The sequence below is a fragment of the Serratia sp. 2723 genome (assembly GCF_050434425.1).
In the GTDB taxonomy this organism is placed as follows: Bacteria; Pseudomonadota; Gammaproteobacteria; order Enterobacterales; family Enterobacteriaceae; genus Chania.
Genome location: NZ_JBNDIN010000007.1, coordinates 1 through 57671, shown reverse-complemented (window position 1 = coordinate 57671; position 57671 = coordinate 1). Strand labels below are relative to the sequence as shown.

General features: G+C 54.3%; 54 protein-coding genes and 1 pseudogene (1 of these 55 running past the window's edge). 40 read left to right on the top strand and 15 right to left on the bottom strand.

Annotated features, from left to right (window positions below):
* On the bottom strand, positions 1-41 hold the start of the coding sequence (locus ABIE29_RS12520) for a GNAT family N-acetyltransferase (RefSeq protein WP_161738430.1). Its footprint begins 433 nt before the window's first position; the window shows 41 of its 474 coding nt (coding positions 1-41); its start codon is at positions 39-41; the stop codon falls past the left edge of the window.
* A gap of 134 nt (positions 42-175) precedes the next feature.
* Here ABIE29_RS12520 and ABIE29_RS12515 point away from each other — a divergent pair, with 134 nt between their 5' ends.
* Positions 176-748, top strand: coding sequence for a tyrosine-protein phosphatase (locus tag ABIE29_RS12515; RefSeq protein ID WP_196062993.1), 573 nt, complete (start codon positions 176-178; stop codon positions 746-748).
* 563 nt (positions 749-1311) lie between these two features.
* The gene (lpxO, locus tag ABIE29_RS12510; protein ID WP_429619112.1) at positions 1312-2214 is read left to right on the top strand and encodes a lipid A hydroxylase LpxO; all 903 of its coding nucleotides are present in this window, start codon (positions 1312-1314) and stop codon (positions 2212-2214) included.
* Positions 2215-2267: 53 nt separating this feature from the next.
* On the opposite strand, the gene chaA is transcribed toward lpxO, so the two are convergent.
* On the bottom strand, positions 2268-3368 hold the full coding sequence (chaA, locus tag ABIE29_RS12505; protein ID WP_411755238.1) for a sodium-potassium/proton antiporter ChaA: 1101 nt from the start codon (positions 3366-3368) through the stop codon (positions 2268-2270).
* 309 nt (positions 3369-3677) lie between these two features.
* Positions 3678-4496 (bottom strand): siderophore-interacting protein, encoded by an 819-nt coding sequence (locus tag ABIE29_RS12500; protein WP_429619111.1) that lies wholly within the window; start codon positions 4494-4496, stop codon positions 3678-3680.
* Between the two features lie 506 nt (positions 4497-5002).
* Between ABIE29_RS12500 and ABIE29_RS12495 the strand changes: the two genes are divergently transcribed.
* The 3 genes from ABIE29_RS12495 (at position 5003) to ABIE29_RS12485 (ending at position 9170) form a co-directional block, all read left to right on the top strand.
* Complete coding sequence (locus ABIE29_RS12495; RefSeq protein ID WP_429619110.1) at positions 5003-5698, top strand: gamma-glutamylcyclotransferase; 696 nt, start codon at positions 5003-5005, stop codon at positions 5696-5698.
* 309 nt (positions 5699-6007) lie between these two features.
* Entirely contained in the window at positions 6008-6961 is a 954-nt protein-coding gene (gene cbl / locus ABIE29_RS12490) for an HTH-type transcriptional regulator Cbl (protein ID WP_429619109.1), read from the top strand.
* A gap of 418 nt (positions 6962-7379) precedes the next feature.
* The gene (locus tag ABIE29_RS12485) at positions 7380-9170 is read left to right on the top strand and encodes a YchO/YchP family invasin (RefSeq protein ID WP_429619108.1); all 1791 of its coding nucleotides are present in this window, start codon (positions 7380-7382) and stop codon (positions 9168-9170) included.
* Positions 9171-9175: 5 nt separating this feature from the next.
* Here ABIE29_RS12485 and narL read toward each other — a convergent pair whose 3' ends face one another.
* Complete coding sequence (narL, locus tag ABIE29_RS12480; protein WP_429619107.1) at positions 9176-9826, bottom strand: two-component system response regulator NarL; 651 nt, start codon at positions 9824-9826, stop codon at positions 9176-9178.
* Between the two features lie 9 nt (positions 9827-9835).
* Entirely contained in the window at positions 9836-11620 is a 1785-nt protein-coding gene (narX, locus tag ABIE29_RS12475) for a nitrate/nitrite two-component system sensor histidine kinase NarX (RefSeq protein WP_429619106.1), read from the bottom strand.
* 353 nt (positions 11621-11973) lie between these two features.
* Here narX and ABIE29_RS12470 point away from each other — a divergent pair, with 353 nt between their 5' ends.
* The 14 genes from ABIE29_RS12470 (at position 11974) to ABIE29_RS12405 (ending at position 30467) form a co-directional block, all read left to right on the top strand.
* On the top strand, positions 11974-13371 hold the full coding sequence (locus ABIE29_RS12470) for a NarK family nitrate/nitrite MFS transporter (RefSeq protein ID WP_429619105.1): 1398 nt from the start codon (positions 11974-11976) through the stop codon (positions 13369-13371).
* Between the two features lie 680 nt (positions 13372-14051).
* Positions 14052-14801, top strand: a complete 750-nt coding sequence (locus ABIE29_RS12465; RefSeq protein WP_429619104.1) for a winged helix-turn-helix domain-containing protein — start codon at positions 14052-14054, stop codon at positions 14799-14801.
* Between the two features lie 407 nt (positions 14802-15208).
* Positions 15209-18970 carry a nitrate reductase subunit alpha gene (locus tag ABIE29_RS12460; protein WP_429619103.1) on the top strand — a complete coding sequence of 1254 codons (3762 nt, stop codon included), beginning with the start codon at positions 15209-15211 and terminating at the stop codon, positions 18968-18970.
* Complete coding sequence (gene narH, locus ABIE29_RS12455) at positions 18967-20511, top strand: nitrate reductase subunit beta (protein ID WP_429619102.1); 1545 nt, start codon at positions 18967-18969, stop codon at positions 20509-20511. Before ABIE29_RS12460 ends, narH begins: the two co-directional genes overlap by 4 nt.
* Positions 20508-21230, top strand: coding sequence for a nitrate reductase molybdenum cofactor assembly chaperone (gene narJ / locus ABIE29_RS12450; RefSeq protein ID WP_429619101.1), 723 nt, complete (start codon positions 20508-20510; stop codon positions 21228-21230). Before narH ends, narJ begins: the two co-directional genes overlap by 4 nt.
* 2 nt (positions 21231-21232) lie before the next feature.
* The gene (gene narI, locus ABIE29_RS12445; RefSeq protein WP_429619100.1) at positions 21233-21910 is read left to right on the top strand and encodes a respiratory nitrate reductase subunit gamma; all 678 of its coding nucleotides are present in this window, start codon (positions 21233-21235) and stop codon (positions 21908-21910) included.
* Between the two features lie 547 nt (positions 21911-22457).
* A complete protein-coding gene (locus tag ABIE29_RS12440) occupies positions 22458-23465 on the top strand; it encodes a 3-oxoacyl-[acyl-carrier-protein] synthase III C-terminal domain-containing protein (protein ID WP_429619099.1) in 1008 nt (335 codons plus the stop codon).
* A complete protein-coding gene (locus tag ABIE29_RS12435; RefSeq protein ID WP_429619098.1) occupies positions 23462-24478 on the top strand; it encodes an NAD-dependent epimerase/dehydratase family protein in 1017 nt (338 codons plus the stop codon). Before ABIE29_RS12440 ends, ABIE29_RS12435 begins: the two co-directional genes overlap by 4 nt.
* A complete protein-coding gene (locus tag ABIE29_RS12430; RefSeq protein WP_429619097.1) occupies positions 24471-25277 on the top strand; it encodes an MBL fold metallo-hydrolase in 807 nt (268 codons plus the stop codon). Before ABIE29_RS12435 ends, ABIE29_RS12430 begins: the two co-directional genes overlap by 8 nt.
* Positions 25274-26560 carry a F390 synthetase-related protein gene (locus tag ABIE29_RS12425; protein WP_429619096.1) on the top strand — a complete coding sequence of 429 codons (1287 nt, stop codon included), beginning with the start codon at positions 25274-25276 and terminating at the stop codon, positions 26558-26560. Before ABIE29_RS12430 ends, ABIE29_RS12425 begins: the two co-directional genes overlap by 4 nt.
* The gene (locus tag ABIE29_RS12420) at positions 26557-27174 is read left to right on the top strand and encodes a phosphatase PAP2 family protein (protein ID WP_429619095.1); all 618 of its coding nucleotides are present in this window, start codon (positions 26557-26559) and stop codon (positions 27172-27174) included. Before ABIE29_RS12425 ends, ABIE29_RS12420 begins: the two co-directional genes overlap by 4 nt.
* A complete protein-coding gene (locus tag ABIE29_RS12415; protein ID WP_429619094.1) occupies positions 27171-28289 on the top strand; it encodes a sterol desaturase family protein in 1119 nt (372 codons plus the stop codon). The genes ABIE29_RS12420 and ABIE29_RS12415 overlap by 4 nt, the downstream gene beginning before the upstream one ends.
* Complete coding sequence (locus tag ABIE29_RS12410) at positions 28282-29376, top strand: fatty acid desaturase family protein (protein WP_429619093.1); 1095 nt, start codon at positions 28282-28284, stop codon at positions 29374-29376. The genes ABIE29_RS12415 and ABIE29_RS12410 overlap by 8 nt, the downstream gene beginning before the upstream one ends.
* Before the next feature lie 2 nt (positions 29377-29378).
* Positions 29379-30467 (top strand): fatty acid desaturase family protein, encoded by a 1089-nt coding sequence (locus tag ABIE29_RS12405; RefSeq protein ID WP_429619301.1) that lies wholly within the window; start codon positions 29379-29381, stop codon positions 30465-30467.
* A 2-nt stretch (positions 30468-30469) separates the two neighbouring features.
* Here the strand turns inward: ABIE29_RS12405 and ABIE29_RS12400 are convergent, their stop codons facing one another.
* The 3 genes from ABIE29_RS12400 to ABIE29_RS12390 are packed head-to-tail and all read right to left on the bottom strand — an operon-like array spanning position 30470 to position 33038.
* A complete protein-coding gene (locus tag ABIE29_RS12400; protein ID WP_429619300.1) occupies positions 30470-30613 on the bottom strand; it encodes a DUF2474 domain-containing protein in 144 nt (47 codons plus the stop codon).
* A gap of 14 nt (positions 30614-30627) precedes the next feature.
* Positions 30628-31635, bottom strand: coding sequence for a cytochrome d ubiquinol oxidase subunit II (gene cydB, locus ABIE29_RS12395; protein ID WP_429619092.1), 1008 nt, complete (start codon positions 31633-31635; stop codon positions 30628-30630).
* A gap of 2 nt (positions 31636-31637) precedes the next feature.
* Positions 31638-33038, bottom strand: a complete 1401-nt coding sequence (locus tag ABIE29_RS12390; protein ID WP_429619091.1) for a cytochrome ubiquinol oxidase subunit I — start codon at positions 33036-33038, stop codon at positions 31638-31640.
* A 141-nt stretch (positions 33039-33179) separates the two neighbouring features.
* Here ABIE29_RS12390 and ABIE29_RS12385 point away from each other — a divergent pair, with 141 nt between their 5' ends.
* Positions 33180-34589 (top strand): PLP-dependent aminotransferase family protein, encoded by a 1410-nt coding sequence (locus ABIE29_RS12385; protein WP_429619090.1) that lies wholly within the window; start codon positions 33180-33182, stop codon positions 34587-34589.
* On the opposite strand, the gene ABIE29_RS12380 is transcribed toward ABIE29_RS12385, so the two are convergent.
* Positions 34586-35560 (bottom strand): alpha/beta hydrolase, encoded by a 975-nt coding sequence (locus ABIE29_RS12380; RefSeq protein ID WP_429619089.1) that lies wholly within the window; start codon positions 35558-35560, stop codon positions 34586-34588. The genes ABIE29_RS12385 and ABIE29_RS12380 overlap by 4 nt on opposite strands.
* Positions 35561-36200: 640 nt before the next feature.
* On the opposite strand from ABIE29_RS12380, the gene ABIE29_RS12375 reads away from it, so the two are divergent.
* The 6 genes and pseudogenes from ABIE29_RS12375 (at position 36201) to ompC (ending at position 44210) form a co-directional block, all read left to right on the top strand.
* Entirely contained in the window at positions 36201-37415 is a 1215-nt protein-coding gene (locus tag ABIE29_RS12375) for an aspartate aminotransferase family protein (protein ID WP_429619088.1), read from the top strand.
* A 50-nt stretch (positions 37416-37465) separates the two neighbouring features.
* Positions 37466-38500, top strand: a complete 1035-nt coding sequence (gene astA / locus ABIE29_RS12370; protein WP_429619087.1) for an arginine N-succinyltransferase — start codon at positions 37466-37468, stop codon at positions 38498-38500.
* Positions 38500-39969 (top strand): annotated as a pseudogene (astD, locus tag ABIE29_RS12365) (succinylglutamate-semialdehyde dehydrogenase); the annotation flags it as partial. The gene astA and the pseudogene astD, both read left to right, overlap by 1 nt.
* Positions 39970-40223: 254 nt before the next feature.
* Positions 40224-41564: an N-succinylarginine dihydrolase gene (gene astB / locus ABIE29_RS12360; RefSeq protein WP_429619086.1), complete on the top strand. Its 1341-nt coding sequence runs from the start codon at positions 40224-40226 to the stop codon at positions 41562-41564.
* A 12-nt stretch (positions 41565-41576) separates the two neighbouring features.
* Positions 41577-42560: a succinylglutamate desuccinylase gene (gene astE, locus ABIE29_RS12355; RefSeq protein ID WP_429619085.1), complete on the top strand. Its 984-nt coding sequence runs from the start codon at positions 41577-41579 to the stop codon at positions 42558-42560.
* A gap of 567 nt (positions 42561-43127) precedes the next feature.
* Positions 43128-44210 (top strand): porin OmpC, encoded by a 1083-nt coding sequence (gene ompC / locus ABIE29_RS12350; RefSeq protein ID WP_429619084.1) that lies wholly within the window; start codon positions 43128-43130, stop codon positions 44208-44210.
* An 85-nt stretch (positions 44211-44295) separates the two neighbouring features.
* Here the strand turns inward: ompC and ABIE29_RS12345 are convergent, their stop codons facing one another.
* Positions 44296-44487 carry a YebW family protein gene (locus ABIE29_RS12345; protein WP_429619083.1) on the bottom strand — a complete coding sequence of 64 codons (192 nt, stop codon included), beginning with the start codon at positions 44485-44487 and terminating at the stop codon, positions 44296-44298.
* Between the two features lie 224 nt (positions 44488-44711).
* Between ABIE29_RS12345 and lysM the strand changes: the two genes are divergently transcribed.
* Both lysM and ABIE29_RS12335 read left to right on the top strand, forming a co-directional pair.
* Positions 44712-45152, top strand: coding sequence for a peptidoglycan-binding protein LysM (gene lysM, locus ABIE29_RS12340; protein ID WP_429619082.1), 441 nt, complete (start codon positions 44712-44714; stop codon positions 45150-45152).
* A 503-nt stretch (positions 45153-45655) separates the two neighbouring features.
* Positions 45656-45820, top strand: coding sequence for a hypothetical protein (locus ABIE29_RS12335; RefSeq protein ID WP_164721903.1), 165 nt, complete (start codon positions 45656-45658; stop codon positions 45818-45820).
* 698 nt (positions 45821-46518) lie between these two features.
* Here the strand turns inward: ABIE29_RS12335 and ABIE29_RS12330 are convergent.
* Both ABIE29_RS12330 and ABIE29_RS12325 read right to left on the bottom strand, forming a co-directional pair.
* Entirely contained in the window at positions 46519-46905 is a 387-nt protein-coding gene (locus ABIE29_RS12330; RefSeq protein ID WP_024486415.1) for a helix-turn-helix domain-containing protein, read from the bottom strand.
* 101 nt (positions 46906-47006) lie between these two features.
* Positions 47007-47177 carry a hypothetical protein gene (locus ABIE29_RS12325; protein ID WP_429619081.1) on the bottom strand — a complete coding sequence of 57 codons (171 nt, stop codon included), beginning with the start codon at positions 47175-47177 and terminating at the stop codon, positions 47007-47009.
* A gap of 720 nt (positions 47178-47897) precedes the next feature.
* Between ABIE29_RS12325 and cbpA the strand changes: the two genes are divergently transcribed.
* Positions 47898-48818 carry a curved DNA-binding protein gene (cbpA, locus tag ABIE29_RS12320; RefSeq protein ID WP_429619080.1) on the top strand — a complete coding sequence of 307 codons (921 nt, stop codon included), beginning with the start codon at positions 47898-47900 and terminating at the stop codon, positions 48816-48818.
* On the top strand, positions 48818-49120 hold the full coding sequence (gene cbpM / locus ABIE29_RS12315; protein ID WP_429619079.1) for a chaperone modulator CbpM: 303 nt from the start codon (positions 48818-48820) through the stop codon (positions 49118-49120). Before cbpA ends, cbpM begins: the two co-directional genes overlap by 1 nt.
* 186 nt (positions 49121-49306) lie before the next feature.
* On the opposite strand, the gene ABIE29_RS12310 is transcribed toward cbpM, so the two are convergent.
* Complete coding sequence (locus tag ABIE29_RS12310; RefSeq protein ID WP_429619078.1) at positions 49307-49519, bottom strand: YccJ family protein; 213 nt, start codon at positions 49517-49519, stop codon at positions 49307-49309.
* A 170-nt stretch (positions 49520-49689) separates the two neighbouring features.
* Between ABIE29_RS12310 and ABIE29_RS12305 the strand changes: the two genes are divergently transcribed.
* The 6 genes from ABIE29_RS12305 to ABIE29_RS12280 all read left to right on the top strand — a co-directional run bounded on the left by ABIE29_RS12305 (position 49690) and on the right by ABIE29_RS12280 (position 52949).
* Positions 49690-49929: a DUF2766 family protein gene (locus tag ABIE29_RS12305; protein ID WP_429619077.1), complete on the top strand. Its 240-nt coding sequence runs from the start codon at positions 49690-49692 to the stop codon at positions 49927-49929.
* 140 nt (positions 49930-50069) lie between these two features.
* Positions 50070-50192, top strand: coding sequence for a PhoP/PhoQ regulator MgrB (locus ABIE29_RS12300; protein ID WP_121608988.1), 123 nt, complete (start codon positions 50070-50072; stop codon positions 50190-50192).
* Between the two features lie 98 nt (positions 50193-50290).
* The gene (locus ABIE29_RS12295) at positions 50291-50572 is read left to right on the top strand and encodes a YebO family protein (RefSeq protein ID WP_429619076.1); all 282 of its coding nucleotides are present in this window, start codon (positions 50291-50293) and stop codon (positions 50570-50572) included.
* A gap of 202 nt (positions 50573-50774) precedes the next feature.
* Positions 50775-51077, top strand: coding sequence for a phage protein NinX family protein (locus ABIE29_RS12290; protein WP_429619075.1), 303 nt, complete (start codon positions 50775-50777; stop codon positions 51075-51077).
* Between the two features lie 90 nt (positions 51078-51167).
* Positions 51168-51404: a DUF4060 family protein gene (locus ABIE29_RS12285; RefSeq protein WP_024531219.1), complete on the top strand. Its 237-nt coding sequence runs from the start codon at positions 51168-51170 to the stop codon at positions 51402-51404.
* A 174-nt stretch (positions 51405-51578) separates the two neighbouring features.
* Positions 51579-52949, top strand: coding sequence for an amino acid permease (locus tag ABIE29_RS12280; protein ID WP_429619074.1), 1371 nt, complete (start codon positions 51579-51581; stop codon positions 52947-52949).
* A gap of 36 nt (positions 52950-52985) precedes the next feature.
* Here ABIE29_RS12280 and ABIE29_RS12275 read toward each other — a convergent pair whose 3' ends face one another.
* Entirely contained in the window at positions 52986-53270 is a 285-nt protein-coding gene (locus tag ABIE29_RS12275) for a hypothetical protein (RefSeq protein WP_065684260.1), read from the bottom strand.
* Between the two features lie 212 nt (positions 53271-53482).
* Between ABIE29_RS12275 and ABIE29_RS12270 the strand changes: the two genes are divergently transcribed.
* The 3 genes from ABIE29_RS12270 (at position 53483) to cspE (ending at position 55597) form a co-directional block, all read left to right on the top strand.
* Positions 53483-54481, top strand: coding sequence for an MBL fold metallo-hydrolase (locus tag ABIE29_RS12270; RefSeq protein ID WP_429619073.1), 999 nt, complete (start codon positions 53483-53485; stop codon positions 54479-54481).
* A gap of 748 nt (positions 54482-55229) precedes the next feature.
* Positions 55230-55346 carry a DUF2627 domain-containing protein gene (locus ABIE29_RS12265; protein ID WP_002211058.1) on the top strand — a complete coding sequence of 39 codons (117 nt, stop codon included), beginning with the start codon at positions 55230-55232 and terminating at the stop codon, positions 55344-55346.
* A gap of 41 nt (positions 55347-55387) precedes the next feature.
* A complete protein-coding gene (gene cspE, locus ABIE29_RS12260; RefSeq protein ID WP_002221949.1) occupies positions 55388-55597 on the top strand; it encodes a transcription antiterminator/RNA stability regulator CspE in 210 nt (69 codons plus the stop codon).
* A 65-nt stretch (positions 55598-55662) separates the two neighbouring features.
* Here the strand turns inward: cspE and ABIE29_RS12255 are convergent, their stop codons facing one another.
* Complete coding sequence (locus ABIE29_RS12255) at positions 55663-56376, bottom strand: polyphenol oxidase family protein (RefSeq protein WP_429619072.1); 714 nt, start codon at positions 56374-56376, stop codon at positions 55663-55665.
* A gap of 147 nt (positions 56377-56523) precedes the next feature.
* On the opposite strand from ABIE29_RS12255, the gene rlmA reads away from it, so the two are divergent.
* Positions 56524-57390 carry a 23S rRNA (guanine(745)-N(1))-methyltransferase gene (gene rlmA / locus ABIE29_RS12250; RefSeq protein ID WP_429619071.1) on the top strand — a complete coding sequence of 289 codons (867 nt, stop codon included), beginning with the start codon at positions 56524-56526 and terminating at the stop codon, positions 57388-57390.
* Positions 57391-57671: the final 281 nt, after the last annotated feature.

Sequence of the window (57671 nt, the reverse complement as noted above, 5' to 3'; positions counted from 1 at the left end):
CTTCGATCGATATCGCTAAGGCGTTTAAATACAATATCCATTACTAACTCTTTGTATATGTGGTAGAAACTATGGTGTGCTGGTGGCCAACAGTAAATGGGATGATACCAATAAAGCTGCGGCATTGCGGCCAATTTGAGTACAATAAATCGCAGGATCACTAAGGAATACTATTATGGACGATATTCAGCGCTGGCGGTCCAGCGTAGGGAAAACGTGGTTACTGGGCGCGATGCTGCTGGTGGGGAGTTTTACTGCCTCGGTAAATGCCACGACCCCAGAGAACTACCATCAGGTCTCGCCAGAACTCTACCGCTCCTCTCAGCCCTCCGCTGCCCAGATGCAAACGCTCGAGCAGCAGGGCATCAAAACCGTACTCAGTTTACGCCAGTGGCATGACGACGACAGCGAAGCGAGAGGCACAGGTTTGCTTCTGCGCCGGGTAGCGATCAATGCCGCCGTAATTAATGACGACATCGTGGTGACGGCGCTCAGAGAAATTCGTTTTGCTCTGAAACCGGTGTTGGTTCACTGCTGGCACGGCAGCGATCGTACCGGGCTAGTGGTGGCAATGTATCGCCTGGTGTTTGAAAATGCGGATAAACCTGCGGTGCTGGCCGAATTGAGAAAGCCGGAGCATGGCTATCATGAAAAATATTATGCCGGGATTGCGCACTATATTGGTGATGTCGATGTCAGCAAGATACGGCAGCGGGTTTTTGCCGATAACCTTGGCAAGGGGAAGTGATTTGCTAGAAAAGGGGGAGATTGGCTATGGCGACCGTCCCCTCACCCTAACCCTCTCCCACAGGGAGAGGGGACTGGCCGTGCTACCAATTGGCCCCCTTTACCGGTTTACAACACCATATCGATTTCCTTCGTGAATAAGCTGCAGATTGCTTCCTATAACTAAATACAGCACCGTATTAATCCCTTGCGTGAATAAGCTACAGACTGTCTTCTATACCTGACTACGGCTCTGGATCAGCTCCCTCGCCCTGCGGGAGAGGGTTGGGGTGAGGGGGAACCCGATTGCCTGACCAGCAATCCAGTATCTCTCCCCGTGTGTTAATTTACTCCCCCCAATCCGACTCTGCTAAATCGTTAGCTCCCTCCCTAGCGTAAATCCCATTCTCGTTTAAGCTTTGTGTAAATTTTTGCGGTTTTTTGTATGGAATTTTGGTTTCAATAACGTTAATTATTGGTGTCTTGCGGCCGTTAAACCGATCTTAACGGAGCTAAGGGAATCGTTGGGTTGTGTGCTGTGCTCGCGGCATACTGAGGGTCGTATTTTGGGATTCTGACGTCATCATGAAATATATCATTCTGATTTTATTTATTTTTTGCGTAGTTTACATTCACTATCGTGGCCGCGTTCGTTATCCTTTTTGGCGGCAACTTTCCGACCATTCCACCTTTACTGCACCGCTGAACGTGTTTATGTACCTGTTCTCACGGGTGCCGACCACGCCTTACCTGCAACCGGAGCAGTTCCCCGATCTCATTATCCTGCGTGACAACTGGCAGACCATTCGTGAAGAAGGGCAGCAATTGATGGAGATCCAGCAAATCAAGGCATCGGACAAGTTTAATGACGCCGGATTCAACTCCTTCTTCAAAACCGGCTGGAAGCGCTTTTACCTGAAGTGGTATGAGGATAACCATCCTTCGGCAATGGCGTTATGCCCGCAAACCACTGCGCTGTTACGCAGCCTGCCTTCGGTGAAAGCCGCGATGTTTGCCGAATTGCCCCATGGCAGCCGCTTGCCACGCCATCGCGATCCTTATGCCGGTTCACTGCGTTATCATCTGGGGCTGATCACCCCGAATGACGACCGCTGCTTTATCGAAGTGGATGGCGAACGTTACAGCTGGCGTGACGGCGAAGGGGTGATGTTCGATGAAACCTATCTGCACTATGCCGAAAACCAGAGCGGAAAAAACCGCCTGATCCTGTTTTGCGACATCGAGCGGCCGATGCGTTACCGTTGGGCGCAGGCGGTGAATCACTGGTTGGGGCGTAATTTGATGAGTGCTGCGACAGCACCGAATGAAGAGGGCGACCGTACCGGCGGCGTCAATCGGCTGTTCAAATATATCTATGCCGTGCGTAAGGTTGGCAAGCGATTAAAAGCCTGGAACAAGACGGGCTATTACATTATCAAATGGCTGCTGTTTGGCGGGATCGCCGCACTGATTTTCTTCGCATTATAAATAGAACGGGGCGCAAATAATGCGCCCCGCTGATGTTTTGCAACCGCTTGGTATCAGGCAAATATCGTCATCATATAAGCGGCAAACAGCGCCAGGTGCGCGGTACCGTTCAACACGTTGGTTCTGCCGGTAGAGAACGAGATATGGCACAACACCAACACCGTCAGCATCACTACCATATGCGGTGCCTGCAGGCCGAAGATTAGCGTCTGGCCAGTCAGGGTGGCAATAATCGTTACCGCTGGCACCGTCAGTGAAATGGTCGCCAGCACCGAGCCGAAGAACAGGTTCATGGCGCGCTGCACCTGATTGTTCAACACCGCGCGCAGAGCACCCAATCCTTCCGGGGACAGGATCAGCAACGCAACCAGGAAACCGGTGAACTGGGTTGGTGCGTTCAATTTGGTGAGCAAGCCTTCAAGCGGGTTGGCGTTAAATTTGGTTACGGCAATTACTGCGACCAGATGCACGATCAACCAGGCGGCATGCCACAGGCTGCTGTGTGACGAGGGTTTACCGTGGTGCGGATCGCCATCGTCATCTTCGTGTTCATAAACAAACAGGCTCTGGTGGGTTTTAGTCTGGATCAGCAGGAACACGCCATACATCGCTGCGGAGATGGCCGCAACCAGCAGTGACTGGCCCACGCTGAAGTTGCCACCAGGCAAGGCGCTTGGCAACACCAACACGATCACCGCCAGTGGGAGGATCGCCATCAGGTACTGTTTGATACCGCCAAGGTTAACGTACTGGGTAGCAAACTTGCGCCCGCCGAGTAGCAGGGCAACCCCAACCAATCCGGCAGTCACAATCATGATGATTGAATACAATGTGTCACGCATCAGGGCCGGGGCCGCGTCGCCGGTTGCCATCAGTGCTGAAATCAGGCTCACTTCCAGGATCACTACCGACAGGCTGAGGATCAGCGAGCCGTAGGGTTCACCCAGGCGGTGTGCCAGCACATCGGCATGGCGTACCACGCTGAAAGCACTACTGAGGATACCTACCAGGGCAATAATGTTGATGGCTACGATCAGTGGGAAACTGCTGGTGCCGCTCCACAGGTTGAGCACAACCAGTGCGGCGATAGGGAAAATCAGAGAATACTCTGTGTGGCGAGATTTGGATCGGCCAGGATCGTTGTGCGACTTCATTACGGTACATCTCCTTCTCAAACTGCGTGGCCCGTCATCGCTGTTCACCTGCAGATAGGGTCAGCGTATCCAGAAAGTTGTTAATAATAATAGGATACACTCTGCGCATGACGCCGAGTAATAATGTGATGATGTGTCTGGTTTTTAGAAAGCAAGACTTTACTTTATGTGATTAGAGTAACAAAAAAACCGCATCGGATGCGGTTTTATTTACTTACTTTTACGTAAAAATCCAGATGTTCCATGCTAAACGCCTATAAGTGGGTTTTATCTGGCGTTTTTCACGGAAAATAAGGCAGATAATGGCGATCAGGAGTCAATGTTATCCATGATATCGTGCCTTTTCTGGTGGTAACCTTCTTCATTTAGCCCTTCACGCCAATAAGGCACGGCATAAAGCTGATTACGCTCACATTGGCGCTCCTGGCGCAGGTAACGACGTAGTTCGACCACCAGGCGATCCTCACCTGCCAGCCAGAACTGGGTGCCATTATCCGGTAATGGCAAGGCGCAGAATTGTGTGATGAGATCGACCGTTTTCTCCGTGCCGCCAATGATCCAGCTTAGTTCAACACCGGCAGGTTTTTGCAGATCGATAACGTCCGCAGGGGTATCGACACGGATAAACGCGTGGCCTTCGCTACGTGCTGGCAAGTTTTCCAGCAGTGCGGCAATAGCCGGTAACGAAGAAGGATCGCCGGCCAGGCAGTAAAACTCGGCCTCTGGCAGCATTGGCTTGGGGCCGCCAGGGTTGCTGATACCAATTTTATCCCCCGGCTTGGCCTGACGTGCAAAGTTGACCGCTGGCCCGCTGTGGTCGTGCAGGGCAAACTCAATATCAATCTCACCCTGTTGCGGGCGGACGGCACGAATGGAATAGGTGCGAACGAGTGGACGTACGGCATCGGTGGCCCATACCGGGCCTTTCTCGGTGAGCGTGGGCAGGTCTGGTTGCGTTTGGCCTGCAAGCGGTAAGAACACCTTGATATGTGCGGCAGCGGCTTCGGCCGGGTAATAACGCAGGTCTGGTGCGCTGAAGGTGATGCGTCGCAGATGCGGTGTGATGTCGCGTAAACGGGCAACTTCGATCAAATAGGGGGCGCGGCTGCGTGGGGTTTCGGTTTTCACGGGACTCTCCTTTATCATTCTGCGGCCAGTATATCATGCTATCTGATAATGAGAATTGTTTGCTTGTGAGCGTGGCACATCAGGCCAAGCGGCGAAAACCGCTCGGATTGTATTTTTTTGCGGCTAAAACGCTGCGCTCTGTTAACAAAACGCAGGGGAAGGGTAAAGTTTTACGTCTATTAATATTATTGCTTCTGGGTACAAATACTTTTTCACATTTAATATGTCTGGAAACTTGATTGAAAGGTCAGAAAAGAATATGGTCATTTATACCCGTCGTCTTTCAAGTTGCAGCGTTGTTATCTGCACTTACCCACCCCAGTCACTTACCCAAAAGTAAGCTCCTGGGGATGAGTAAGCTTGTTGCCTAGCTGCAACTTGAAATCCATAGGGTATATATTTTTTGCTGGGCGGTGTAAATAAACACGCCCCGCATCCCAAAAAAGAAATTGCAGACACAGTGGCGAAGGGGGTAGGGCAATCCTATTCCCAGGAGGTTGTATTAGGTGTTAACTCGAGATTTTCTGCAAAAAGCAGACTGCAAAACGGCATTCGGCACGATCGAAGAGTCGCTGTTGCTGACACCGGAACAGCGCTCGGCCTCACTGACATGTACGCTCTCCAGGCGGCCGGACAATAGCCCGGTATGGGTTTTTGGCTATGGTTCACTGATGTGGAACCCGGTATTTGAATCTGAAGAGGTGCGCCCGGCGACGCTGCAAGGCTGGCATCGGGCATTTTGCCTGCGTTTGACCGCCGGACGGGGCACTTTGCATCAGCCAGGGCGCATGCTGGCCCTGCAGGAGGGGGGGGAAACCACCGGTCTGGCCTTCCGCCTGCCGGAAGATAAACTGCGTGAAGAGCTGGAACTACTGTGGAAACGTGAGATGATCACCGGTTGCTATCTGCCAACCTGGTGTGACCTGACGCTGGACGACGGCAGCGTCGTTACCGCCTTGGTGTTTGTGATGAACCCACAGCATCCGCTATTTGAAGCGGATACCCGCCATCAGGTGATCGCCCCGCTGATCGCCAGCGCCAGCGGCCCGTTGGGCACCAATGCGCAGTATCTGTTTGCCTTGGACAACGAGCTGAAAAATCACGGCATGAAGGATGACTGCATCGGCGATCTGGTTGGCTATGTACGTCAGTGGCTGCAACAAAACACCTCGGGGCCAATAGGTGGCGAAGCCACGGCCTAACCCTCTGTTAGCGTAGGGGCGTCGTATTGCGCGCCCCAAATGCCTCAACAACCCTCGCGTTGATATATTTTATCCCTCTAGGTAATAACTTTTTGCTGCATAACCTGTTAACCATAATTTTTAAATGGTTATTTATCTCATTAATTTTAAAGCCATTTGCAATTATAAGAAAAGTGGTGGTGAATTTTCAACGATAAAAAAGTGTACTTAGCATTAAAAGCTATAAGTAAAGAGTATTCCTTATTTGTCCTGTCTGCACAGACTCCGTATCAATATTGTTAACGGTTTTGGGAGAGAGAAGGGGACGGAATGAATTTTCAGCAATTAAAGATCATTCGTGAGTCAGCGCGTTGCAACTACAATCTGACTGACGTCGCGAATGCGTTATTTACTTCACAGTCTGGGGTCAGCCGTCATATTCGCGAGCTGGAGGAAGAGCTGGGGATTGAGATATTTATCCGCCGTGGCAAACGGTTATTAGGCATGACCGAACCGGGCAAAGAGCTGTTGGTGGTTGCGGAGCGTATCCTCAATGACGCCAATAATATCCGCCGGCTGGCCGATGTGTTCAGCAGTAAAGACGCGGGGCAACTCCATATTGCCACCACCCATACCCAGGCCCGCTACAGCCTGCCGGGGGTGATTAAGGAGTTTCGGGCGCTGTATCCGCAGGTGCGCGTGGTGCTTAATCAGGGGAGTCCGGAGGAGATTGCCGCCATGCTGGCCTGCGGCGAAGCGGATATCGGTATCGCCAGTGAACGCCTGATGAGCGAAGAGTCGTTGGCTGCTTTTCCCTATTACCGCTGGAACCATGCCATCCTGGTACCCGAAGGCCACGAATTGACACGCCAGCCGCTGGTCACGTTGGAAATGCTCAGTACGTTGCCGTTGATTACCTACCGCCAGGGGATCACCGGGCGCTCACGGCTGGATGCGGCATTTAAAGCTGCGGGGCTGACGCCGGATATCGCGCTAAGTGCCCAGGATTCTGACGTCATCAAAACCTATGTTGAGTTGGGGCTGGGTGTGGGCATCCTGGCGGATATGTCGTTTGAAAAAGAGCGCGATCGTGGGCTGGTGAGCCTCAATGCCGAACATTTGTTTGAGCCTAATACCGTCTGGTTGGGCCTGAAGCGCGGTCAGTTACAACGTAACTATACCTGGCAGTTTATCCAGCTATGTAATCCCACCTTGTCACTCACGGAAATTAAAGAGAAAGTGTTCTCCGAGCAGTTGGAACAGGTTATCGACTATCAGATCTGAGGCTGTAATGCGCTGGAATGGTGCAAGCGCGCCATATCACTGTGCAATAGTGAGGGGGTGGATTACAGATTGCACGGTAATAACATTCTAAAATCTGTGGCTTGGCAAACTGGCATGCAAGCTGCTTATCTTAAATGCGGAAACGTTGAGTATCTGCGATGAATTTCTACAGGCGTCCGTGCAGCACGTTTGCCCCAATGGTGGAATGTGCTGTTCGGACGTCTGTTTTATCGCTGGTAATACGCCTTGGTTGAGATCCCCGATTACAGGTTTTTCCGATGGCTTCTTTTTGCCGATCGCTTACCCTATGCTTCAGGTTGCATTATGCTGTGCGGCAGTTTTTTTCTACCGGCCGGAACGGTAGCGCCAACGGGGTGAGTTTGCCATGCGGCAAGGAAGACGAAGGGCAAACGTGGTTATGACCAAGGTTATTCAGCAAAAGATGTCACAATTGTTATCCAGCACGCGCTTACTCGGGTTATTAGCACTACCGGTGATAATGTTTAACGCCCAGGCGGAAGTTCCCCCGGCAGCGGTTGGCGTGCCAGACGCCCAGGCAGAGGCACCCGTTGCAGTGAAAAGCGCAGCTGAGGCTACGGTGGAAACTCCCTCGGTGGGGACGAGCGTGATTGACGATCTGGCTAAAGCGCCGCCGACAGCGACAGCAGAAACCCAGACGGTATTACCACCGGCACCGCTAGCAGAAGCTCAGACAGTAGCACCAACAGCAGAAACCCAGACGGTAGCACCCCCCGTAGAGGCCCAGGCCATTGCCCCCCCGGAGGTGGCAAATGCGGCTGATATTGCTGCGCAAGTGTCTGCGCCAATAGAAAAGCCAACAGCAGTGGTCAGTGAGATCAAGGCGCAGCCATCCCCGGAGCAAGAGCTGCCGGAGCTGGGTAGCGCTGGCGTCAACGATGCCGAACGAGAAAAAGAGTGGGCTACGCGGGCGAAAAAGTTGGCAGAGCAGAATCTTAACCAGATTTCCAGCGAGCGGGCGCGCGCCGGTACCAAAGATTACCTGACCAACCAGGCCAGTTCGCTCCTACAGCAGGAGACCGAGGAGCTACTTTCGCCACTTGGTACCGCTAAACTGTCGCTTGCGGTCACACCCGAAGGGGATTTTACCGGCAGCAGCGGTCAGTTGTTCAGTCCGCTGTATGACGTGGATGGTTTGTTGACCTACAGCCAGGTGGGTTATCTGCAAAAGGCTAACGGTTCACAGGGTAATTTTGGCCTGGGGCAGCGGTGGGTGGTGGGGGATTGGCTGCTGGGCTATAACTCCGTGCTCGATAGTGATTTCCAGAATCAACGCAATCGCGGCAGCATCGGTGCCGAAGCCTGGGGTGACTATCTACGTTTGTCGGCCAACTATTACCATCCGCTGTCGTCGTTTGCTCCACAGGCCAATAATGCCGTTTTTCTAGGCCGTCCGGCACGTGGCTACGATATTACTACCCAAGGCTATCTGCCGTTTTACCATCAGCTTGGTGCTTCGCTCAGCTTTGAACAGTATCGCGGTGCCAGCGTCGATCTGTTGGGCAATGGCAACAAACAAACCGATCCCAGTGCGATGCAGGTGGGGCTCAACTATACGCCGGTCCCGTTGGTTACGGTCAAAGCCTTACACAAACTGGATAATACGGGCGACACCCAGGACAAAGTTGAACTGGCGATGAGCTATCGCCTTGGGGTGCCGCTGATCAAACAAATTTCCCCATACTATGTGGAGCAGGCCAAATCATTGCGCGGTAGCCGCTATGACAGCGTCGAGCGTAATAATGTGCCGGTGCTGGAGTTTCGCGAAAGCAAAACGTTGCAGGTGTTTCTGGCTACGCCGTCATGGAGCCTGAATGCGGGGGAAGCTCTGCCGCTGGTGCTGGAAATCAAAGCGGCCAATAAGATCACCGCCGTCAACTGGCAAGGGGATACTCAGGCAGTCAGCCTGACGCCGCCGGCGAATATCAACGATCCGCAGGGGTGGACCTTGACGGTGCCCGCGTGGGATGAGACGCCAGGGGCCAGCAATCACTACCAACTGTCCGTCACCCTTGAGGATGAAAAGCAGCAGAAAGCCACCTCTAACTGGATCACGCTACAGGTTACCGCTCCCCTGAGCTTGTCTATTGAAGGGGAACCCGGGTTACCGCCGCCGCAAACGCTGCAGCCACCAGCAATCCCGGCGGTTACCGGGCCGTTGCACCCATAGGGCAACTAATCTTTCTTATTACCCAACACCCAAACGGCGGCTTCGACACGGGATTTCAGTTTCATCTTCTTCAGCAGATGTTTCACATGCACCTTGACGGTACTTTCGGTGATCGCCAGCTTGCGGGCAATCAGCTTGTTTGGCAGCCCCTGTGCGATCAGCTTGAGGATGTCGCGCTCGCGCGGGGTTAACTGCTGGATGTCGCGTTCTGCTGCCGGGCGATTATCCCGCAGGCTGGCCGCCAACACGGGTGTCAGTGCTTCGCTCAACACCATTTGCCCTGCCGCCGCCTGATGCAGAGCCTTGAGCAGTTCTTCTGGTTCCATATCTTTCAACAGATAGCCATCAGCACCGCGTTTTAGCGCGTTCACCACATCGTCTTCATGGTTGGAGACGCTGAATACCACCACGCGACCGGAAAGGGCGGTCTGACGCAGGCGATCCAGCGTTGCCAGGCCGTTCATTCCAGGCATATTCAGATCCAACAGGATCAGATCGGGATCGTGCTGCTCCGCCAGTTCCACCCCTTGTTCGCCATTGTTGGCTTCGTCGATGACTTGTAGGCGCGGATCCATGCTAATCAACTGCTTGACGCCGTTACGCAACATGGGGTGATCGTCAATCAGCAGTATGGTGGCATCTTCTTCGGTCGTCATAATATTTCCTTATTCGATAGCAGAGTTATCTGGGCGGAACGTCACCCGTACTTCGGTGCCGCCGCCGCTGCGCGGCAAGATTTCACACTGGCCGTGCAGGCTTTTGGCACGATCGCGCATGATGATCAGGCCGTAGTGATCGGGCCGCTCGCTGATATCCGGCAGGCCACGGCCATTATCGCTGACGCTCAGGGTGACTTCGCCATGCAGGTTTAACACCCGAATCTTGACCTGGCTGGCCTGCGCATGTTGGTGAATGTTACTCAGTGCTTCACGCGCGATCTGCAGCAGGTGGATCGCCTGATAGGCCGCTACGCTACGTGGGCCTAACTGATAATCCAGCTCGATGGCAATCCCCAGCCGCTGATTGAATTCCTGCACCGTAGACTGTAGTGCTGCCAGCAGGCCTGGTTCACTCAGGCGCAGGCGGAAGGTGGTTAACAACTCGCGTAACTGACGATAGGCGGCAGTGATCTCTTCACGCATCTGTTGCACCAGCGCCAGGCTGGCCGGAGGGAGTTCGTCCCCCTGCATTTGCAGGCAACTGGTCTGCATTTTCAAGCAGGTGAGGGATTGAGCTATGGAGTCATGTAACTCACGGGCAATTGCGGCCCGTTCTTCCATCAACATCAACTGCTGCTGGTGGTCAACCTGGCGCTCTATCGCCAATACGCTGGTCAATTGCTCTACCAGGGTATTCATCAACTGAGATTGTTCATCGTTTAACCGTTGTTCTGGCGCATGTTGAGCGACGACGATGCCATAATTGCCCAGTTGGTCACTCAGGCTCCAGCTAAGTGAAGGATGGCCCTGACTATGAGACTGATGTTCGCTTAAACAGGCGCAGCAGACCGGGTTATGACAATACTCCGGCCTTAACGGCTGGTTACCACTTAATTGCAGAAACTGTTCCTGGCTGTTGTTTTCATACAGCCGTACCTGGATGCTGTGTAGCGGCGTCAGCGTTTGCAACTGGTTGAGGATTGGTGTCAGGCGGCTACAGATCGGCTCACTGGTGTGCAACTGGCGGCTGGTGCGATACAGAAAGCCCAGCACCTGGTTTTTCTGTTGCAGGTCGGCGGTTTTTTCCGCCACGCGTTGTTCCAGCCTGGCATAGATGGTGGCAAGCTCGTCGGACATGGTGTTGAGTGCAGCGCCGAGGGAAGACATCTCGTCCTGATGCCCACGTTGGACAAAGCGGTGGCTGAAATCACCACGGCCTACCGCCAGTGCCAGTGCCACCAACTGACGCCAAGGATGCAGCAAACGGCGGCGCAGATAACAGATGGTGCCGACCAGCAGCAACAGCGTCAGGGCGATAAATCCCCCCTGAACCAGCGTCACCATCAACAAACGCCGTTCGGTCTGATGATCGATATCGGAAACCAGCTTGTCCAACAGGCTGACAAAGTGGGTCACTTGGGGAGCCGCATCGTCGGGGTGTTTTGCTTGGCGCAGCCTTGGCTGCAGCTGGTTTAGCCAATAGTCACGCAACGTCAGCAACTGCGGGGTTAGCCCTTCGCGCTCCAGCGCCAGCTGCAAGTCGCGGCTGGTTTCATCCTGATCCAATCCCTGCATCAGGATATCACTGTGGGCATCCAGGGGGATCTGAGACAGCAGACGGTAACTCTGCATCCGTAGGGATCCCGCTTTGTTGATGGCATGAGCATTGCCCTGGATGCTTTGCGACATCCAGGCGGAAATACTCATTCCGGCGATACCGAGCACCCCCAGCAGTAGCATTAGCAGGGCAACCTGGTTAACGATGGAAAGCGGAGCCAGCAAGCGTTTCATCGAATACGTATCCCCCATAGAGCAGCAGAAACCAGAGGGTAGATACCAGCCACTCTGGCCGCCAAATTACGTCAATAGCAGCCATTTTTCCTCATCCCCCGGCACAACCCCATACCCCTAACGAAGTACCTCTTAGTTTCCGGCTGCCTGAACCATAGCCAAACTTTTAGCACTACTGTGGTATAACCAGCTGAATACCAATAGATTAGCTAGTCTTAATTGGCTACTCACTAAGGGAGGTAAGAGGTTTATCTGCCATGAGTTACCTGCTTGCTCATTGATTTGCGTCAACTTTACCGCTTGAGGGGATCAACTAGGGTGTGCGCAGTTATCACCGTGTTTCTGAGGTTATTATGTCGCAATCTGCAACGCCTTTAGCAAAAAAAACGAGTGCGGTTATTCAGGACTGGCAACCTGAGAACAGCGAATTCTGGCAGCAGAGTGGGCACCGCATTGCCCGCCGCAACCTGTGGATCTCCATACCCTGCCTGTTGCTCGCCTTCTGCGTATGGATGCTGTTCAGCGCCGTGGCGGTTAATCTGAACAAGGTGGGTTTTAACTTCACCACCGATCAGCTGTTTCTGTTGACCGCATTACCTTCGGTTTCCGGCGCTATCCTGCGAGTGCCGTATTCCTTCGTGATCCCGATGTTTGGTGGCCGCCGTTGGACGGCCATCAGCACCTGTTTCCTGCTGATACCTTGCCTGTGGTTAGGCTATGCGGTACAGGATCCGACCACCTCATTCAACGTATTTATCATTATTGCACTGCTGTGTGGGTTTGCCGGGGCCAACTTTGCCTCCAGCATGGCGAACATCAGCTTCTTCTTCCCGAAGGCGAAGCAGGGTGGGGCGTTGGGGCTGAATGGCGGCCTGGGCAATCTGGGGGTCAGCGTGATGCAATTGGTGGCTCCGTTAGCCATCTCGCTCGCCATGTTTGGCTTCCTGGGCGGTACAGGACAGACACAACCAGACGGCAGCCAGCTGTGGTTGGAAAACGCCGCCTGGATATGGGTGCCTTTCTTGCTGCTGGCAACGCTGGCGGCCTGGTTCGGTATGAACGATTTGGCCGCCTCAAAGGCTTCCTTGCGCCAACAACTGCCGGTACTCAAACGGGGTCACCTGTGGGTTTTGAGCCTGCTGTATCTGGCAACTTTTGGTTCTTTTATTGGCTTTTCCGCCGGTTTTGCCATGCTGGCGAAAACCCAGTTTCCGGACGTGGTGATCCTGCATTATGCCTTCTTCGGACCGTTCCTTGGGGCGCTGGCTCGTCCCGTGGGTGGGGCGCTTTCCGATCGCTTTGGTGGTATACGTGTGACGCTGCTGAACTTTATCGTCATGGCTGTTTTCGCTGCCTTACTGTTCCTGACCTTGCCGGGTAGCGCTCATCAGGGCTCGTTTATGGCCTTCTATGGCGTGTTTATGGTGCTGTTCCTCACCGCCGGGTTGGGCAGCGGCTCGACCTTCCAGATGATCGCCGTGATATTCCGTAAAATCACCGTGGACAGAGTGAAAGCAGCAGGAGGAAGCGATGAGTTGGCACAGCGCGAGGCAGTAACCGATTCGGCTGCGGCTTTGGGCTTTATCTCGGCGATTGGTGCGGCGGGGGGGTTCTTTATCCCCAAGGCGTTTGGCACCTCGTTGGCTTTGACTGGCTCACCGGCTGGGGCGATGAAGATCTTCCTGGTATTCTATATTCTGTGTGTCGTGGTGACCTGGGGCGTTTACGGTCGTAAAAAGGTTTCACGCTAGTTTAGTTAAGCGGGCGCAGCATGTGCGACGGCTACCCATTAGCAACATTGCCACTTTGTCGGTAATCTGACACTCCCCGCTTGGCGGGGAATGTCTTCCCTCTCAATTCCTACACGTTATTTCACTGATAGCCAATCGGTGAATTTTCCGCTATTTTTGCCAAAAAGACATTGTGTAATATTACCGACACCTGGCATTCGTCGGTATATATTAACAACATGTTGTTTTTTATTGAGTAATGACAAGATGATTCCATGATTATCTATTGATTAAATCTTAATGTGTCTGGCATCATAGAAACAGAAAATTCTCAATCATGGATACGCTATGGTTTATGCCTGAGTTGACTATGGAAGCAAGAGAGGGGAGGTTTGTTCAATGGGTTTCATGATTTCACTTGACTGTGAAAAATGGGTGAAATTATGCTTTTCATGTTTAATATCAATTCGTTAATATTTTATTATACTTTGCTTTTCTCAGGTTTTATCAAAAATAGCCCGCATTGGGTTGGACATCTGCTGGGCATCATTTAAGCAAAACCTGACACGATAAATCGATGGTTATTGACAGGGTGAAATATAAAGTAAATTTATTTCCCCGGGTTTATATTTAATTTCTTGAAAGTTTTTTCATATTTCTATACAAATGAGGGCGCAGTGAACTCATAAAGGAAATGAAAAGTGGATGCTGAAAAGGAAATAAAAATCATAAATTTTGATGTTTTGCTCCCCTCCAGGCAGAGTTCACGCCTACGTTGGAAAGAGCTTCAGATCCTTTCCCTGCTGGTTACCCGATCGCCCGAGTTGGTGAGCCGTTCAGAAATCATCGAGACTATCTGGAAAGGCACCTATTGCTCAGACTCGACAATAAATCAGACGATTAAGTCAATTCGTCAGAAAATTGGCGACACGGAGCATAATCTCATCAGGACCATTCCTCGTCTTGGTTATAAGGTGGACAATAAAACGATTTTTAACTTTATTGCATCGGGGGAATCTGCTGTCGATGCGGAGGTTATTCCTGAAGATGGTAATGCTGACACTTTTAATAGTGATTTATCTGAGGGGGAATTAAATCATATGGCCGATGAAATTATTGAAAATGCAACGGTGCCGGAAGGTTGTTCACCCATGAATCCGATATTAAGCGAAACGGCTTGGTTGGTTGATTCCATGCGAAACACGTTAACGCCGTGGGGCAGAATATTGAAATATCTGGCGGCGTTTATTGCACTGTTGACAGTTTCGCTCTTATCCTATGCACTGGGTGGCCGAAGCAAGCCTGCAATACAGTATGAGTTGCCAAACAGCCCTCGTATGGTGCTCTCTTTTTCATTAGACACTCCCCCAGGTGCTAATCCCCAGACGCTGAATTGCGTGTATCTGGCGGGGAATGAAAAGGAAATGCGGGTTGAATGTAGCACTCGCTAACAGGGAGCCTCCTCTACGTTGTTTAAGATATGAGTATTAAACTGCGCAAGATTACCCCGTCATTTTGTCATTAATCCCGCTCGCGCATCCATTTTACCGCCACTACCCCCAAATTTCCGTTTCAGTGGGTTCGCCAGGCGCTTATCTCTGAAAATCCATTATTCCTGTTTTATTACAGTTAGATAGGGTGATTTTAAATTGTCATCCTTTAGTGGTATTTCCGCCGTTCCACCGGTTTTCCCTCCCTGATTCCCTTGATCGCAATCAAGTTGCGCCTGGCACAGCATAAGTAGCCTTGGCCGCAGACTGAGCAATGTCACTTGGCAACTTCTTACAACAACATACCCGTCGTCTTTCAAGCTGCAGTTTGAAATTCATAGGGTAACGAGCCTTCAGGAGAACTCCGGATGAGCAAATTTCTAGATCGGTTCCGCTACTTCAAGCAGTTGGCCGAACCTTTCTCTGGTGGTCATGGCCAAACGCTAAACACCAACCGCGATTGGGAAGACGGTTACCGCAGCCGCTGGCAGCACGACAAAGTGGTGCGCTCCACCCATGGTGTTAACTGCACTGGCTCCTGTAGCTGGCAAATCTATGTGAAAAACGGCCTGGTCACCTGGGAAACCCAGCAGACCGACTATCCACGCACCCGTCCAGATTTGCCCAACCATGAGCCACGTGGCTGTCCGCGCGGTGCCAGCTATTCCTGGTACCTCTACAGTGCCAACCGCCTGAAATATCCGTTGATGCGCAAACGCCTAATCAAGCTATGGCGCGAGGCTAAAGCCTTGCATAGCGATCCGGTTGATGCCTGGGGTTCGATCGTTTCCGACCCGGAAAAAGCCAAAAGCTACAAAGTGGCTCGTGGTCGCGGTGGTTTTGTCCGTTCCAACTGGCAGGAAGTCAATGAACTGATTGCCGCTTCCAACGTCTATACCGCCAAGACCTTTGGCCCGGACCGCATTATCGGCTTCTCGCCGATCCCGGCAATGTCGATGGTGTCTTACGCCGCAGGGGCGCGCTATCTTTCGCTGATTGGCGGCACCTGCCTGAGTTTCTACGACTGGTACTGCGATTTACCACCGGCCTCGCCGATGACCTGGGGCGAGCAGACCGACGTACCGGAATCCGCCGACTGGTACAACTCCTCGTACATCATTGCCTGGGGTTCCAACGTGCCGCAAACGCGCACCCCGGATGCCCACTTCTTCACCGAGGTGCGCTACAAGGGCACTAAAACCGTCGCGGTGACGCCAGACTACGCGGAAGTGGCCAAGCTATGCGACCAGTGGCTGAACCCGAAACAGGGTACCGATAGCGCAATGGCGCTGGCGATGGGCCACGTGATGCTCAAAGAGTTCCATCTGGATCGTGAAGTTGGCTATTTCCGCGATTACGTGCGTCGCTACACCGATATGCCGATGCTGGTGCTGTTGGAGCCGCGTACCGAAGGCTATTACGCCGCAGGCCGCCTGCTGCGCGCCGCCGATCTGGTGGATGCCCTTGGCCAGGAAAACAACCCCGAGTGGAAAACCGTCGCGCTGGATCAGACCAGCGGTGAACTGGTGGCGCCGCAGGGCTCTATCGGTTTCCGTTGGGGTGAGAAGGGCAAATGGAACCTGGAACAGCGTGAAGGTAAGGCCCAGCAGGATGTGGAGCTGCAACTCAGCCTGCTAGGCAGCCATGATGAGGTGGTTGACGTTGGCTTCCCTTACTTCGGCGGTGCCGAGAGTGAGCATTTCAACAGCGTGGCGTTGGACGAAATCCTGCTGCACAAACTGCCGGTAAAACGCCTGCAACTGGCGGACGGCAGCCAGGTGCTGGTGACCAGCGTCTACGACCTGACGCTGGCGAACTACGGTCTGGATCGTGGCCTGAATGATGCCAACTGTGCCAACGGTTATGACGAAGTCAAAGCCTATACACCAGCCTGGGCAGAACAGATCACCGGCGTCTCACGCCATAATATCATCCGCATTGCGCGGGAGTTTGCCGAAAACGCCGAGAAAACCCACGGCCGTTCGATGATTATCGTTGGAGCCGGTGTCAACCACTGGTATCACATGGACATGACCTATCGCGGACTGATCAACATGCTGATCTTCTGCGGTTGCGTTGGCCAAAGCGGTGGCGGCTGGGCACACTATGTCGGCCAGGAAAAGCTGCGCCCGCAAACCGGTTGGGTGCCGCTGGCCTTTGGCCTCGACTGGCAGCGTCCGGCGCGCCATATGAACAGCACCTCGTTCTTCTACAATCACTCCAGCCAATGGCGTTACGAGACGGTTGGCACTGAAGAGTTGTTGTCACCGATGGCGGACAAGAGCCAGTTTGCTGGCAGCCTGATCGACCTGAACGTGCGTGCCGAGCGCATGGGTTGGTTGCCATCGGCACCGCAACTGGACACCAACCCGCTGCATCTGGCCGCTCAGGCTAAAGCGGCCGGTCAGACGCCGCTGGATTTCACCGTGGAGAGTCTGAAACAGGGCAAGGTCCGCTTTGCCGCCGAACAGCCGGATAACCCGCAGAACTTCCCGCGTAACCTGTTCGTCTGGCGCTCGAACCTGTTGGGCTCCTCCGGCAAGGGGCATGAATACATGCTCAAATACCTGCTGGGGACCGAGAATGGTATCCAGGGCCAGGATCTGGGCCAGCAGGGTGGAGTAAAACCGCAGGAAGTGGAATGGCAGGATAACGGCGGCGAAGGCAAGCTGGATCTGGTGGTGACGCTCGATTTCCGCATGTCCAGCACCTGCCTGTATTCCGACATCGTGTTGCCAACTGCCACCTGGTACGAGAAAGACGATATGAATACGTCGGATATGCATCCGTTTATTCATCCGCTGTCTGCGGCTGTCGATCCCGCCTGGGATTCCAAGAGCGACTGGGAGATCTACAAGGGGATCGCCAAAGCGTTCTCCGAGGTGTGCGTTGGCCACCTGGGCCAGGAAACCGACATTGTTACACTGCCAATCCAGCATGACTCCGCCGCCGAACTGGCGCAGCCCTATGGCGTGAAAGACTGGAAGAAAGGCGAGTGCGAGCTGATCCCGGGCAAAACCGCGCCACACATCATGGTGGTAGAACGCGATTATCCCGCGACCTACGAGCGCTTTACCTCGCTCGGCCCCCTGTTGGACAAGCTTGGCAACGGCGGCAAGGGCATCAGTTGGAACACCCAGACCGAAGTCGACTTCCTGAAAAAACTGAATTACGTGAAGACCGAAGGCCCGGCAGCCGGGCGGCCCAAGATCGAAAGTGCCATCGATGCGGCGGAAGTGATCCTCTCTCTGGCACCGGAAACCAATGGGCAGGTGGCGGTGAAAGCCTGGCAGGCGCTGAGCGATATCACCGGGCGCGATCACACCCATCTGGCGCTGAACAAGGAAGACGAAAAGATCCGCTTCCGCGATATTCAGGCCCAGCCGCGCAAGATCATCTCCAGCCCGACCTGGTCTGGCCTGGAAGACGAACACGTTTCTTACAACGCCTGCTACACCAACGTGCATGAGCTGATCCCTTGGCGCACCCTGAGCGGCCGCCAACAGCTGTATCAGGATCACGAGTGGATGCGTGCCTTCGGGGAAAGTCTGCTGGTTTATCGCCCGCCGATCGACACCCGTGCCGCGCAGCCGTTGCTGAATAAAAAACCGAACGGCAACAAAGAGAAGGCGCTGAACTTCCTGACGCCGCACCAGAAGTGGGGCATCCACTCCACCTATAGCGACAACCTGCTGATGCTGACCCTGTCACGTGGCGGGCCTATCGTCTGGCTGAGTGAGGACGATGCCAAAGATCTGGGTATCGAAGATAACGACTGGATCGAGGCCTTCAACGCCAACGGCGCACTCACCGCCCGTGCGGTGGTCAGCCAGCGAATTCCGTCGGGCATGACCATGATGTATCACGCGCAGGAACGTATCGTGAACATTCCTGGTTCGGAAATCACCAGCCAGCGCGGCGGGATCCACAACTCGGTGACCCGTGTGTGCCCGAAACCGACCCATATGATCGGCGGCTATGCACAGCTGGCCTACGGTTTTAACTACTACGGCACCGTCGGCTCGAATCGCGATGAGTTTGTGGTGGTGCGCAAAATGGACCATATCGACTGGTTAGACGGTGAAGGTAACGACTACGCACAGGGCAGCCAGCAGGAGAAAGCCAAATGAAAATTCGTTCGCAAGTTGGCATGGTGCTCAACCTGGACAAATGCATCGGTTGCCATACCTGTTCGGTGACCTGTAAGAACGTCTGGACCAGCCGTGAAGGCATGGAATACGCCTGGTTCAACAACGTGGAAAGCAAGCCGGGGATCGGTTATCCCAACGCCTGGGAAGATCAGGATAAGTGGAAGGGCGGCTGGATACGCAAAATTAACGGCAAGCTGGAGCCGCGCATGGGGAACCGTGTTGGCCTGCTGTCGAAGATTTTTGCCAACCCGGACGTTCCCGCATTGGACGACTATTACGAACCGTTCGATTACGACTACCAGAATCTGCATACCGCCCCGCAGGGCAAGCATCAGCCGATTGCCCGCCCGCGATCGCTGATCACCGGCCAGCGGATGAACAAGATCGAAAGTGGCCCAAACTGGGAAGAGATCCTCGGCGGTGAGTTCGACAAGCGTGCCAAGGACAAAAACTTCGACAACATGCAGAAGGCGATGTACGGCCAGTTCGAAAATACCTTCATGATGTATTTGCCACGGCTGTGCGAGCACTGCCTGAACCCTGCCTGCGTGGCGACTTGCCCGAGCGGTGCGATCTATAAACGCGGCGAAGACGGCATTGTGTTGATCGATCAGGATAAATGCCGTGGCTGGCGGATGTGCCTGACTGGCTGCCCGTACAAGAAAATCTACTTCAACTGGAAGAGCGGCAAATCCGAGAAATGTATCTTCTGCTACCCAAGGATTGAGGCAGGCCAGCCGACCGTCTGTTCGGAAACCTGCGTGGGGCGAATCCGCTATCTTGGCGTGCTGCTGTACGATGCCGACCGCATTGAACACGCGGCTGCTGTTGAGCACGATCAAGACCTCTATCAGAGCCAAATGGACATCTTCCTCGATCCGCACGACCCGGCGGTGCTTGAGCAAGCGCTAAAAGACGGTATCCCGCAAGGTGTGATTGACGCCGCGCAGCAGTCGCCGGTTTACAAGATGGCGATGGACTGGAAACTGGCGCTGCCGCTGCACCCGGAATATCGCACCTTACCGATGGTGTGGTATGTGCCACCGTTGTCTCCGATCCAGTCGGCCGCCGATGCCGGTGAGTTGGCCCATAGCGGCGTGCTGCCCGACGTCGAAAGCTTGCGCATCCCGGTGCAATATCTGGCGAATCTGTTGACCGCTGGAGATACCGCTCCGGTGCTGTTGGCGCTGAAACGGATGTTGGCGATGCGCCACTACAAGCGGGCCGAAACCGTGGACGGCGTGGTGGATACCAGCGCGCTGGAGCAGGTGGGGCTGACAGAGGCGCAGGCGCAAGAAATGTATCGCTATCTGGCGATTGCTAACTACGAAGACCGTTTCGTCGTGCCTTCCAGCCATCGTGAACTGGCGCGTGAAGCCTTCCCGGAAAGCAAAGGCTGCGGCTTCAGCTTTGGTGACGGTTGCCACGGCAGCGACAGCAAGTTCAACCTGTTTAACAGCCGCCGCATCGATGCCATCGACGTGATGCAGAAAACCCCGCGCAAGGAGGATGCCTCATGATCGCTCTGCGAATTATTGCCCGCCTGTTGGATTATCCTGAGCAGGTGCTGTTTGACCATCAGCAAGAGCTGGTGGAAGCCCTGGAACCGGCCTGCGAACTGGATTTGCATCACAGCGCCCAGCTGGTTTTGTTTATCCGCTGCTTCTGTGCCCGTCCGTTGCTGGACGTGCAGGCGGAGTATTGCGAGCTGTTCGATCGCGGTCGTGCGACCTCACTGTTGCTGTTTGAGCACGTTCACGGTGAATCCCGCGATCGCGGCCAGGCGATGGTCGATCTGATGGCGCAATACCGCGCAGCCGGGCTGGAGATCGACAGCCGCGAACTGCCGGATTTCCTGCCGCTGTATCTGGAGTATCTTGCCAGCCGCAATAAAGAGCAAGCTCAAGGTGGACTGCAGGATATCGCCCCCATTCTGGCTCTGCTGGGGGCTCGTTTGCAGCAGCGTCAAAGCCCGTATGCGGTGCTGTTCGATTTGCTGCTGGCGCTGTCAGGTACCACCGTCACCAGCACCAGCCTGGAGGATCAGGTGGCAGCTGAAGCCAGGGACGACACGCCACAGGCACTGGATGCCGTCTGGGAAGAAGAACAGATCAAGTTTTTGGGTGAACAGGGCTGTGTTTCGGCGCAGCAGGCCACCCACCAGCGGCGCTTTGCGGGCGCGGTAGCGCCACAGTATCTGGATGTGGGTTCAATGACCACGGCAACCAAAGGACGCTAATCATGCATTTTATGACGCTTTTCTTCTTTGATATCTATCCGTATATCGCCGGGGCGATCTTTCTGATCGGCAGTTGGCTGCGCTACGACTACGGGCAATACACCTGGCGTGCAGGCTCCAGTCAGATGCTGGATAAAAAGGGCATGCGGCTGGCTTCCAACCTGTTTCATATCGGCATTCTGGGCATTTTTGCCGGGCATTTCCTCGGCATGCTGACGCCGCACTGGATGTATGAATCTTTCCTGCCGATCGCCGTGAAGCAGAAAATGGCGATGTTTGCCGGTGGGGCCTGTGGCGTGATGATGCTGGTGGGGGGAGTGCTGTTATTGAAACGCCGTCTGACCAACCCACGGATCCGCGCCACCAGTAGCATGGGGGATATCCTGATCCTGACGCTGCTGGTCGTGCAGGTATGCTTGGGGCTGTTGACCATCCCGTTTTCCGCCCAACATATGGACGGCAGCGAGATGCTGAAGCTGGTGGCCTGGGCGCAAGCGGTGGTGACTTTCCACGGCGGTGCGGCTCAGCACCTGGAAGGGGTTGCACCGATATTCAAGATCCATATCGTGCTTGGCATGACTCTGTTCCTGATATTCCCATTCTGCCGCCTGGTGCATATCTGGAGCGTACCGGTGGAATATCTGACTCGCCGCTACCAGTTGGTGCGTAACCGCCGATAGCTCCCCGCGTTACTCAGCGGCAAGGTCCGATGGACGTTGCCGCTTTACTATTCGTGGTGGGGGGGCCAAATCTTCCGCGAATGGCCGGTTATGATCAAAGCCTTTAGCCAGCATGGCACTCGCTATTCTCAGGTTTACTTCCCGCTCTTTCTCTCTATCTATTTCAATGTCCTTCTGCAGGGCTATCTCGAATCGAGGTATTCTGTATTGTGACCCGTTGTTCACGCAGTTCGAGCAGATCACGCTGAAGTACGTGCTCCAGAAGGGCCATGCGGCGATGCTGCACGATCTTATCGTCTGAGATGGCAGTAAGGTTGGCAGTTTATTCCTATAGATCTCTTATCGGCGTTGATCTAGGCTGTGCCATTGGGTTAACAGCATGATTTACCTGAATAGTTAAGCGAAAGGAATCAATCAGTAAAAATTCCTGTTAGGATTTTCATTATGCTGATGTTAAATAAGGGCTAGATCAAAATAGCGTAAATAGTTTGATTAATTACGCTGGATGCTAAGCCAAACGAGTTAGGGATAAGCAGACTGAACACCTATGATCATTGATAACCTGTCCCACCCCGTATTGCCGCTGAAAATCATCGCCACCGGCGCGGCTTTGCCTCCCGGCTGCATCGAATCTTCGACGTTGGATCGGCAATTGAACAAACCCGTCGGCTATGTAGAAAAACGCTCGGGGATTATTCATCGCTTTCATGCCAGCAATCAGGCCAGCCAGGCCGAACTGGCCGTCGCCGCATTGGATGATGCGCTGGTTCGCCATGCCATCCCGCGCGACTCTATCGATCTGTTGATCTCGGCCTCGGCCATTTCTGTACAGGCATTGCCCTTCAGTGCCGCGCATATTCTTAAAATCGCCGGATTACCCTCAGGTACCACTGGTTTTGATATCAATACCAGCTGCGTCAGCTTTATTAGCGCATTGCAGGTGGCGGCGGGGCTGCTCAACACAGGCGTTTACCGGCGTATTGCCATCGTCTCTGCCGATATTGCCTCGCGCGGTATCGACTGGGAGGATGAAGAGTCTTCGCTGATCTTTGGCGATGGTGCCGCCTGTGCCATTGTGGAACGCGGCGATGGGCGCAGCGGGATTTTGTCCTACCTGATGGAAACCTACCCTGAAGGTAGCGATTTGTGTGAAATCCGCGCTGGTGGCACACGCCGTAACCCGCGAGCCGGGATGAACGATAGCGATTTTCTGTTCCACATGAAGGGCAAGCAACTGTTCCGCCAGGCGTCGGCGCTGATTGAGGGCTATCTTGAGCGCTTGCTGAGCGCCGCAGGGCTCACCTTGTCACAGATTGCCACCGTGGTGCCGCACCAGGCCAGTCATCTCTCTCTGGAGCATATGCGCAAAAGGCTACATGTGGCGCCAGAGGTGCTGGTGGATATCTATCGTTACCGGGGCAACCAGGTGGCGGCGTCAATTCCTTCCGCGTTGCACGAGGCGGCGATCACCGGCAGGCTGCATGCCAATCAGCCGGTGATGTTGATCGGCACCGCTGCAGGACTGACCCTGGGTGGTATGGTTCTGCTGCCATGAAAGTCTTGGTAACCGGAGCAACCAGTGGGTTAGGGCGCAATGCAGCCGAGTGGTTACTGGCTGCCGGGCATCAGGTGCATGCCACCGGGCGCGATGAGGCCGTTGGCGGTGAGTTGGTAGCGCTGGGGGCAAAGTTTACCCCATTGGATCTGACCCGTGCCGGGATGGAACAGTGCGAACTGCTGATGAAAGACTATGACGTGGTCTGGCATTGTGCCGCCAAATCTTCCCCGTGGGGGGATCGCAAGGCGTTTTTCCAGGCCAACACCTACGTCACGGAAAAGCTCGCCAAAGCTGCCGGGCGCTGCGGTGTGAAACGCTTTATCCATATCTCGACGCCGGCGATCTATTTTGACTTCAAACATCATCACAATATCGCTGAAGGTGAATCTGCCCGCCGCTTTGCCAACCATTACGCTGCCAGCAAGTATGCTGCCGAACAGAGCATTTGCGGGCTGCTGCATCGCTATCCGCAAACCACCTACCTGATCCTGCGCCCGCGCGGCCTGTTTGGCCCGCATGACCGCGTGATCGTACCCAGGATCCTGGCCCAGATGCAGCGTGATAAAGGTATTCTGCGCCTGCCAGGCGGCGGTAGAGCCTATCTGGATCTGACCTTTGTGCTCAACGTAGTGCATGCGATGGACCTGGCCAGCAACCGAGAGAATTTGCCTTCCGGTGGCATTTATAACATCACCAACCAACAGCCGCAGCGGCTGGAGGATATGCTGCACCAACTGCTGGCTCGGCAGCTAGGCTGGCAATATCGGGTGCAGGCACTGCCTTACCGGCTGTTGTGGGCGGTGGCCGGAGGCATGGAATTGATAGCCCATTTTACCGGCAAAGAGCCGATGCTGACGCGCTACAGCGCGGCGGCTGCCTATTTTGATATGACGTTGGATAACAGCCGTGCGATTGAAGAGCTGGGCTACCGGCCACGTTACAGCCTGGAGCAGGGGATTGAGCTGACCGGGCAATGGATGAAACAGCAGGGGATGGCGGCGCATGGCTAATATCACCTCCTTTGAAATCGGCTATTGCACCCATCTTGGCTGCATGGCGCTGCGTGGTTCGCCGATGCGTAGCTGTAAATTCCCCTCCCGCGCCTATCTGCTGGAGGTGGGCGAGCGGCGCTGGCTATGGGACACCGGTTATGCCAGCTATTTCCAACAGTACACCGCCAGCGGTATTTTCCGGCTGTATAGCCAGATTACCCCGGTCTATTTCAGCCCACAGCAGGCGCTGCTTGAGCAGTTGCGTAGCCGGGGGGTGAGCGTGGGTGATATTGAAGCGGTGATTGTTTCCCATTTTCATGCTGACCATATTGCCGGTCTGCGCGATTTCAGCAGTCTTAACATGATTTGCTCCGGCGAAGGTTGGCAGCAAACTCGTGATCTGCGAGGCTTTGCTGCCCTGAAGCGGGCGTTTGTGCCGGGATTGATCCCCGAGGAGTTTGAATCCGCACTGCAGTTTGTGGAGTCATTCCCGCTACAGAGTCTGCCAGCCGAACTGGCACCGTTCCAACAGGGGTATGCGCTGCCGGGTAGCGATGGGCAAATCCTCATCGTGCCTCTGCCAGGCCATGCTGCGGGTCATCTTGGTGCCTTTGTCCAAACCGACACGGGCTGGACGCTGCTGGCCAGCGATGCCGCCTGGTCGCCGCTGAACTACCAGCAACTGCGTGGCCCTTCGCGGCTGGCGAACCTGATCATGGATAATCCGCGTAGCTACTATCAAACCCTTGAAGCGCTCAACCAGCTGCATCACGGCGGCGCGGCGCAGATCCTGTTGTGCCATGAGGGGGATTTATGATCCCACTGATGACGCTGTGGCACTATCTGCGAGCGCGCAGGCTGCATTTCACCGAACGGGCAGAGCTGGAGGCTTACCAGACGCGTCAGTTAAAACGTTTTGCCCGCCGGGTATTGGCGCATAGCCCCTATTTCCGGCCATACTGTCTGTTACCTGTGAGCGAATGGCCAGAAATGGACAAAGCGATCATGATGACGCATTTTGATCGGATGAATACCGCAGGGCTGCAACTTGAGACGCTGTTGGCCTGTGCCCGGCGCAGCGAGACCGATCGCGACTTCACCCCCAAAGTGGGCAAATACAGCGTGGGTTTATCGACCGGCACCTCCGGGCGGCGCGGCGTGTTTGTGGTCAGCCCGCAGGAGCAGCAGATCTGGGCCGGCGGCATGTTGGCAAAAATGCTGCCGCAAGGGGTGTTTGCCGGTGAGCGGGTCGCGCTGTTTCTGCGGGCGGACAACAATCTGTATCACAGCGTCAATAACCGCTGGTTGAGCCTGACGTTTTACGATCTGTTTGCTCCCTTTGCCGAGCACTTGCCGCAGATTGAACGGGAGCAACCCACCATCGTGGTCGCGCCTGCGCAGGTGTTGTGCGCGTTGGCTGATGCGGTCGAGCGGGGCGAATTGCAACTACAGGTGAAAAAGGTGATCTCGGTGGCCGAGGTGCTGGAACCGCAGGATCGCCAACGGCTAAAGCGGGTATTTGCCGACGTAGGCGAAGTCTATCAGGCCACCGAAGGTTTTCTGGCCGCCACCTGTAGCCACGGCACCTTACATCTGAACGAAGAGTTTATTCACGTGGAGCCACAGTGGATCGATGAGCAGCGCTTTACCCCGCTGATCACCGATTTTACCCGCCGTACGCAGCCGATCGTGCGTTATCGGCTGGATGATATTCTGGTGCGGCGTGCGGAGCCTTGCCCGTGCGGCCAGGCCAGCATGGCGTTGGAGCGGATTGAAGGGCGCTGTGACGATCAACTGTTGCTGCCAGGATTGCAGGGCGCAGCGCAGCGAGTCTTTGCCGATCTGTGCCGCCGGGTGATTGCCAACGCGTTACCCGCCGTGGCGGATTATCGCCTGACCCAGTTAACCTGCCAACGGCTGCATCTGATGGCCGATTGCAGCCCCGAAGAACTGGCGTATTGCCAGCAGCAGCTGATTGCGCTGTTTAGCCAGCAGGGTATCGCCGTGCAGCAACTGGAGTGGCAGTTGACCGCACAAAGTATCATGCCGCAGTTCGATGCCAAACGCCGACGCATCGTACGCTTGCCGGAGGCACCATGAAAGAGGTGATCTATCGCCTATGGCAAATGCTGCTGGGCTGGGGCTTTGTCGGCCTGATTTATAACGCCACTGACCGATGGCAAGGGGCGGGTTATCAGCTGACACCGAGTTGGCTGGATCGCGCGATCCCGTTCAGCCCACATGCCGTCTGGCTATACCTGTCTTTTTTCCTGATCGTTCCGCTGTGCTATCTGCTGTGTCCGCTAAGCCGGATCAAATGGCTTAGAAGCTCAATGCAGCTTGCCGCTATTATTGCGGGGGCCATCTATCTGCTGTGGCCGACGACGATGGACTACCCGGTCGATCAGGGCCGTTCACTCAGCTCCACCCTGTTGGCTGCATTGATCGGCATTGATTCAACACAAAACTGCTTACCCTCTTTGCACATAGCTTTGACGGCCCTGGCCGTGTGGGCCGTGGCGGACAGCCGGAAAAAATGGCGCAGCCTACTGTTGTCGGTTTGGGGGTTGGCGATAGCCTTCTCTATCCTGCAACTGCGCCGTCACCTGTTGGTGGATTTGCTTAGTGGGGCGGCGTTGGCCATGGCCGTAGGCTATGCCTGCCAGCATGCTCGATGGATTGTCTGTGATTTTCGTCAGGGAGAACGGCCATGACCGATCTGGTAATACCGATAGTATTTATGCTGTGCGTGGTGCTGGGCGAAGCCCTGTGGCTGCAAAAGCGCAACCGGGGCAGCGTTGATTGGCATGATGTGATCTTCAACCTCAACTCTGGGCACATCATGCTGTGGCTGTTTCGGGGGCTGGAGATTTTCTGCTATGGCTATGTAGTGACCCATTACAGCCTGGGCCTGGTAGATAGCTGGCCGGTCGCGCTGGTGTGGCTGTTTGCCCTGCTGGCGTGGGACTTTGGTTTTTACTGGTTACACCGCCTGCATCACCGTTTCCGCCTGCTGTGGGCGGTGCATGTGGTGCATCACCAGGGCGAACATTTCAATCTGTCGTTGGGCGTGCGTAACTCATGGTATTCGTCATTAACGTCGATCCCGTTCTTTATGCTGCTGGCGCTGGCCGGTGTGCCGCTTGCGGTATTTATCACCGTATCGATCCTGCACTACGGCATTCAGCTGTTTAACCATAACGCGCTGACCCCAAAACTGGGTTTTCTGGAAAAAATCTTCGTTACCCCAGCGCACCATCGGGTGCATCACGTCAACGATCTGGCCTATTCCAACCGTAATTTTGGCGGCAGCTTTATCTTCTGGGACAAACTGTTTGGCACCTTTGGTCCATCGCTGCCGACCGAGCCTTTCGCCTATGGCGTGCGCGGGGAAAAATCTTCGGTTAACCCGTTCTGGGCCAGCAATCAGCCGTTTTTACGCTACTTCAAACTGCCTTGCAAACCTTCGGCCAAGAGAGCCAGTTTCCGCAGTTCCGCCTGGTGCATGGTGAGCGGTGCGTTGCTGCTGTTCGCCCTGGTGCTGGGCTACGTGTATCGTTTCGGGTACGGCTACAACGGCCTGACTGGCGAGCAGGCGGTACTGTTTATGCTGTTGGCGGTAGGTGCGGTAGCGCTGGGTGGGATTGCCGAAGGCCATAACTGGGGCGTTAAGGTCTGGTTACTGGTGGCGTTGGCCGCTCCCCTGTTGTTGCTGTTGGCGCTGGGTTGGCACCAACCTTACTGGTGGCTGATGACCTGCGGCATTGCCGTGCATGGTTGCGCCGTCGCCGCTGGCTGGGGACGCCAGAAGGAAGCTGCACATGGCTGACTTGCTGCCGCCACTCTCTTTCCCTGCGGATGGGGAACAGGCGTTTCATCGTGAACTGAAACGCCGGGCCCATGCTTATCTGAGCGGTCGTAACGATCACCGCTTTGCCGATGTGACCCGTTGGGTCAAGGCTATCGTCCTGCTGTTGCTGTGCGTGGGGTTCTACCTGCTCAGCCTGATGCAGCAGCAGGGGCTGGCGTTTATGCTGTGCTATTTCGCTTTTGTCATGATGGGCATGTTGCTGAACGTCAACGTCAATCATGACGCTTCGCATAACGCGTTCGCCCGCACTCCCTGGGTGAATCGTCTGGCGGGGCGGTTGGTGACGATCCCGCTGGGGGTCGATCCGGACTATTGGCGGACACGGCACGTCAGCTATCACCATGTGTATGCCAACGTCGAACATTACGATCTGGACACCGAAGAGAACGGCTTTTTCCGCCAGACGCCGTTCCAGCAGTGGCGAGCGCACATGCGCTATCAGCACCTTTATTGGCCGCTGATTGCCGCCTTGTCGCTGCCCTATATTGCACTGGTGTTTGATTGGTCAGACCGGTTGGGCAAAACCCCGTTGGCCGCCGAGGGGGTGCTTGCCGGGCGCAAGGGCTGGGCGGTGTTTATTGCCAGCAAACTGTGCCACCTATTGGTGGTGCTGGTTATCCCGCTGGTGGTTTGCCAGCAACACGGCATTGGCTGGCAAACGGTGCTGCTTGCCTATCTGTTGAGCCAGATGCTGGCCTCGCTGCTGGTGGTGTTCTTACTGTTGGGTACCCATTGGGCACAGGCCGAGTTTTATGCGGTGCCAGAGGGGAGCCAAATGCCGCAGGGTTGGTATCGGCACAACTTTGCCACCGCCTGCGACTGGGAAACCTCGCCGAAGTGGTTGCATCATCTGACCGGCGGGCTGAATTATCATCTCACCCATCATCTGTTCCCCGGCTGGAATCACCGCCACTACCCGGCGTTGGCCGCTATCCTGGCCGAACTCGCGCCACGTTACGCCATGGATTATCGCTGCATCGGCTATCGCGAGCTGTTGCAACAGCAACAACGTTTCCTCCGCGCGATGGGGCAACAGCCGCGATGAAGATGCCGGATACCACGCCGCTGCGACCCTTGGCGTTCCAACGGGAGAATCGCGATATTCATCTGGCGCTGATGCGTGGCAGCCAGGCTTATCTGGCGGAGCGGGGCGACCACCGCTTTGCCAACCGCGGGATGTTCGCCAAGGTGTTGCTGCTGATCCTGCTGTGCGCGGGCTTTTACGCACTCAGTTTGCAGCAGCAAAACGCCTGGGCTTATTTTGGCTGCTACGTCGGCTTTATTTTCTCCGCCATGATGCTGACGGTGAACGTGGTGCACGACGCTTCACACAATGCCTTTTTCAAACGGGCGCGGCTTAACCACTGGCTTAACTTTATCGTCAGCATCCCGTTGGGGCTGGACGCCGACTGTTGGCGGGTACGCCATGTCATCTTCCACCATGCCTACAACAATATCGAAGGTTACGATCCGGATATCGAGCCGAACGGCGTGCTGCGGCAAACGCCGTTCCAGCAGCGCAAAGCCTTTATGCGTATGCAGCAATACTACTGGCCGATGGTAGCGGCGCTGACCTTCCCATATTACATCTGGCTGTTTGACTGGTTGGATCGGGCTGGCAAAACGCGCATAACGCCCAAGATGATGTTACAGGGGGGCAAAGGCTGGGGCGTTTTCTTGCTGAGCAAGCTGGCGCACTTTACGCTGGCGTTGGCCATCCCGCTATGGCTGATGCCGCCTGAGGTCAGCGCCACGGCGATCTGGTTGACTTACCTGCTGAGCCAGATGCTGTCGTCGTTGGTGTTTGTGATGCTGATTGTCGGTACCCATTGGGCCAAAGCCAATTTTTATCAGGCTCCCGAGCAGGGCAAGATGGTGCATGGCTGGTATCAACATCTGTTTTCCACCACCTTTGACTGGCAGGCTTCGCCGCGCTGGGTTGGCTACTGGCTGGGCGGTGCCAACCTGCACCTGACCCACCACCTGTTCCCGCATTGGAGCCATCGGCATTACCCGGCCCTGGCGAAGATTATTGCCGAGGTTGCGACTCAACACGGGCTGGATTATCAGTGTCTGGATCTGAAAACGCTGTTGCAGATGCAACAGCGTTTTTTGGGGGCGATGGGGAAACAGTGACGTTATTCCGGCTTCATCCCGGCGGCGGTCATCAGCAGGCGGAAAAGCGAAGCCACCAAAAACAGCCCCAGGACGCTGGCACTCCAGATAATCACCAGCCAGCCGACGCGTTTCCACCAGGGAATGGCGGTGGTATTCTCATTCATCGTATTATTCATCATCAGTGATACCCATCCTCATGGCTCACCTTGCCGCGGAACACGTAGTAGCTCCAGAAGGTGTAGACCAAAATAATCGGAATAATAAACAGCGCGCCCACCAGCATAAAGCCCAGGCTCTGTAGCGGCGCAGCGGCTTGCCACAGGGTGATGGTCGGCGGGATCAGCAGCGGCCAGATGCTGATACCCAGACCGCTTAGCCCCAGAAACACCAGCAACAGCGTCAGCAGGAACGGCGAATAGTGGGCATCATGGCGTACGCCGTGCCAGATCCCCCAGGCACTGAGCAGCACCAACAGTGGCACCGGTAGCAGCCAGAACAGGTTCGGCAGGCTGAACCAGCGGGTCGCAATTTCAGGGTGAGCGATTGGCGTCCACACGCTGACGGCCAGCAGGATCAGCAGCAGGCTGACCAGCAACGGCGTAGTCAGACGATGCATGCGTGCTTGCAGGCTTCCAGCTGTTTTCATCACCAGCCAGGTACAGCCGAGTAGTGCATAGGTCACCACCAGGCCCAAACCGCAGAACAGGGCGAAAGGAGTGAACCAGTCGAAGGGGCCGCCAACATAGGCACGACCTTCCACCGGGAAGCCGTCAATAATCGCCCCTACCACCACGCCCTGGCAGAAGGTGGCCAGGATTGAACCGCCAATAAATGCCTTATCCCAGATATGGCGTTTTTCCGCTTTAGCCTTGAAGCGGAATTCAAAGGCCACGCCGCGGAAGATCAGACCAAACAGCATCAGCGTGAGGGGAATGGCCAACGCATCCAGGATCACCGCATAGGCCAGAGGGAATGCCCCAAACAGGGCGGCCCCGCCAAGCACCAGCCAGGTTTCGTTGCCGTCCCACACCGGTGCCACCGTATTCATCATCACATCGCGATCGGGACTGTCTTTCACCCAAGGGAACAGAATGCCAATGCCTAGATCAAAGCCGTCCATGACCACGTACATCATGGTGCTGAACACAATGATCACAAACCAAATCAGCGGAAGATCGATACCCATGTTCAGCTCCTGTCGTCCAAAGTTTCGTGTACCGCTGAGAGCGGGCGTGCCGGTGTGCCGTGGCCGCTTGGCTCGTCACCTTCATGGGCCTGCGGGCCTTTGCGGATCAGGCGCATCATGTAGGAGTAACCGACGCCAAACACTGAGCAGTAGACGGCGATAAAGGCCAGCAGGCTCACGCTCATATGGATGTCGCCGTGGGCAGAGACCGCATCGGCGGTGCGTTGCAGCCCGTAGACGACCCACGGTTGGCGGCCAATCTCGGTGGTGAACCAGCCCGCCAACAAGGCAATCAGCCCCGAAGGCCCCATCCACAGAATGAAGTACAGGAAGGGCTTGGATTGATACAGCCCACCGCGCCAGCGTAGCCACAGGCTCCACACGCCAGCCAGGATCATCAGCATGCCTAGTGCCACCATGATACGGAACGACCAGAACACAACGGGAGAGTTAGGACGATCTTCCGGTGGGAAGGATTTCAATGCCGGAACCTGCTCGGTGAGGCTATGGGTGAGGATCAGGCTACCCAGATAAGGGATTTCCACCTTGAAGCGGGTTTCTTCACGTTCCATATCCGGCCAACCGAACAGGATCAGCGGCGTGGCCTCTCCCGGCGGGTTGTCCCAGTGGCCTTCGATGGCGGCGATTTTGGCCGGTTGATATTTCAGCGTATTGAGGCCGTGTGCGTCGCCGATCACCGCCTGGATAGGGGCGACGATCAGTGCCATCCACATGGCCATCGACAGCATCTTGCGCATGGCTGGCGTATCACGGCCACGCAGCAGGTGCCAGGCCGCCGAGGCGCCGATAAAGAAGGCCGAAGACAGGAATGCGGCGGTAGTCATATGCAGCAGACGGTAAGGGAAGGACGGATTGAAGATCACTTTGAACCAGTCAACCGGCACAACGACGCCGTTGATGATCTCATGCCCCTGCGGGGTCTGCATCCAGCTGTTGGAAGCCAGGATCCAGAAGGTGGATATCAGCGTGCCGAGTGCTACCATACAGGTGGCGAAGAAGTGCAGGCCGGGACCGACACGATTCCAACCAAACAGCATTACCCCCAGGAAACCGGCCTCAAGGAAGAAGGCGGTCAGGACTTCATAGGTCAGCAGCGGACCGGTGATACTGCCGGCAAACTCGGAGAAGAAGCTCCAGTTGGTGCCGAACTGATAGGCCATTACCAGGCCAGAAACCACGCCCATACCGAAGTTGACGGCGAAGATTTTTGACCAAAAGTGGTACAGGTCCCGGTAAGCCTGATTGCCGGTTTTCAGCCATAGACCTTCGAGCACCGCCAGATAGCTGGCCATGCCGATGGTGATCGCCGGGAAGATAATATGGAAGGAAACGGTGAAGGCAAACTGGATCCGTGCCAGCTCCAATGCATCAAGTCCGAACATGGAGCCTCCTTGATTTGTTCATAATCGGCCTCTTAGGAAAGCGAAAACTTGCTTATTAAAACTTGCGCTAAGTAAAGCATGGAGTAGAGTAACAATAACAGTGACAGTTATTTCACTTTTTACTATAACAGTTGGAATTGTATGACCAGATATGAACAGCTCGCCCAGCAGATCCGCGAACAGATCCAGAGCCGGGTATGGCGTGCCGGGGACAAGCTGCCCTCGCTGCGGGAAAGTGGTAAACGTGCCGGTCTGAGCCTGATGACGGTGGTGCAGTCATACCAGCTACTGGAAAGCCAGGGCTGGATCGTAGCACGTCCGCAGTCTGGTTACTATGTGGCGGCTCGTTCACAGGCGTTACCACAGCCCATCCGGGGCGAAAAACTGCTGGTGAGCGAACAGGTGGATATCAACGCCTTTATCTTTGACGTGCTGCAAGCCTGTAAGGATCCGGAAATTGTGCCCTTCGGTTCGGCCTTCCCGGATGCCACCTTGTTTATGCAACCCAAGCTGGCCAGGGCGTTGAGCAGCGTAGCCCGAAAATTCACGCCTCACAGTTCGCTTGCCAACCTGCCGCCGGGCAACGAGGCATTGCGTCGCCATATTGCCCAACGCTATGCGCTGAATGGGATGCAGGTCTCTCCTGATGAGATTGTGATCACCGCCGGGGCGATGGAGTCGTTAAGCCTCAGCCTGCAAGCGGTGACGCAGCCGGGAGACACGGTGGCGATTGAATCCCCGGCATTTTATGGTGCGTTACAGACGCTGGAACGCCTGAAGCTGAAAGCGGTGGCGATCGCTACCCACCCACAGCACGGGATCGATCTGGATTCGTTACAGCAGGCGATTAAGCAGTATCCGATCAAGGCCTGCTGGCTGATGACCCATTTCCAGAACCCGCAAGGGTCGAGCATGTCGGCCGAGAATAAAAAGCGGCTGGTGACGATGCTGCGTGAGCATCAGATTTCGTTGTTGGAAGACGATGTGTACGGCGAGCTTTATTTCAGCGCCGAGCGGCCATTGCCTGCCAAGGCGTTGGATCAGGGGGGACAGATTTTGCACTGCTCGTCGTTTTCAAAATGTCTGGCTCCGGGGTTCCGCGTGGGCTGGGTAGCAGCAGGGCGATATGCGCCGCAAATCCAGCGCTTGCAGCTGATGAGCACCGTTTCAACCAGCGTGCCGACTCAGATGGCGATCGCCGATTATCTGCTGCATGGCGGCTATGATACCCATTTGCGTCGCCTGCGGCGTTTATTGGCCCAGCGCCAAAGTGCCATGCATCAGGCGATCGCCCATCACTTCCCGCCGACGGTGAAGGTCAGCCAGCCGGATGGAGGCTATTTCCTGTGGCTGGAGCTGGAGGCGACACAGTCATCCATGGAGCTCTACCAGCGTGCGCTGGCAGAGGGTATCAGTATTGCGCCGGGGCGAATGTTCACCACCGGCGATCGTTTCAACCACTGTTTCCGCCTGAACGCCTCCTTCGAATGGAGCGACAGGCTTGAAACCGCCATCAAGACCTTGGCCAGGCTGATCCGTAGTCTGGGCTAGGCCAGATAATGCTTTAACGCGCGTCCGGCCTGATGAATAGCCGAATGTACCGCCGGAACCTGGGCTAGCGGGTTTAACAGGCCGTAATCGTGGATCAGCCCATTATAGCGGGTGGAGGTTACTTCAACGCCAGCCGCGTTCAGCAGGCGGGCGTAGGCTTCCCCTTCATCCCGTAGTACGTCCAGTTCGGCGGTCTGTATCAATGCCGGTGGCAGCCCTTGCAGCTGTTGCAGGCTAGCATTGAGCGGTGAGGCGTAGATCTCCTTACGCTGGGCCTTGTCGGTGGTGTAGTTGTCCCAAAACCATTTCATCATATTGCGCGTCAGGAAATGGTCTTCGGCAAACTGATGATAGGAATCGCGATCAAAACTGGCATGGGTGACCGGCCACAGCAGGATTTGGCAGCGCAGTGCCGGTGTGCCTCGCTCTTTGGCCATCAGGCTGACCACCGTCGCCATGTTACCGCCAACGCTATTGCCCACGACAGCCAGTCGGCTGCCGTCGACGTTGATCTTTTCTCCGTATTCCGCCACCCATTCCGTGGCCGCGTAGGCTTGCTCGATGGCGGTGGGATACTGGGCTTCTGGCGACGGTGTGTAATTGACAAACACCGCTACCGCTCCGGAACTGTAAACCAGATCGCGCACCAATCGTTCGTGGGTAGGGAAGTCACCTAATACCCAGCCGCCGCCGTGGAAAAACATAAATACCGGCAATTTACCTTTCACCCGAGGTGGGCGCACGATGTGCAGCAGGATGTCCTGCCCGGCGACGTGAATGGTTTTCTCTTCGATCTCGACCTCACGCTGTACCACCTCCACGCTGCGCTGTGCGCCTTCCAACACCTTACGTGCCTCCTTTGGCTTCATCTGTTCCATCGGTTTGCCGCCGCTGGCATTTAACTCCGCCAGAAACGCGGCTACGTCTTTAACCGCTGCGGGCTGGGTGGCATCAAAGGTTTTCTTGCTCATGTTGGGATCCTTAACGTTGAGGAGGAACATTGAGTACGGGGTAGCTTAACAGTGTAGTCAAAGACTGGGGGTTCACCCGCAATGCGGCTTTTGTTACGGCGAATCGATGGCTGTGCCAAATGAGGGCGCATTGCACGATTGCGGTGCAAAAGGGCGCAGATCCCGTCACCTAACGCAATTATTTTTGCGAGCAGGATCAGAAAAGCGGAAGAATTTTGCGATTGAATAGGATTTCTCCGGTGTTGATGATTTTAGGCCCTATTTTTGTCATTAATCATTACAAATGCATAAATATTGAATATTTATGCAATATAACTCCTTGTTTTAACGAAAAAAATTAGTAAAACCGTCAAAATCCCCGTTCTGGCACGATAGCTGCTCTACACTATTTATCAAATGGGCTGTATTTTAACTACTCATTAACATTTATTCCCCGCTCAGGGGCGTTAAATGCGGTATTAATAGCGAATAACCGATTTTATGTAACAGGTTTGTATCTGAGTAGGCGGCAGTGAGCAGCATTATCGTCGGCCAGAAAAGATACTGGATAACCGGGTTATTTTGCTTTTTCGCCAGCCTTGCGCCACCAGAGCGGTCCTTACCGCCAAAATTCAGCCTTTGCTGACGTTATGAGGTCATTATGGAACAGCCAATCGCAGTTACCCGCCAGTCTTTCGACGACTGGATGATCCCGGTTTATGCCCCTGCGGACTTTATTTTGGTGCGGGGAGAAGGCTCACAGGTTTGGGATCAGCAGGGGAAATCCTATATTGATTTCGCTGGAGGCATTGCCGTCAACGCCCTGGGCCACGCCCATCCGCGGGTGTTGGCGGCGCTGGTCGAACAGGCAGGCAAGCTTTGGCATCTGGGCAACGGTTATACCAACGAGCCAGTGTTGCGCCTGGCCAAACAGCTGATTGATGCCACCTTTGCCGACAAGGTATTTTTCTGCAACTCCGGCGCGGAAGCCAACGAGGCCGCGCTGAAATTGGCGCGAAAATATGCACGGGATAGTGGCAACGGCGAAAAGAACCAGATCGTCGCGTTCAATAACGCGTTTCATGGCCGCACCCTGTTTACCGTTTCTGCCGGGGGCCAACCAAAATATTCACAGGATTTTGTCCCACTGCCTGGCGGCATAACGCACACGCCGTTTAACGATTTGGCGGCGGCTGCGCAGGTGATTAACGACCGTACCTGCGCGGTGATCGTTGAGCCGATTCAGGGGGAGGGTGGTGTGGTACCGGCACAACCGCAGTTCCTGCAAGGGCTGCGTGAACTGTGCGACCGCCACGGCGCATTGCTGATCTTTGATGAGGTACAAACCGGCGTGGGCCGCACCGGCTCGCTGTATGCCTATATGAATTACGGGGTAGTGCCGGACGTATTGACCACCGCCAAGGCGTTGGGCGGCGGTTTCCCGATCGGCGCAATGATCACCACCGACAAGCTGGCGAAAACCCTGGGCGTCGGTACTCATGGCACCACCTACGGCGGCAACCCACTGGCGGCGGCGGTAGCTGGGGTAGTGTTCTCGCTGATTAACACACCGGAGGTGCTCGATGGGGTGAAGCAGCGTCTCGAGTGGTTTATCGCCGGGCTGACGCAAATCAACCTGCAGTATCCGATCTTTAGCGAAATCCGCGGGGCGGGTCTGTTAATTGGCTGCGCTCTGAACCCGGAATATGCCGGCAGAGCCAAGCAGATCACCCAACTGGCTAACGAGGAGGGGGTGATAGCCCTGATCGCAGGCCCGGACGTGGTGCGCTTTACGCCTTCGCTGATCATCCCGGAACAGGATGTGAAAGAGGGGCTGGCGCGATTTGCGCGTGCTGTGGCGCGGATTTGCAGCTAATCAAGGCGGCTGCGCCCGGTGCGCAGCCGATGACTTCCGAGGTTCGCATTATGATGATTATCCGCCCCATAGAGCGCCGTGACCTGGCTGACCTGCTGACGCTCGCCGGTAAATCCGGTATTGGCCTCACCTCTTTGCCACAGAATGAAGAGACGCTGTCGGCACGTATTGAGCGGGCGTTAAAAACCTGGCAAGGCGAACTTCCCCAAAGCGATCGCTGCTATCTGTTTGTGATGGAAGATACCGAACGGCAACAGGTCGTTGGCGTCAGCGCGATCGAAGTCGCGGTTGGGCTGACCGAACCCTGGTACAGCTTCCGCGTGGGTACCCAGGTGCATGCTTCAAAGCAGCTTAATGTCTATAAATCGGTGCCAACGCTGTTTTTAAGCAACGATCATACCGGCCATTCGGAGCTCTGTACGCTGTTTCTCGATCCGGACTACCGCCATGGCGAGAATGGCAAGCTGCTGTCAAAGGTCCGCTTCCTGTTTATGGCCGCATTTCGCAACCAATTCTCCCGCAAAGTGATCGCGGAGATGCGCGGTTATTCCGATGAAAATGGCCGTTCACCCTTCTGGGAAAGCGTTGGCCGCCACTTCTTTTCTATCGAGTTCGCCAAGGCGGACTATCTCAGTGGCACCGGGCAAAAGGCGTTTATCGCCGAACTGATGCCAAAACACCCGCTGTACGTCGACTTTCTGGCCGAAGATGCGCAGAAGGTGATCGGCGAAGTTCACCCACAAACCGCACCGGCGCGCAAGCTGCTGGAAGCCGAAGGGCTGCGCTATCAGGGCTACGTCGATATCTTTGATGGAGGCCCGACGCTGGAAGCCGAGATCGACGAGATCCGCGCGGTGAAGCGCAGCAAACTGGTGAAAGTGGTGCTGGATGATGCGCAGGTATTCAGCGAGGCCCCGGTGTACCTGGTGGCTAACGACAACTATCAGCATTATCGCGCCCTGTTGGTGCATGCCCAACTGCATGATGACCGCTTGCGTATCAACGCCGAGACGGCGGTGGCGCTGGGTGTCGAACAGGGGAGCCAGGTGCGGGTCATCAAGCTTATTGCTCAGGAGAAAATGTAATGTCACATCCTGCATTGTTAATTAATGGCGTCTGGCTGGCAGGCCGGGGCGCTGAGTTCAGCAAAACCGATCCGTTGGATAATCTGCCGCTGTGGCAGGCCAACGCGGCCAATATTGACGACGTGACTGCGGCTTGCGCGGCCGCACGTGAGGCTTTCCCTACCTGGGCGCGCACGCCGTTTGCCCAACGCGAACAGTTGGTAAAACGCTTTGCTGCCTTGCTGGAGGAACATAAACAGCACCTGGCCGAGACCATCAGCCGTGAAACCAGTAAACCCCGTTGGGAAACCTTGACCGAAGTCCAGGCGATGATTGGCAAGGTGGGCATTTCGCTACAGGCTTATCAGGCACGTACCGGAGTGACGGAAACCGCAATGGCCGATGGCGCTTCGGTGCTACGCCATCGGCCGCATGGCGTGCTGGCGGTGTTTGGCCCTTACAACTTCCCTGGCCATTTACCGAATGGGCATATCGTTCCGGCGCTGCTGGCGGGCAACTGCGTGGTGTTCAAACCCAGCGAACTGACGCCGTTGACGGCGGAGGTGACGTTACAGCTGTGGTTGCAGGCGGGTTTGCCGGATGGGGTGATCAATCTGGTACAGGGTGGGCGTGAAACCGGTGAGGCATTGGCCGGCTGCGCAGATATCGATGGGCTGTTGTTTACCGGTAGTGCAGGCACAGGCTACCACCTGCATCGCCAATTGGCCGGTCAGCCAGAAAAGATCCTGGCGCTGGAGATGGGCGGCAACAACGCGCTGATCGTTGAACAGGTAGAGGATTGTGACGCGGCGGTGAATCTGGCCATTCAATCGGCGTTTATTTCTGCCGGACAGCGCTGTACCTGTGCTCGCCGCATTTTGGTGAAGAACGGGCCACAGGGGGATGCCTTTATTACGCGCCTGGTTCAGGTAGCGTCTGCGCTGCGCATCGGGCGTTGGGATGCCGAACCTCAGCCGTTTATGGGCGGGGTGATCTCTTCTTCTGCGGCAGAAAACATGCTGGCAGCGCAGCGCCACCTGTTGGCATTGGGCGGTAACGCCTTGTTGACCATGAAATCGCTGGAGAGCGGCAGCGCGTTATTAAGCCCCGGCATTATCGATGTGACCGGTGTGGCGGATGTGCCAGACGAAGAATATTTTGGCCCGTTGACCACGATCATCCGTTATGACCATTTCGACCAGGCACTGCGCATTGCGAACCACACCCGCTATGGCCTGTCCGTAGGGCTGGTGTCCCCGCAGCGGGAGCAGTTCGAACGGCTGCTGCTGGAGGCGCGAGCCGGTATTGTCAACTGGAACAAGCCGCTGACCGGCGCTTCCAGTGCGGCACCTTTCGGTGGCGTGGGGGCTTCTGGCAACCATCGGCCAAGTGCGTTCTATGCGGCAGATTACTGCGCTTGGCCGATGGCTTCGCTGGAGAGTGCCAGCCTGACGCTCCCCACCAGCCTGTCACCGGGCCTGATATTTAACTGGTCTGCCCCTCACCCCAACCCTCTCCCAAAGGGAGAGGGAGCTGGTACGCAGCGGTATTCAGATACAGAGCCAACCTGTGGCCAGGTGAGAATAGAGACATTTATAGCAGCGATTTTTTATGCCTCAACGATCAGCCAGAAGAAGAGATAACCGCTGGCACGTTCTATTCCCTCTCCTTGGGGAGAGGGTTAGGGTGAGGGGGATAGCACCCAGTGACAGGCATCACCCTTCGCAATTTACAGGAGAGAAAAATGTCCGGATATGAAGTCAATTTCGATGGGTTGGTTGGCTTGACGCACCACTATGCCGGGCTGTCGTTTGGCAACGAGGCTTCGACGCAGCACCGCAACAGCGTGTCGAACCCCAAGCTGGCGGCAAAGCAGGGGCTGCTGAAAATGAAAGCGCTGGCAGATATGGGTTTCCAGCAGGGCGTGTTGCCACCGCAGGAACGGCCTCATCTCCCTACGTTACGTAAATTGGGCTTCAGCGGCAGCGACGAAAGCGTACTGGCCCAGGCGATGCGCACCTCACCGCGCCTGCTCTCGGCGCTCAGTTCGGCCTCATCCATGTGGACGGCCAATGCCGCGACGGTTTCGCCTTCGCCAGACAGTCAAGATGGCAAAGTGCACTTCACCGCCGCCAACCTGAATAACAAATTCCATCGTGCGATTGAGGCCGAAACCACCTCCAGCGTGCTGCGTGCCATCTTCAATGATGAGCAATACTTTACTCATCATGATGCCTTACCACAGGTAGCGCTCTTTGGGGATGAGGGGGCCGCCAACCATAACCGCCTTGGGGGCGACTATGCCAGGCGCGGGGTGCAGGTCTTTGTCTATGGCAAGCAGGAATTTGGCGGGGAAAGTGCTCCGATGCGTTACCCGGCTCGCCAGACGCGCGAGGCCAGCGAGGCGATCGCCCGTCTGCATCAGTTACAAGAGCAGCAAACGGTATTTCTGCAACAAAATCCGGCGGTGATCGACCAGGGCGTTTTTCATAACGACGTGATCGCCGTCAGCAATCAGCAGGTACTGTTCCATCATCAGCAGGCGTTCCTGCATCAGCAGCAGGGGCTGGATCAAATCCGCCGTAAGATGGCCTTGCTGGAGGCGGAGCTGGTGGCGATAGAAGTGCCAACCTCCCGTGTCAGCGTGGGGGATGCGGTGGCGACCTACCTGTTTAACAGCCAGATCCTGACCAAAGGCGATGGCAAGATGATGATCGTGGTGCCGGAAGAGTCCCGCCAGCATCCGGGAGTTTGGCATTATCTGTCGGAGATGATGGCCAGCGGTGGACCCATCGATGAGATCAAGGTGTTCGACCTGCGCGAAAGTATGCGCAATGGCGGCGGCCCGGCTTGCCTACGCTTACGCGTGGCGCTGAACGGTGCTGAGTTGAGGGCGGTGAACCCACGGGTGATGATGAACGATACGCTCTTCGCCACCCTGAACGACTGGGTAGAGCGCTATTACCGCGATCGTCTGGTACAGGAGGATCTGGCAGACCCGCAACTGCTGCATGAAGGGCGCGCGGCGTTGGATGCCCTGACTGTTATCCTTGGGCTGGGTAATGTTTACCCGTTCCAACAGTAACCGGAGGCAATAGTGAGCAATTTATTGGCTCTAACGTTGGCAGGAGCGTCTCCCGCCACCACCCAGGGTGAAAACGCTGACCTGCGCTGGAAGTGGCTGGGGGAAGGTCTATTGGAGCTCAGCCCGCTGCAAGGCTATCGGCAAGCGGTGGTGCTTTCTGCCGGTATTCACGGCAATGAAACGGCCCCGATCGAACTGCTTGACCGATTAGTGAACGAGATCTTCACAGGCGTGCGGCCATTGGCGGTGCGCTTGCTGGTAGTGTTAGGCAATCCACCGGCGATGCGTGCCAATCAACGTTATCTGGCAAGCGATATGAATCGCATGTTTGGTGGGCGTTATCAGCAGTTTGAGCCCTCTGGCGAAACGGCGCGGGCGCAGCAGTTAGAACAGGTGGTCAGCAGTTTCTTTGCCGGGGAGCAGGCCACCCGCTTTCATTACGATCTGCACACGGCGATCCGCGGATCGCTGCTGCCACGCTTTGGTATCCTGCCCTATCAACCACAGAGTTACAGCCCCGAGATGTTGGCATTACTGGACGCCGCCGAGTTGGATGCACTGGTGATACATCAGGCGCCCGGCGGCACGTTCAGCCACTTTTCCAGCGAGCATGCGCAGGCGGCCAGCTGTACCCTCGAATTGGGCAAGGCGCGTCCCTTTGGCAGCAACGATCTGCAGCAGTTTTCCGCTATCAATAAAGCACTACAGGCTCTGGTCTGCGGGCAATCTCCCCCTTTGCGGGGGCAGGCTCCGATTCGGGTATTCCGTGTCGAGCGGTCGCTGATTAAACGCAGTGAATCGTTCAAACTCTATTTAAGTGACGATACCGCCAATTTTACCGCTCTGCCCCAGGGTACCTTATTGTATGAGCAGCCGGGGGAAAGCTATCGGGTGCGGCATGAAAAGGAGTGGGTCCTGTTTCCCAACCCCAAGGTGGCATTGGGGTTACGTGCAGGCATGATGTTGGTCGAAGTCCCGCGTAGTACCCTGTTTTAATCTTAACCCCGCTCAATACGCCACCGGTAAGTGACTTGTGGCGACGTTTTTCCTTTTAAACTTTAATAGCATAATTTATTTAATCAGTTGACGGGTTATTTGGTCTGTTACGTACCAAGGGCCACAAATGGGGGTAAATCGGATTAAAGATAGAATTATTTGCGCAATTTCTGCCAATCAGATTGATATAAGTTAAAAGTGTGAAATAAGTAACGTTATTGATTAGCATGCTAATTTTGCGGTTATTCAAAACCGTCGGTAAATCATACGAAATTAAATTTAGTTGCCCCTTTTTGGTGCATAATAACGTAAGTGTTATGGCTTATGCGTTAAAAATCTTTATAAATCATTAAATTGGAATAAGCTTCAATGTAATGTTTTGTTACAAATAAACATGCTTTATGCGCACTGTTTCATGAACTTTTTTATTTTAAGTTTTTATTCATGATGCTAATGTCACATGGCGCTTTATTAAGGGGCGTAGATAAAAAACAAAATGATAAAAATCACAGCCCAAAGCATAAATTGGGCGTGACGGGCAGCTTTTAATAAAATCTAGGAAAATAAATGATGAAACGCAGTGTAGTAGCCCTGGCGGTTGTTCTTGGCACCGTCGCCTCTATGGCCAATGCGGCCGAAATCTACAACAAAGATGGCAATAAACTCGACCTGTACGGCCGTGTTAACGCCAAGCACTTGTTCAGCGATAACAAGTCTGCCGATGGCGACGCCACCTATGTGCGTTTTGGTTTTAAAGGCGAAACGCAGATCAATGACCAACTGACCGGTTACGGTCAGTGGGAATATAACGTCCAGGCTAACCACGCCGAGTCGGCGGGTACCGAAGGCACTAAAACTCGTCTGGGTTTCGCCGGTCTGAAATTTGCCGAGTACGGTTCCTTTGACTATGGCCGTAACTACGGCGTGGTTTACGACGCAGAATCCTATACCGATATGTTGCCTGAGTTCGGTGGTGATACTTATACCTTCACCGATAACTTCATGAATGGCCGTTCTACCGGCCTGGCTACCTACCGTAACCGCAGCTTCTTCGGTCTGGTCGATGGTCTGAATATCGCATTGCAGTATCAGGGTAAGAACGAGAATGACCGCAGTAACATCCACAAGCAGAACGGTGATGGCTATGGTATGTCTGTGGACTATCAGGACATCGGCGGTAGCGGCATTGGTGCTGCGGCAGCATTCTCTGATTCTAACCGTACTAAATATCAGAAGGACGCTACCAACGGCAAAGGTGACAGCGCGACGGTCTGGACCACCGCGCTTAAGTATGATGCCAACCAGGTATATCTGGCGGCCATGTATGCTGAAACCCGCAACATGACCCCGATCACGGTTAATGGCGTTGCTGGCTTTGCCAACAAGACACAAAACTTTGAAGTGGTCGCGCAATACCAATTCGAAAATGGCCTGCGTCCATCTCTGGCTTACCTGCAGTCCAAGGGTAAAGACATTGAGAACATCGGCGATGTTGATTTGGTGAAATATATCGATATCGGCGCGACTTACTACTTCAACAAAAACATGTACACCTACGTTGATTACAAAATCAACCAGTTGGATAACGATAACAAGCTGAAACTGAAGACTGACAACGTCGTGGCAGCCAGCTTGACCTACCGTTTCTAAGCCGTATTCAAACCTCATTCCTGTGTCGGAACGTGGTCCAAAAGGCAGAGCGCAAGCTCTGCCTTTTTCAGTTCGGCCTTAGGGATCAGAAAGGGGCATACTCGCTGGCAGGCAGCCAGAAGCCGTCGATAAAATCCTCGATCGGAAAACAGCCGGCATGGCGTAACCGTTGTTCTTTCATTGCTACCAGGCATTGATGCTCATCACGTAACACATCGACGACGATATCGGAACAACCGCTATCCAGATAGCACACGAACATTACCAATGCGTACATAACCTATCGTGTCCCCCATTAAGGCTCCAATCCCCATTGTAGGTAAAATCGGGCTGAATTTAGCTAATTAATACAAAAAAATAATAATTGGCCAGACAAAAAAGGTACTTTCAGAATATTGGCAGCGTTTAATCATCCTTAAGAGGATTGAAGTTCCGCTCCGTACTGCTAAGCTTAATGAGTTTTAAGATTTCTTAACTATCCAATCATTAACGGGAGCGAATATGGGATTGTTTAACTTCGTCAAAGAAGCTGGCGCAAAACTGTGGGATACGGTGAGTGGTAACGCTGCGGATCAAAGCGCCAAGCTGAAAGAGCATCTTGATAACAGCGGCTTGCCAGATACGGATAAGGTGGACGTTCAGGTCGTTGATGGCAAGGCTGTGGTCACCGGGGACGGAATCAGCCAGGAGCTGAAAGAAAAAATTCTGGTTGCCGTGGGTAACGTGGCGGGTATTAGCGGCGTAGAAGATAATGTTGCTGTAGCGCAGCCAGAAGCGGAAAGCCGCTTTTATACCGTCAAGAAGGGCGATACCCTGAGCGCCGTTGCCAAAGAGATGTATGGCAATGCCAACCTGTACAACAAGATTTTTGAAGCCAACAAACCAATGTTAAGTCATCCAGATAAGATCTATCCGGGCCAGGTATTGCGCATCCCGCAATGATGCTGAAGATCTCGGTAATCGAAGCCCGATCTCGGGTTTCAGCTGGGTAATCCGGCGCCCCGACAGGGGCGCTATGCTGAAATTCCTCAACCGATGCATCTGCTGAGTCTGTTCATACAGACGTTCGGCCCTTATCAGTTCCTCAACCTCAATTAGATAAATCCAATGAATGTTTCTAGCCCGCGTACGGGTAACCTATCCTGAGAGTCTTGACCCTGTTGCAGAAAATTGTTAGCGTTTGTGCGTGAGAAAAGTCTTATCATTACCTGCGTAAAATCTGAAAGTTGCTTAAACATCAGGGTGCCCCTTTGGCATCAATACTGTGTGGCATGCGATCGGAGAGTAGAGGGTGTGAACACCCCATTAGACAAGAAACACCAGGAAAAACATGGACAATGCGCAACGGGTCATCACAACGTTGACGGAGGTTGCTGCATATTGATCATTTTCACGTTGACGATCACACAGTAGGTGGGAGTAACTTACTGTTTTCAGGAGATAAAATGGAACACAATCCGCACGATGAAACCAAGCTTATTGCGGTCATTGCCTTATTGGTCTCAGTGTTGCTTGTCGTGTCGATCTTGTTTGGCATCACGTATTTATCCGATCTGCGGCACATCGATCACGAGGTCGATGCCAAAAGCTGTTACATCAAAGGCGGCTGAAGCCAGAGGTGCGTTTAGCGCAATCCTTGAGTCGATGATGAAAAATTTTTGCCGTATACCTTGGTTTATTTGGGGCTTAACGCAGCCGCTGCGATTTAACCACTCATAAAGGTTACGGCGAATTATTCGTCGGCAGCATATCGTTAAATAGATAGCGATCGTTGGATAGCGTTTTCCTGCCACGGTAAAGCCGCTACAGCCCAGGCGTAGCTAAGGGTGCCGCGTTTTATGACCGTCTTTGTTGATGATGCTCAGGGGCATGAGCTGCGGACTTGGTTGGTTAATCGGTCTAAATAAATTCGCTTTAATTATATTTAAGTTGTTATCAATGACTAAAGTGAATGTATTTCTTGGATATATTTGTGATGTTAATCAAATATTGTTATTTATCCCGAATCAGGACGCTGTCGTAAATAGGGGCGCACTGCTACGCTGAGATGGATCTGCACTGAAATTTCTGTCAGTTCTATTGCCGAAGTAAGCGAGGTGTTTATGAGCCAATTACTCTCCCATGCAAGATTATCCCATGTTGTGATCGCCACTGCGGTGTTTTGGGTTTGCATCGCTATACTCGTGGCGGTAGCACTAAGGTAACGCTGGATGATTAATCAACAACCCTGATGCAGCTAGCACACTCCGCCGACGGCTCCTTTCTGGAGCCGTTTCTTTAGCCGTAACTTAAACAACCCACAGCCGCATCACGCCATCTTCTGGTGAATAATATGTAGCGGAGGCTCGATATGCAGATCGACACTCAGATCCTGACGGAAGTCATAGGGCGTAATGTTGAAACGCTTTCTGAACATGTAGGTGAAGTGTGATTGGGAACCGAAACCAAAATCCAAGGCGATATCGAAAATGGAAGCCTCGCTGCTGCGCAGTTGGTACACCGCTCCGGCAAGGCGGCGCTCGCGGATGTACTTGCCCAACGAGATCCCCGTCGCTTCTTTGAACAGCTTCTGCATATGCCACAGTGAATAGCCGGAATACTCGGCCAACTCTTCAAGGTGGATCACTCGTCCCAGGTGGGTTTCGACCCATTTACTGAGTGCGCAGACGAGTGCGAGGTGATGTTCTTGTATCAATAACTTTACCCAATTGATTTTGTCGTTTAACCGCAGCGCAGAGCTTACGGCAGGCTCACTTAGCGTACCTTACAGACCTCAGGTTGTCACCTTCGTGCCGGTTAAAGCGGGATCGTTATGACCTTCGCCATCAGGCAATCTGCAAGACGGACAATCTCCGTCGCGTCGTCTGGAATAAACCCCATGGTGAGCGCCATCCCCAACAGGACGTTATCCTGGCTGAAAATCGGGTAGGCGTTCGAATACTTGGGTAACATTGTAACGTACCGCATAGCCTTGCTGACGGATCTTTTCGAGCTGTTTTGGCACAACCCAGCCGAAGGAGTAGTTCTACTCATCGTGCAGCCCACATAGCGCATTATTGATGATTATCGCCAACGTCTGCTGTTTGCCTGCTGCCGCGGCCTGCGCAACAACTTGCTGCCAAGCGAGTGCATCCAGCAGAAAAAAGCCTCAATACAGTGCTTGCCAGCATTCGGAGAAACCAGCTAATCTGGGATCGCCCGCTACCGCAAATACCAGGTAGTCCAGGCCAGCAATGTAATTAACCAAAACAGAGAGTCAGCCGTAACAACGCCACGTTGATGGGGTGATCGCATGTTAATGACAGTGATTATTACTCTTTTTGTGATCGTGGGCGTCGCCGCTTTTATGGCAATGCCAGTGATGATGGTCAATAACACGCAAGGCGTGGGAGGTGAAGAACCGTGAAACTGGCTAGCAACCGGAACCTGCAATGTTAACTCACAACACACTCACAACCTGATGACGGGCTCAGACATGGGCAGCGTCATCAACATTTTATCTTATCAGCACGGCGAATTCCGCACGCTCCGCAATCAAATCAGCCCGAAACGCTAAATCACCGCGTGAAGTGATGCGCATACTGCACTAACTGCTTGATGGCGCTACAATGAGCCCTATTTCCTCAACCTGCTCACGCATCAACGCGCTATCCACTTTTCCGGCCACAGTAAAGAGACCATAGCATTATGGAAATCAAGGATTACTACGCCATTCTCGAGGTTAAACCCTCAGATGATATCAAGGCTATCAAAACCGCCTACCGCCGCCTGGCACGCAAATATCACCCCGATGTCAGTACCGAGGCTGATGCTGAAACGCGCTTTAAAGAAGTCGCAGAAGCCTATGAAGTGCTGAAAGACAGCGAACGCCGGGCCGAATATGACCAAATGCGGCTGCATCGTAACGAGCCTAACTTCGGCCGACAGACCCGGCGTGAAGAGTATGGTGGCGCCGAGGATTTCTCCGACATCTTCTCCTCGATGTTTGGCCAGCGTGCACGTGGTCGCCAGCAGGGCCAACCGCGTGCGGCTCGCGGGCAGGATGTTGAGATCGGCGTAGCGCTGTTCCTGGAGGAGACCCTCGCTGAGCAAACCCGCACCCTGAGCTATAAGGTGCCGGTGTACAACGCTTTTGGGCAGACAGAGAAAGAGATCGCTAAAACGCTTAACGTGAAAATCCCTGCGGGTGTAGCTGACGGGGAACGCATCCGCGTAAAAGGCCAGGGTGTGCCGGGTATGGCTGGTGGAGCCAATGGCGATTTGTACCTGATCATTCAGCTGGCACCACACCCGTTGTTTGAGGTGATCGGGCACGATCTGGAAATCGTTCTGCCCTTGGCACCTTGGGAGGCGGCGTTAGGCACCAAGGTTTCAGTGCCTACGCTAGCGGATAATATCCTGTTGACCATTCCTGCGGGGAGCCAGACCGGGCAGCGGTTACGCGTCAAAGGGAAGGGGCTGGTCAGCAAAAAAGAGACCGGCAATTTGTATGCGGTGATCAAGATTGTCATGCCTGCCAAACCTGATGAAGACAGCGCCGCACTCTGGCAACGACTGGCCGAGGCGAATCAGGCCTTTGATCCTCGTACGCAATGGAGTAAAGCATAATGGCCAAGCTACAGATAACCTTCACCATTACCGAGTTTTGCCTGCATACCGGTGTAACGGAGAACGAACTGGCCGAGGTGGTGGGATTGGGAGTGATCCAGCCCCGCGATCTGACGGAGGATGATTGGCTGTTTGATGATGGGGCGGTGGTGGCGTTTAATCGCGCCCAGCGTTTGCAACGTGAACTGGCTCTGGATTGGCCCGGCATTGCAGTGGCGCTGACGTTGCTCGACGAGATTGAACAGTTGCGCAGAGAGAACGCCCAGCTACGTCATCGTCTTGAGCGCTTTATTGCAGAGTGACGCCCCTCTTACACAGCGAGAGGGGGCCGATCGAGTCGGGTGAAAGTGTAGTGATTCATCATGAGCATCGGCTGACTCACCTTGGACTAAGGGGTGATCGAGTTTGCTGATATGACCTCTTTACTTCCAAATGGGCAGGGGCAAACAGCTCCCTCTCCCTGTAGGAGAGGGTTGGGGTGAGGGGCCTTAGACGTTTTTGCGCTCGATGGTTTCTTCGCCCCAGTACAGTTGGTCGGCTTCGGTTTTACTGAACGCCAGCGGCAACACTTCATCGCTGCCTTCTTCCCAAATTTTTTGCGCCAAGGCCTCATCGTTACCGGCCAGCTCAAAGATCGCTTCGGCAATTTCTACCGAGGTTTCACGCACTGTCGCCCAAGATTTCACATTATGATTTGCCATGACTGCTCTCCTGTTGAGTGTGAGGCACAGCCTAGTATAGGCCACAACTCCGCCGCTGGTTTTTGCAAGGCATGCGTATTATTGCCGGAAATTCAGGGCGGAACGCCTGCGGCAAAATGCGAAACGGCGTGGTATTCTTTGCCGCGTTTAAATCAACAGGGGGAAAAATTATGTCTGACACATTGAGCAACGATCAGGAACTGGTCTCTGACCTGGTTGCCTGCCAACTGGTTATCAAGCAGATCCTGGATGTGATCGACGTGATCGCGCCGACGGAAGTACGGGACAAGATGGCCAGCCAGCTCAAGAGTATCGATTTTGCCAGCCACCCGGCCGGGGCCGATCCGATCACCAAGCGGGCGATTGAAAAAGCGATTGCGCTGATTGAGATGAAGTTTAACCGCGAATAACCAGGTCATCTACCATCCCTGATGGGCAGGGAAATCTAAACGGCCGGTTAAACTTCGTTTAAGTTGCCTATGCTAGCATGTCGATTAGGTTAACAACGTAATCATGAGGCTGCTAATCTTTGAGGCGTAATAAACTGCTGGTGATAGCGGCAACGCTGGTTGCCTGCTTACTTTTCTATCTGCTGGCTCTGGATAGTTATTGTGATCAAGGTGGGAAGTTTGCACTGGGCATTTGCTCCATCACGCGTATTGTTCCCTGGTAACATAGCGAAATAACAATTTTTCGCAAACTTGCCTCTGGCCTTGGTGAGAATGTTACAATATCAGCTTGGTTGAGGCAGTAAAGTAGATAGGGTTGTCCATGTTTGATTTAGCTTCTGGCCCGTCCGGCCTGATTTCCATCGCCGTCGTGGTGTTGGCCGCATTGCTTGGCCTGTGGGTCTGGTTCATAGTGAATCGCGCCAGCGTACGCGCCAACGAGCAGATCCAGCTGTTGCAGGAAATCGCCGAGCAGCAGCGCCAGCAAACGGCACTGTTAAAAACGCTGGTGAAAACAGCCCGTGGGGACAAGGTATCGGCTGACGATTATGATGACGATCATAGCCCGGCGTTGAGTTATAAAGGGTTTATCCCAGAGCGTTAATCATGTCCCTCATTTGGTGAGAAGGTAAAGGACACGTCGGTTATCTCAGTTTCAGTTTTAACCGGATCGCCTTCTCACCATTCCTCTGCAACAACCTGCCATTCCATTAGTAAAAATAATGTTAACGACTCGCGAGCTGTCATAAATCTGTCGTATTGGCGTCGTAATGTAGCGCCAACTCTACGAAAGATGGATATCAGCAATGATTAGATGGTACGAAGAAAGCGACGCCGAAGTGAACCGCAGTATTGCGTTAATCACCGGGGAAAACCCGGACAAATGGTACCCTTACGGCGGTGTGAAAGGGAAAGACTACTGCAAGAACCCCTCCGATGCCTGGCCGATTATCTGCGCCAACAACATCAGCCTCAATGCCCCTGAACAAAGTGACCAGCCACAGTGGCAAGCCAGTATTATCACCCGGCAAGGGGAGTGGCAAGCCGGCAGTCACAGCCCGTTGCGTGCCGCAATGATCTGTTTTTTATTGAGTCAGCAAGCGCAATAAATCAAATGTTAGTCGATAATGTAGATGACCTGTAATGATGAGACACCGCCTTATTCTGACAATGGACCTGTCGCTGACGGAGACTGTTTTATGAAGCGCATTATCAAAGGTGACACCAATCTCTCTCATTTAGTGATTGCCCATGCGGCGATCGATTGCCATGCCAAAAGCTATGGGCTGCACCGACAAGGCTGGCCCTCAACCTACCTGATAAAGTATCAAAACGATCGCGTGGCGGTGGAGGTCATCACCCGCCGTCAATCCTATGTGGCGACGCTGATGATCGGCGCTCGTAACCTCAGCAAACTGTGCGGTATGCCAAGCTGACTGGCGTAGCAAACCTCCTGCAACTCTCTGGCCCGGTTAAAGATAATCGGGCACTAGGTTGTGTCCTAATCCTTGATGCCTGAAAGGTTAAGTGTTAAAACGCCCGCAGGTTTATTTATTGGTTGGCGATATCTTGCGCAATGCTGCCTGGATACTCAGCCGGACGAGGATAAGATGGGCGGTCAGCTTCAGGATACCCCGCTAAAACGCGGTTTAAAAAACAGACATATACAACTTATTGCCCTGGGAGGTGCCATTGGTACCGGCCTGTTCCTGGGTATTGCACAAACCATTCAGATGGCCGGGCCTTCCGTACTGCTAGGCTATGCCATTGGCGGTTTTATTGCCTTTTTGATCATGCGGCAGTTGGGAGAGATGGTGGTGGAAGAGCCGGTGGCCGGTTCCTTTAGCCATTTTGCCTATAAATATTGGGGGGACTTTGCCGGTTTCTTATCCGGTTGGAACTACTGGGCGATGTTTATCCTGGTCGGTATGGCGGAACTGACCGCCGTAGGGATTTATATTCAATACTGGTGGCCGGAAATCCCAACCTGGGCATCGGCGGCAGTTTTCTTCGTCGTGATTAACCTGGTCAATCTGGTGAACGTACGCCTGTATGGGGAAACCGAGTTTTGGTTTGCCATCATCAAGGTGGCGGCGATCCTGGGGATGATCGTATTTGGTGCCTATCTGTTGGCCAGCGGCAACGGTGGCCCGGAAGCCAGTATTAGCAACCTATGGGATCAGGGCGGCTTTATGCCACACGGCATCAGCGGCCTGGTGATGGCGATGGCGGTAATCATGTTCTCGTTCGGTGGGCTGGAAATGGTGGGTATCACCGCAGCAGAAGCAGCCGATCCGCGCCGTAGCATTCCTAAAGCCACCAATCAGGTGGTGTATCGCATCCTGATCTTCTATATCGGCTCGTTGACGGTGTTGCTGTCACTTTACCCGTGGGGCAAGGTTGTGGAAGGGGGCAGTCCGTTTGTGATGATCTTCCATGCGCTCAACAGCAACCTGGTGGCGACCATGCTCAACGTGGTGGTACTGACGGCGGCGCTGTCGGTCTACAACAGCGGCGTGTATTGCAATAGCCGGATGCTGTTTGGCCTGGCGACACAAGGCAATGCGCCAAAGGCGCTGACCAAGGTCAACAAACGTGGCGTACCGGTGCTGTCTATCGCGTTATCGGCGCTGGCTACCTCGGTAGGCGTATTGATTAACTACGTCATGCCCGGTGAGGCGTTTGGCTTGTTGATGGCGCTGGTGGTCTCTACGCTGGTGATTAACTGGGTGATGATTTGCCTGGCGCACCTGAAATTCCGCGCGGCCAAGGATCGTCAAGGGGTGATCACCAGTTTCAGGGCGCTCTGGTATCCGTTTGGCAACTATCTGTGTCTGGTGTTCCTGTTGTTGATCCTGGTGATCATGTACTTCAGCCCGGGGATCCGCATTTCCGTGCTGTTGATGCCAGTGTGGGTACTGCTGTTGTGGATTGGGTTTATGCTGACCCGGCGTAAAAAGGTGGGTGGCAACAAAAGGTAGCATTCACGTTGGAGGCGCCGCAGCGCCTCCAAACGGTTAACGGGCGACGGCATTGCCCTGATGGTGGCGCCCCAGCCGCAGCAGCTTTCTGCACAGCAGGAACAGGGTGCTGATAACATCAATCACCACTACGCTAAGCATCAGCAGGCCCAGCATAAAAAAGCCTGCCAGGGTGCTTGCCAGTAACAGCAGCGGTGACGGTACGCGTAGCCGGCGCAGCTTCATTGCCAGATACATTTTCCAGTATTGCCCTTGCGTAGTCAGCGCTCGGCGATAGCGGCCCATACGAACGCGTGACTTGCCTGATGCAGTCCGGCTCATAACTCCTCCTTTTCAGAATGTCCTAGTAAGTAAATCACAAGGTTCTTAAGAAAGGCTTAACAGGTTCTTGGCGACCTTGGCCTTCTTACTCTGGCTATGACAACAATATCCACAAAAAGGTCAGTTGTTTGTCATTGCGATATTATAAGCTATTGGGTAGGCAACCTTGTAACGGTTGCGGAACCACTATGGTACTACAGGGAGAGAATGGGTTGAAAATAACCAACAAATATTACGATGCCAGTAAAGCGCATCATACGCCACAGGGATTCTGCAACCCGGAGCCGTCGCTACATCAGGCCGGGGATCTGAAGCGCTGGCAAGAGGAACGCAAGAAGCTCGGGTTGCCCAAGCCCCCTCAGGCAGGTTACGAGCAATTTATCGCCAACTGGTGGCAAGCCGCCGATCTGAGCGGCGAACAGGACCGTGTATGGTGGCTGGGCCATGCTTCCCTGCTGTTGCGCTTGGGGGGCCGCCATGTGCTGATCGATCCGGTACTGTCGCCAAGGGCATCACCTGTGAGTTTCTACGGCCCACATCGCAAGACGCCACCCCCGCTAACGGTAAAACAGCTGCCAGCGGTAGATGTGGTGCTGATTTCCCATAATCACTACGACCATCTGGATCGTCAAACCATCAGGGAACTGACCAAACGTTTTCGCAATGCCACCTTTGTTGTACCGCTGGGTCTCAAACGCTGGTTCAGCCATTACCCGGTCAAACGGGTGGTCGAACTGGATTGGTGGGAGAGCCTGACGCTGGACGAGATGACGCTCTACGCCACGCCTGCACGCCACTGGAGTATGCGCACACCCTGGGATCGCAACCGTTCCCTGTGGTGTGGTTGGGTGATCCATCACCCGGCGCTGCGTTTTTATTTCTCTGGTGATAGCGGTTACAGCGAGCGGTTGGTCGATATCGGTACCCGCCTTGGGCCGTTCGATATCGCGGCGCTGCCCATTGGTGCTTACGCCCCAAGATGGTTCATGCAAGAGCAGCATATGGACCCGCAGCAGTCGGTGAGGCTGTATCAGCAATTGAATGAACCAAGAGTGATCCCTATCCATTGGGGCGTGTTTGAATTGGCCGACGAGTCGTTGGATGAACCCCCTGAGCAACTCAGCCTGGCACTACGCGAAGCCGGTGTTGAGCAGCACCGTTTTTATCCGCTGAAGATTGGTGAACATCTGGAGGTTAACCCTAACTCCTAATGCGTATCATGGGGTTGCGGCGTACCCTGCATCGGTTAGGGCTTGGCGTGGTGCGGTTTTGCGGGGTTCGTGCCGGGTAATGGATAAAACAGCCGCGCCAAGATCAGTGAAAAAAATGCATTGGCGATTTCGTTAACCTACGGCGGAAATAGCCGCTGTCTTGGTTGGCGGTATTTTTATTATTTGTTTTTATCCTTACTAACTTAGCCACGGATATAAACCCGCAGGGCGGGGTAGCTATTTCATCTACCTGCGCATCCTTGGTGAAAAATTTGGCTCGCTGCATGATTATGCACTGGCCTGCGTGTGCGTACTGGCCTGAGTGAACGATTCTGTTGTTGCAGTTCAAAGCAAAACTATCCTGCTATGACAGGCTTCGCTACCAGAAGGTCGGATCAGTTGACCGATTGGCCTCCGGTCATCGATATTCAATAGATGTATATAAAATTCCATAAAGATTCAAAAAATTTTACGTTCTTTGACCTGCCCGGGGCTTATATGTGGTGAAAATCCCTCACGGCTGAGTTGAAAGAATTGTTAAAACTGAGGCGCCACGCGGAGTACAGCGTGGCTTCTTTACAAAGCAGAAAATAGCCAAGGCTTCAACCTCTTTTGCCCTATTTAAGCTATTCTTGCTGCTGACCGTTTCAAATATGTGCGACACGTCCATGAGTGATTAAAAATGGCTTGCCATTGATTCCAGAGTATGTGATAACGCACTTGGGTAAAACGAGGTACAGTTCTGTATATGTGTGGCATTTTCAGTAAAGAAGTTCTGAGTAAAGACGTTAGCGTTGAATACCGCTTCTCTGCCGATCCTTATCTTAGTGCCTCAAGCAGTAACGACTCTAGTTTGTCTATGTAACGCCTACGGGCGGTTTAAACAATCCAAAGGAAATACTCAAGATGGCAAAGATCAAAGGTCAAGTTAAGTGGTTCAACGAGTCTAAAGGTTTCGGTTTCATCACCCCGGCTGACGGCAGCAAAGACGTGTTCGTACACTTCTCTGCAATCCAGGGTAACGGCTTCAAAACCCTGGCTGAAGGCCAGAACGTTGAGTTCGAAATTCAAGATGGCCAGAAAGGCCCATCTGCAGTAAACGTTACTGCAATCTAATCAGCGTCAGCTGAACAAAAAACCCGCCTTAGTGCGGGTTTTTTCGTATCTGGCTCCAGTGAGCTTTACCCGGTAATGATGATACCGGAATACTGATTGCGGCCTTTAATCCCCGGATGGCTGGGATCTTGTGCGCGGCGATGGCTGTTGCGGCGATAACTGGTGTATTTAAAGCGCTGGGGCTGCCGTGGGTCGCTGTTGAGCGTGCAAATGGTGCAAGAGCCTGCGTGATCGACCGCGGCGAATCCCAAGGTATTGAGCTTGTTTACGGCGATGGCAGCCAGATCCAGATGGCGGTAGGTTGGGCTGATCAGCTCTGCTGGCAAGGGCAGTGCCTGTTGAAACTGTTCGACCAGCTCCTGATTAACCTCGTAGCAGCAAGCGCCCGCAGCGGGGCCGATGGAGACCACCCAGTTGGCGGTATCATCATCCAGGCCAATACGTTTGGCCATCTGCTCCAGAATACCATCCAGCAGACCGCGCCAGCCCGCATGTACCGCAGCAATGGCGCTACCGTCTTTACGGCTGAAAATCACCGGCAGGCAGTCTGCGGTTAGTACGCTGATCAGGATCCCTGGCTCGCGGGTAAAGAAGCCGTCGGCTTCACCACATGGCTGGCCCGGCTGATGGATATCGACGATGCGCGTACCGTGTACCTGTTTTTTCTCGGGCAGGGTACTGCGATAGGGCTGTAACGGCGTTGGCAGCAGGGCACCTTTATTGCCAAAGCCATGAGCGATGCCAGGAACGCCGCTGAGGAGCGGGGAATAGTCGGTCATAGAGCGCCTTGCCTGTGGCTGAAAAGAGAATGACAACCAGTGAACCAGTTTTTGAATAACTTGGCTAGTGGCAGATGGGCATCCGCCTTGCATCGTACACCAGCCTTCTTTAGACTACCCGCGCCATCTCTCTCTGGGATCTCATCCATGTCTTATCAGTGCCCCCTGTGTTTCCAACCGCTTGATTTTGCAAACCCGCAGTGGCGTTGCGAAAATAACCATCAATTCGACCGTGCCAAAGAAGGGTACGTCAACTTAATGCCGGTACAACACAAGCGTTCGAAACAGCCGGGTGACAGTGCCGAGATGATGCAGGCGCGCCGTGCATTTCTTGACGGTGGTTATTACCAACCGTTGCAACAACGGGTGGCCGAATTGTTAGCCAGCACCTTGCCTATTGAGCCGTTGGCGCTGTTGGATATTGGCTGTGGTGAAGGCTATTACACGGCAGCCGTGGCGGCGCGTTTGTCTCAGGAGCGGGTCGTAGCGGTGTATGGCCTGGATGTCGCCAAGGTGGCTATTCGTTCGGCGGCCAAACGCTATCCGATGGTCTCTTTTTGCGTGGCCTCCAGCCATCGCTTACCGTTTGCCGACGCGTCGCTTGATGCCGTATTGCGTATTTATGCACCCTGTAACGCCGAGGAATTGGCGCGAGTGGTGAAGCCGGGTGGGGTAGTTGTGACGGTGTCACCGGGGCCGCGCCATCTTTATCAGTTAAAACAGCAGGTTTATCAGGAGGTTCAATTACATGCGGAGCATGATGAGCAGCTTGAGGGCTTTCGCTGTGAATTAGCCGAGCAATTGGCTTATCCGATGACGCTGCCGGGTGAGCAGGCTGCCAATCTGTTGCAGATGACGCCGTTTGCCTGGCGCGCTTCGCCGGAGGTGCAGCAAGGTTTGCTCGACATGGCCACCTTTGCCTGCGAGACGGATTTCGCCATCCGCTTATATCGCCGAGTCGCCCCTCACCCCAACCCTCTCCCACAGGGCGAGGGAGTTGGTACGGAGCTGTAGTCAGTTACGGACGCTGATTTGCAACTGATGATGTGGTGTAGTCGCTAAATAGTGGCACAATCGGTTCCCTCTGCAACCCTCTCCAAAGGGCGAGGGGGGACTCACAGGTACGGGAGTTGGTTGGCAGCGTTGTCGCTGAAGTTTGGTGCGGGATTTAAGTGGTGGCACAATCGGTTCCCTCTGCAGCCCTCTCCAAAGGGCGAGGGGGGACTCACAGGTACGGGAGTTGGTTGGCAGCGTTGTCGCTGAAGTTTGGTGCGGGATTTAAGTGGTGGCACAAT

Coding starts and splice junctions, on each gene's coding strand:
- ABIE29_RS12515 (WP_196062993.1), top strand. CDS start 176: ATGGACGATATTCAGCGCTGGCGGTCCAGCGTAGGGAAAACGTGGTTA.
- lpxO (WP_429619112.1), top strand. CDS start 1,312: ATGAAATATATCATTCTGATTTTATTTATTTTTTGCGTAGTTTACATT.
- chaA (WP_411755238.1), bottom strand. CDS start 3,368: ATGAAGTCGCACAACGATCCTGGCCGATCCAAATCTCGCCACACAGAG.
- cbl (WP_429619109.1), top strand. CDS start 6,008: ATGAATTTTCAGCAATTAAAGATCATTCGTGAGTCAGCGCGTTGCAAC.
- ABIE29_RS12485 (WP_429619108.1), top strand. CDS start 7,380: ATGACCAAGGTTATTCAGCAAAAGATGTCACAATTGTTATCCAGCACG.
- narL (WP_429619107.1), bottom strand. CDS start 9,826: ATGACGACCGAAGAAGATGCCACCATACTGCTGATTGACGATCACCCC.
- narX (WP_429619106.1), bottom strand. CDS start 11,620: ATGAAACGCTTGCTGGCTCCGCTTTCCATCGTTAACCAGGTTGCCCTG.
- ABIE29_RS12470 (WP_429619105.1), top strand. CDS start 11,974: ATGTCGCAATCTGCAACGCCTTTAGCAAAAAAAACGAGTGCGGTTATT.
- ABIE29_RS12460 (WP_429619103.1), top strand. CDS start 15,209: ATGAGCAAATTTCTAGATCGGTTCCGCTACTTCAAGCAGTTGGCCGAA.
- narH (WP_429619102.1), top strand. CDS start 18,967: ATGAAAATTCGTTCGCAAGTTGGCATGGTGCTCAACCTGGACAAATGC.
- narJ (WP_429619101.1), top strand. CDS start 20,508: ATGATCGCTCTGCGAATTATTGCCCGCCTGTTGGATTATCCTGAGCAG.
- narI (WP_429619100.1), top strand. CDS start 21,233: ATGCATTTTATGACGCTTTTCTTCTTTGATATCTATCCGTATATCGCC.
- ABIE29_RS12440 (WP_429619099.1), top strand. CDS start 22,458: ATGATCATTGATAACCTGTCCCACCCCGTATTGCCGCTGAAAATCATC.
- ABIE29_RS12435 (WP_429619098.1), top strand. CDS start 23,462: ATGAAAGTCTTGGTAACCGGAGCAACCAGTGGGTTAGGGCGCAATGCA.
- ABIE29_RS12430 (WP_429619097.1), top strand. CDS start 24,471: ATGGCTAATATCACCTCCTTTGAAATCGGCTATTGCACCCATCTTGGC.
- ABIE29_RS12425 (WP_429619096.1), top strand. CDS start 25,274: ATGATCCCACTGATGACGCTGTGGCACTATCTGCGAGCGCGCAGGCTG.
- ABIE29_RS12420 (WP_429619095.1), top strand. CDS start 26,557: ATGAAAGAGGTGATCTATCGCCTATGGCAAATGCTGCTGGGCTGGGGC.
- ABIE29_RS12415 (WP_429619094.1), top strand. CDS start 27,171: ATGACCGATCTGGTAATACCGATAGTATTTATGCTGTGCGTGGTGCTG.
- ABIE29_RS12410 (WP_429619093.1), top strand. CDS start 28,282: ATGGCTGACTTGCTGCCGCCACTCTCTTTCCCTGCGGATGGGGAACAG.
- ABIE29_RS12405 (WP_429619301.1), top strand. CDS start 29,379: ATGCCGGATACCACGCCGCTGCGACCCTTGGCGTTCCAACGGGAGAAT.
- ABIE29_RS12400 (WP_429619300.1), bottom strand. CDS start 30,613: ATGAATGAGAATACCACCGCCATTCCCTGGTGGAAACGCGTCGGCTGG.
- cydB (WP_429619092.1), bottom strand. CDS start 31,635: ATGGGTATCGATCTTCCGCTGATTTGGTTTGTGATCATTGTGTTCAGC.
- ABIE29_RS12390 (WP_429619091.1), bottom strand. CDS start 33,038: ATGTTCGGACTTGATGCATTGGAGCTGGCACGGATCCAGTTTGCCTTC.
- ABIE29_RS12385 (WP_429619090.1), top strand. CDS start 33,180: ATGACCAGATATGAACAGCTCGCCCAGCAGATCCGCGAACAGATCCAG.
- ABIE29_RS12380 (WP_429619089.1), bottom strand. CDS start 35,560: ATGAGCAAGAAAACCTTTGATGCCACCCAGCCCGCAGCGGTTAAAGAC.
- ABIE29_RS12375 (WP_429619088.1), top strand. CDS start 36,201: ATGGAACAGCCAATCGCAGTTACCCGCCAGTCTTTCGACGACTGGATG.
- astA (WP_429619087.1), top strand. CDS start 37,466: ATGATGATTATCCGCCCCATAGAGCGCCGTGACCTGGCTGACCTGCTG.
- astB (WP_429619086.1), top strand. CDS start 40,224: ATGTCCGGATATGAAGTCAATTTCGATGGGTTGGTTGGCTTGACGCAC.
- ompC (WP_429619084.1), top strand. CDS start 43,128: ATGATGAAACGCAGTGTAGTAGCCCTGGCGGTTGTTCTTGGCACCGTC.
- ABIE29_RS12345 (WP_429619083.1), bottom strand. CDS start 44,487: ATGTACGCATTGGTAATGTTCGTGTGCTATCTGGATAGCGGTTGTTCC.
- lysM (WP_429619082.1), top strand. CDS start 44,712: ATGGGATTGTTTAACTTCGTCAAAGAAGCTGGCGCAAAACTGTGGGAT.
- ABIE29_RS12335 (WP_164721903.1), top strand. CDS start 45,656: ATGGAACACAATCCGCACGATGAAACCAAGCTTATTGCGGTCATTGCC.
- ABIE29_RS12325 (WP_429619081.1), bottom strand. CDS start 47,177: ATGCGGTACGTTACAATGTTACCCAAGTATTCGAACGCCTACCCGATT.
- cbpA (WP_429619080.1), top strand. CDS start 47,898: ATGGAAATCAAGGATTACTACGCCATTCTCGAGGTTAAACCCTCAGAT.
- cbpM (WP_429619079.1), top strand. CDS start 48,818: ATGGCCAAGCTACAGATAACCTTCACCATTACCGAGTTTTGCCTGCAT.
- ABIE29_RS12310 (WP_429619078.1), bottom strand. CDS start 49,519: ATGGCAAATCATAATGTGAAATCTTGGGCGACAGTGCGTGAAACCTCG.
- ABIE29_RS12305 (WP_429619077.1), top strand. CDS start 49,690: ATGTCTGACACATTGAGCAACGATCAGGAACTGGTCTCTGACCTGGTT.
- ABIE29_RS12295 (WP_429619076.1), top strand. CDS start 50,291: ATGTTTGATTTAGCTTCTGGCCCGTCCGGCCTGATTTCCATCGCCGTC.
- ABIE29_RS12290 (WP_429619075.1), top strand. CDS start 50,775: ATGATTAGATGGTACGAAGAAAGCGACGCCGAAGTGAACCGCAGTATT.
- ABIE29_RS12285 (WP_024531219.1), top strand. CDS start 51,168: ATGAAGCGCATTATCAAAGGTGACACCAATCTCTCTCATTTAGTGATT.
- ABIE29_RS12280 (WP_429619074.1), top strand. CDS start 51,579: ATGGGCGGTCAGCTTCAGGATACCCCGCTAAAACGCGGTTTAAAAAAC.
- ABIE29_RS12275 (WP_065684260.1), bottom strand. CDS start 53,270: ATGAGCCGGACTGCATCAGGCAAGTCACGCGTTCGTATGGGCCGCTAT.
- ABIE29_RS12265 (WP_002211058.1), top strand. CDS start 55,230: ATGTGTGGCATTTTCAGTAAAGAAGTTCTGAGTAAAGACGTTAGCGTT.
- cspE (WP_002221949.1), top strand. CDS start 55,388: ATGGCAAAGATCAAAGGTCAAGTTAAGTGGTTCAACGAGTCTAAAGGT.
- ABIE29_RS12255 (WP_429619072.1), bottom strand. CDS start 56,376: ATGACCGACTATTCCCCGCTCCTCAGCGGCGTTCCTGGCATCGCTCAT.
- rlmA (WP_429619071.1), top strand. CDS start 56,524: ATGTCTTATCAGTGCCCCCTGTGTTTCCAACCGCTTGATTTTGCAAAC.